The sequence below is a fragment of the Candidatus Saccharibacteria bacterium genome, from assembly GCA_016789455.1.
Classification (GTDB): Bacteria; Patescibacteriota; Saccharimonadia; order Saccharimonadales; family Saccharimonadaceae; genus CAIJKY01.
The window spans coordinates 57,542-113,605 of sequence record JAEUQU010000001.1 but is presented as its reverse complement, the minus strand read 5'-3'; the positions used below and the strand labels follow the sequence as shown (position 1 = coordinate 113,605).

The following is a 56,064-nucleotide window of genomic DNA, read 5'->3' as shown; positions in this document are numbered from 1 at the left end:
ATCGTCGAGCTGCTGATTGTCATCGTCGTCATCGGTATCCTGGCGGCCATCGCTCTGGTCAGCTACACCAGCGCACGCAATCGCTCGTATGACGCCGCCGTTCAGAATGACCTGAAAGGCTTGGCAAAATCGATGGAAGCCTTCCGCGCCGACCGCGGCCGCTACCCCAACAGTGACGCCGAGCTGCTGACCCTCAAGGTCAAGGTGACCTTCCCGGCCTACCGGGTGCAGGAAGTTAATGTTGCGTACTGTACAACAGCTACCTTTAATGCCTTCGCAGTGACTGCCCAGAGTAATTCCGGCAAAAAGTACAAGGTGGTCAGCGGCGCTTTGACCCCCGTGGAATATACGGCCAGTGACGACGGTGTTTCCCAGGCCGATCCGTACACCTGCAATGACGTACTAACGGGCAGTGAGCGCCTGCGTGCCGGCTTTTATATCTATGACAATCCCCAGTGGCGCAGCTGGGTCGGTTCTGGTAATCTGTAAACAAGTAAGAACATAACCATGTTGCGACTTCCTCATTTCAAACCAGCACGTTCAAGTAAAGGCTTCACCATCGTCGAGCTGCTGATCGTGGTGGTGGTCATTGGCATTTTGGCGGTCATCGCTGTCAGCGCCTATACCAAATCGCAGGATGACGCGCGGACAAACCGTATCGCCAATGATTTGGCACAACTCAAAAAGGCGATCATGGCGGCACGGGTGGCGCGGGGTGACGTGGCGCTCCGCGTCATTACCGGCTCCACTTATTCGGCGGGCAACTGCGCCAACAAAGCCAACGGCACGGATCTGGCGGCGCTGGACAGGACCACCGATAACTGCTGGACGGCATACGCCAACGCTCTAAGCGCGATTTCCAACGCCGCCGGCACCAACGTCCGCGACCTGGAAGATCCATGGGGCCGGCCATACTTCATCGACGAGAACGAGACCGAAGGCGTCTCGGTACCCTGCGGTAACGGCAAGGACAGGATCGGCGTCTACGGACGGCCACATGTCAACGGTAGTGGCGGCATAACCAATGCCGTACTGGTGCCGTACATTACCATCGGTTGCGGGCCGTAACCAGACTGCGCAGTACAATAAATTGGCACTCTTGACACGAGAGTGCCAATTTTCTACCATAGAGGCAGTTAGCATTCATGCCATATGAGTGCTAAAATAATGCAAAGAAAGTAACAGTCAGGCCGCGACTACTTAATGAACCAAGCGGCCAGAGGGAGTCAACATATGGGTAAAATCATCGGAATCGACCTTGGTACCACCAACAGCGCCGTCGCCTACATGCTGGCTGGCAAGCCTGAAGTGATTGCCAACGCCGAAGGCAACCGCACCACTCCGAGTGTCGTCGCTATTAAAAAGAGCAAGGATGGCAAAGAAGAGCGCCTGGTAGGCCAGGTGGCTCAGCGCCAGCGCGTCACCAACCCGCGCAACACTATCTATGGTGTCAAACGCCTGATCGGCCGCAAGTTCAGTGACGCCGAGGTACAGAAAGACCTCGACATCATGCCGTACGAAATCGTCAAGAGCAATGATGGCGTCAAGGTGAAGATGGGTGAGAAGGAATACAGCCCCGAGGAAGTCTCGGCCATGATTCTCTCCAAGATCAAGGCTGATGCCGAAGCTTTCCTGGGTGAGGCCGTCACCGAAGCCGTCATCACCGTGCCGGCTTACTTTGACGACTCGCAGCGCCAGGCCACTAAAGATGCCGGCAAGATCGCCGGCCTGGAAGTAAAGCGCATCATTAACGAGCCGACCGCGGCCGCCCTGGCCTACGGCCTGGACAAGAAGGACAAGAGCGAGACCATCGTGGTCTTCGACCTGGGTGGCGGTACCTTCGACGTTTCCGTGCTGGAGCTGGGCGATGGCGTCTTTGAAGTCAAGTCGACCAACGGTGACACGCACCTGGGTGGCGAGGACTTTGACAACCGCATTGTCAACCACTTCCTGGAAGAGTTCAAGCGCGAAAACGGCATCGACCTCAAGGATGACAAGGCCGCCATGCAGCGCCTCAAGGACGAGGCCGAGAAGGCCAAGAAGGAGCTGTCCAGCGCCAGCGAGACCGACATCAACCTGCCGTTCCTGACCGCCGATGCAGACGGTCCTAAGCACTTTGAATACAAACTGACCCGCGCCAAGCTGGAAGAGCTGGTGGCCGACCTCATCAACAAGACGGCCGCTCCGATTGAAAAAGCCCTCAAGGATGCCGGTCTCAAGGCCAGCGACATCGACGAGATCGTCCTGGTGGGCGGCATGACCCGTATGCCGGCCGTCGTTGAGAAAGTAAAGGCAATCTTTGGCAAGGACCCGCTGAAGGGCGTCAACCCCGACGAGGTAGTAGCCGTCGGTGCTGCTATCCAGGGTGGCGTGCTGGCCGGTGACGTCAAGGACGTGCTGCTACTGGATGTCACGCCGCTGTCCCTGGGCATCGAGACCATGGGTGGCGTCACCACCAAGCTGATCGAGCGCAATACTACCGTGCCGACCAGCAAGAGCGAGGTCTTCAGCACCGCCGCCGACAGCCAGCCACAGGTAGAGATCCACGTACTGCAGGGTGAGCGCGAAATGGCCAACGACAACAAGAGCCTGGGCCGCTTCATCCTTGATGGCATCGCCCCGGCGCCGCGGGGCGTGCCGCAGATCGAGGTGACCTTCAACATTGACGCCAACGGTATCCTTAATGTCACCGCCAAGGACAAGGGTACCGGCAAGGAACAGTCAATTACTATTCAGAACAGCGGCAACCTGAGCAAGGACGACATCGAAAAAGCCGCCCGCGAAGCCGAAGAACACGCCGAAGAGGACAAGCGCCGCCGCGAAGCCGTCGAGGCCCGCAACCTGCTTGAAAACGCCATCTACCAGGCCGAAAAACTGCCGGTTGAGCACAAGGACAAGATCAGCGACGAGGACAAGAAGGCCGTCGAGGAAGCTGTTGAAGAGGCTAAGAAGCACAAGGACAGCGACGATAAGGATGAGCTTGAGAACGCGACCCGCGAGCTGATGGAGAAGGTGCAGAAGATCGGGGCGAAGCTGTATGAAGCCGCTGCTGCCGAGGAGAAGCCGGCCGAAGGCGGCGAGACTAAGAAGGATGACGACACTGTCGAAGGCGAGGTCGTTGACGAGAAGAAGTAGCTAGAGAAAAGAAAGTGAAACACCTCGAGGAGATAAGAGCTGCAAAAGAGCAGGTTGTATTGATGCAATCTGCTCAGGGCTCTCAACAGCTGGCTGAAGCATGGAAACTATTCTTGTATAGAGTAAATCGGTGTCGTAATAAAATGTACGCACAGTATAAGGATTGTAAGCAGTCGGGGAAATGGAAGTCGGACTACGAAAAGCTGCACAAATCGGACGAGTTGTTGAGATATATCGTTAACGCTCGAGGCGCCGAAGAACACACAGTGCAGGAAATATATGAAGTTACTCCTGGCGGCATAGGTATTAAGCCCGCCGTTGGTAACTCCATGACAATAGATCATCTCGTGGCCGTCAATGGTAGGTTATTGGAATTCAAATCTCGAGAGCCGGTACGAGTGGAATTTGTTCCAGAAAAGTTAGTACCTTCGCCAATCACTAACAGGGGCGTATTGTATACAGTGCCAACTAGTCACCTTGGCAAGACGCTTAAATCGTCGGACATAATAAGCTTGGCGGAAGCAACAATTGAGTTTTATGAGAATATGTCACGAGAGGCACAGGAATTCTTCAGAGACAAAGCTACTTGACCGAGCTGAGAAAAGAACAGCCCCGCACGCCATTGTGCGGGGCTTTGGCCTTACGGCCGGGCCGGCATCGGCTCTTCACAGCTGATGCAGTGCGTGCGTCCGGCGCGGGGCTGGAGCACGAAGCAGTTGAGGCACATCTCGTCGGAGAGGCCGCTGCGTTCACTGCCGTCGGCGGTGTCCTTGTCGGTGCCCTCCCACTTGCCGCCGGGCGGGCGGCCGACGTCGGTCAGCGAGTTGCCGCTGAACAGGGTGTGGACCTGGGACTGGACCGCGGAGGCGAGCCGCTCGGCGGTGTCGAACCGGATGCTACGGCGCGTGCCGGACTCGATGTCGTAGATGGTCGTGGCACCGACACCGCTCAGGCGGATCAGGGTGTCGACCGTCATGTGGAGTTCGCGGCGGCGGATGGTCAGGGGGTGCATGGAAGTCCTTCCATAGAGCTGATACCAACCTTATAATTATAGCACAAACATTATAAAAAGTCAATACCACTTATGTTTGTTATCAGTGGTGATGTTATTAGCACTCTTGAGTTTTGAGTGCCAATTTACTACTATAGGACTATATGGCTAAACGCGATTACTACGATATTTTGGGGGTGTCCAAAAGCGCCTCCGCCGATGAGATAAAGAAGGCTTTTCGCAAGCTGGCGGTGAAGTATCACCCGGATAAGGCCGGCGGCGACGAGACCAAGTTTAAAGAGGCCTCCGAGGCGTATGAAGTACTGAAGGATGCCAGCAAGCGCCAGCGCTACGACCAGTTCGGGCATGCCGGCGTCGGCGGCAGCAGTGGTGGCGGAGGCGGCAATCCGTTCGAGGGCTTTGGTGGCTTTGGCGGCAATGGCCAGAGCTTCCAGTTTGACTTTGGCGATGGAGGCCTGGGCGATATTTTTGGCAACTTCTTTGGCGGTAGCCAGCGCCAGCAGGCCCAGCGGGAGCGGCGCGGCAGCGATGTGGCGACCGAGCTGGAGCTGACATTTGAAGAGGCGGTCTTTGGCGTTGAGAAGCCGATGGCACTGACCATGGAAGACACCTGTACGCACTGCAAGGGTGCGGCGGCCGAGCCTGGTTACGACCTCAAGACCTGTGACGGCTGTAAGGGCTCCGGCCAGCAGATGCGCGTCATGAATACGCTGTTCGGCCAGATTCAACAGGCGGTGATATGTCCGACCTGTGAGGGCCGCGGCAAAGTGCCGGCGAAGGTCTGTACGGTCTGCCGGGGCAAGGGGACTGAGAAGCGGCGCCAGACGATCAACCTCAAGGTGCCGGCTGGCGTCGATGACGGTGCGACGATCCGCCTGGCGGGACGCGGAGAGGCCGTGGCGCATGGCACTAAGGGTGACCTGTATATCAATATCAAGGTCAGGCCGCATAAACTTTTCACGCGTGAAAACGAATTGATCCTCAGTGAAGTGCATATGCCGATGGTGGATGCCGCCCTGGGAGCGGAACTGGAGGTGCAGACGGTGGACGGACCGGTGACCATCGAGGTGCCGGCCGGCACGCAGAGCGGCACCGACTTCAAGCTGGCGGGACATGGCGTACCGCGCATCCGGAGTACGGGGCGGGGCGATCATATCGTGACCGTGCACGTGGACACGCCGACCAAGCTGACCAAGAAGCAGAAACAGATGCTGCAGGAGTTTGCCGGCCAAGGCGGCAAAAGTAGCAAGCGCAGCGTCTTCGGGCTCTAAGCCCGCCCTAGCCCGATAGAGTTGGCCGGGCTGATAAACTCGGCTATACTAGGTGCATAATGACCAACGTGCAAGCATTTTGGGCGGTGCTGGGTGGCTTCTTCATCTGTCTGTTTTTGGAGCAGCCATTACTGTGGCTGGCGTGGGTCGGACTCTTTATCTATGCCTTGGTGCGGCCCGAGGCCAACGGGGGCAAAAAGGCGGCGCGGCTGCCGGTATCTTTGCCGGTTGCCGAGGTGACGGAGCAGGAATCGGCCTATATCAGCCATTTGCGGGCAGCTATCGAGGCCTCTGGCGATGATGCCGAGCGGCAAGGGCTGCGGCGTGCGCTGGAGCTGGCGGAGCAGGACTTGCAGATTCCCAAAGAGATTGCGCAGGCGGACCAGACGGCAGCCGCGCCGGCGGTCAGTCCGACCATCTTGCAGCAGCCGGTGCAGTTCCACCGGCCCGACCAGACGGTGGCCTTGCTGTATGTCGGTGCCTTCCTGTTGATCACGGCTGCCGGCCTGTTCGTGGCGTACGGCGGCGTCAGCGGCGGCTTTAAATTCGGAATCTTGCTGGCCGGCTGCCTCTTGTTCTATATATCGGGGCTGGGGCTGCTAAAGCTTCGTTCGGCACTGCGGCCGGCGGCGGTGACGTTCGTAGCTATCGGGCTGTTGCTGTTGCCGATCTGCGGCGTGGCGGCGTATTCGCTACTGGCAATCCCGGGCACGCTCAGCTGGTTGCTGACGTCGCTGCTGGGCGTGGGGCTGTATGTGCATGCCACTACCAGGCTGCGCTCGGAGGCGCTGGGGTATCTGAGCATATTGAGCTGGCTGTCGCTGGTGCTGTCGGGTGCCAGTGTGCTGGACGCGCCACTGCACGTTCATGTCTGGCTGTTGATTCTGGCGGGCATCGGGCTGCACATCTTCAGGCCGGCGCTGCGGGGCAGTCTGGCGGTAGCCACGGAGCCGGCGCGGCTGACGGGACAGTTGGTAGTGCCGCTGGCGTCGCTGGTGGGGCTGCTGCTGGTGAGTGAGACGGTGCCGCTGTGGCACTCCGGCGTATCGTTTGCACTGGCTGGGCTGTACTATCTGGTGCTGGCGCGTGAGACGGCGGATGTGCAGCGCCGCAACGCCACCGTCATCGGTGCCCATCTGTTCCTGCTGGCGAGCGTCCTGGCCTTGTTCTACGATATCTTCAAAGACCTGAACCTCCTGGGTATCCTTCTGGCACTGCTGGCGGCCGGGCACGTGCTGTGGCTGCGCCGCATGGCCCGGCGGCCACTGTTCGCCGAGGCGTTTGAGTATGACGAGCTGCTGTACTATCTGGCCAGTGCCCTGGCGCTGGTGTCGCTGGTCTGTCTATGGGGCGACCCATATCTGCTGCTGCTTGGGCTGGCGGTGTCGACTGGCGTGCATGCTGCGCTGTACCGCTTGTGGCGCAGCGCGCCGTATGCGCCGGTCATCAGCGTGCTGTCACTTGCGGCCATGCCGATTGCCGCAGCCTATGCCCTGGATGGCTTGGGAGCGGGCCGGGGCGAGACGGCCACCGCCGGCTTCATCATCGCTGGGACAGTAGTGTTCTACGCACGGCATCACCTGGCTGCCGAGCGGCTGACGCGCATCATCGGCCAGATTTCATGCCTGGCATTCATCGCAGCCGCCTGGATTGCCAGCACGCAGTGCAAGGACTGGTGGACGGTCGCCGGCCTGCAGCTGGTGTTGCTGGTGTCGCTTGAGGCAGTGGCCCGATATGAGCGGTGGAGCCGTCTGACGATCGTGTCGCCGCTGCTTGTCTTCTCGATTGCGCTGGCGGTCATGGTAGGGAGCCAGGCCCAGTTGACGCCCGGGCATCAGCTGCTCTTTGGCCTGTTGACCACTGGTGTCTTCGCCTATGTGTACAGCGGCATCACCGGCAATCATCTGCGTCGGGTGGCGATGCTGCTCTGGACTTTCGGGCTTGGCTCGCTGGCCTGGCTGACGGCGACCCTGCAGTCAGGCATGACGGGCTATGTGCCGCCATTGGTACTGGCAACCTTCGCGAGCCTGGCTATGTACGAACTGATGCGCCGCGATTATCTGCTGCCGGAACTCCGGACCATACCTGCCGCCGCATTGGTGATAGCGGGCGATCAGTTGGTGGCAGCGTACGGCGGCATCATAGGACCAGGTATGCATATGCTCTTATGGGCACTATATGCCTTGGGTTCGGCAATCTGGCTGGAGGGCCGTCATCGGGTCAGCGCCAAACTGTTCGCAGCCATCGCAGCCAGCCTGACGGCGGCGGCGGGCGTACTGACGGCCTTGGCGCTTTCCGATAGTCTTGACGCCGAACTGGTCCTGCGTCCGTACCTGACCTTGACGCTGATGGTGGCAATCGGGGTGCTGGCGTTCATCGTGCGCCACATGCCGGCCATGCCGCAGACCATCAATGGGTACCGCGCGGTCTATTGGGCGGCACTCACGGGTATCGCGGCGGTCGCCCTGGCGCAATCTTCAATGTTGCTCGCGGTCAGTCTGCTGGGGGCTGCGGCCATTCTGGCGATCTGGCTGTCGTATCAGGATGATTCGCCGGCTTCGGCCGCCGCTGCACCGATATTCGTGACGTTGGCGACACTCAAGGGCCTGCAATTGACGCAGGGCGCCGAACAGATGCCGGGTGATTACCTGGCCACGGTCGCACTGGTGGTGGGCTCGCTGACCGGCTATCTGCTTGTCCGCCTGACGCGCCAGGAGACACGGCGGGCGCAGCTGGTGCTGGCGGTCTCGTTCAGCCTGGTGATTCTTGGCTGGCTGTACAGCCTGTGGCTGCGTGATAATGAGATGCCGTTGGTCGTCAGTCCGTTGCTCTTGGGTTTGGCGGGCGGCATGGTGCTGATGGAGGCACGTCTGCTCTTGCTGAAGCCGCTGCAGGCTCTGGTGCCGGTAGCAATGCTCAACCTGGCGCTGCAGCAGCTTGTCTGGCAGCTGATGCCCGATGCCAACTGGCTTATCTACACGCATCTTTGGGCGCTGTATCTGGTGTACGTTGCCCGCACCATGCAGCGCAGCGGACTGGGGCAGCTGGCCGGCACGGTCAAGATCATGGCGCTCGCGGCATTCTCGGGGCCGCTTATCCTTGAGGCGCTGCGCGACCAGCAGGTGTACGGACCGGTCCTTCTGGCGGAACATATCTGTCTGCTGGTGCTGGGTGTGGTGGTGCGGCGGGCCTATATCGTCTACTGGGCGATTATCGTCAGTGTCATCGCCGTCATGTACATGATGCGCAGTTTCGCCTATTTCCAGCTGGGGCTGATGGCGGTGACGCTGATCGGTTTCGGCATCTACCGGTTAGCCCGTTCAGAGCGCGATAGGAATAAATAACAACGTCTCTTTTGCCGCTTACGCTTCAGACTTTGTATACTGGAAGAGTGAAGACGAGCGAGCCTGCCGATACCAGCACAGATTACAGCGGCCTGCCTGCAGGGCTGGATGTCTTGGCCCTCAAATTTGCCGCCCATCCGCTCGCCAACCTGGAAACGTATAAGTATTTCAATCAACATGGCCCCATGGCCGATACGGTCAAAGCCCATTACGTCACTGCGGCGCTGAACGGCAACACGCCTGAAGCGCCGCAGTTCTTTTATCCGGAAATCGATGTTGAGGCGCTGATCGCCTACCGCGACGAACTGTCGCTGATGCTGGAGGAGGTGGTAGAGCTGGGCATGACTGAGGAGCCGGTGCGTATCCTGCGTGAGAGCATCGCCAACCGTGTCCACGAGATCGGTATCATGATTCTATCCAAGCTGCAAAGCCAGCAGGTGTCCGATGGCGAGATGTACCTGGCGGTGTCGCGGCAGCTGGGACGGATGATGCGCGAAATCTATGGCGCGCCCAGCGCCAAGCATTGGCGGCGGGTACTGGGAGCACGGCTGCAGCAGCTTTCGGCGGTCGCCCATGTGCCGGATGTGCCGCGGGAGGTGCAGAATGCCTGGCGCCACCTCAGTCAGAGCCTGCCCGACAACCTGCCGATTGAGCGCTCCTATATGCCCGATGGCGCGACCGTCGAATACTACACCCGCCAGTTGTTTCAGCGTATGCGGCCATCACTGGACGCCGTGGAGGCGGGTATTGAGAGCGGCGAAGTGCCGGTACATGATGGCAGCATGGACGCCGGTGCCATCGTGGCAGCCACCAGGTTGGCGCTCAAGGCCCGTGATTTTACGCGTTGGCGGGTCAGGCTGACCGATGAAGCTAATATCGATACCTGCCAAGCCGACCGGACGATTTACATACCGCGCACCAGGCGGCTGACACTCAAGGAGTTCGATGCTGTCGTCCAATCGCACGAGATTGACCAGCATGTAGCCCGCCGCGAGAACGGTGACGCCTGTGGCCATCCGCTGATTGGCGGCTTCGGGTGTACCGGCTATCTCTCTTGGGAAGAGGGTAATGGCAAGGTCAATGAGGCACTGGTGTATGGTGATGTCAACAGCGAGGCCGTGGCCAACGGCTATTATTTCTCCGTAGGGTTGGCGCTGGGTCTTGATGGCCGCGCGCTTTCCGGCCGTAATTTTACCCAGACATTTGAGCTTATCTGGCGGGCCCGCCTGATAGAAGCCTATTTGGACGGCCGGGTCGAAGACGCCGCCGAGGCGACCCGCACCATTATGTTTGAAACTTTTGAGCACCTGCGCCGCATCTTCCGCGGCACGGACGGACGGGTGCCCGGCGTCGTCTTTACCAAGGACGCGCTGACATATTATATCGGTCAGACCGAAGTCTGGCGCAAGTGGGACCGCGACATGCAGCTGAGCGAGCCGCAGCGCCAGGCCGAGCACCGCCTGGAGCGCTTTGCCAAGATCCATCCGCTGCGGGCGGATCATCGGCGGTTGACGTTGGCGGCTATCAGGGGTGTGGCGTAGCAAATTCTTTGCCAAAACTATTGACCTGTAGGTATTTTTATTGTACTATTTGCGCATGTCCGAATTCTCTACTGTCGTAGTCCTTAAGCCGATTACTCCTACTGTCGAGTCCGCTCGCGGAGGCCGGTTGCAATATGCCAACCTTGCTTCTGCCGTCGATAAGCATTACGGCACCGATATGGCGCGGCTGAATGCCTTTTGGGACTTGCCAGAAGGCTCGCTTGAGGAAGAGGCTGCCGCGCAGCAGCTGGCGAATCTCTATCTGCTGCAGACCGCCCGTCGCGCAACTGAGACCATCCGCGAAGATCATCCCGACGACCAGGCGCAAGCTGCCATCTGGGCCGAGCGTTACACGCAGGCTAGCAGTGAGATCTACGGTGTTCCTGAAGCCGAAATCGCCAGTCGTCTCGCTGCGGAGCAGGCTATTGGCCTGCAACGACTGGCTGGTGAGGCTGGCGCCGACGATGCACTTCGTACTCATTACGCCGAACTGAATGAACGCTACGGCCTGTATGATGACACTGTTGAGAGTGCAGAAGCGTTGTTCGCCGAAGTCGCCGAGACTGTGGGCACTCACATGATGAGCAAATACGAGAAGGCTTTTGCCGCGCTCGACCTAGAGGGTGGCGAAGACCAGATCGGTCCGGCGGACATCGCCGATAAAATCGAAAATGCCATTCAGGCACTGGCTGACCATGATGACCCTGATTGGAGCGGCTGGACGGTAGAGCGGAATGACGACAAAGACTCGCTCTCGGTCGTCGCTGCCGACAAAAAGATCATTGTCGGTATGAAGCGCGCATCGGTAACCGCTACTCAACTCAAGGGTCTGTTGGGTCATGAGGTCCTCGTGCACGCTAAGCGTGGCGTCAATGGCAGCAAGGTCAATTACGTCGACATATCGCTGGCTTTGGGTACGCTGGGCAACAAGCCGCTCACCCGGCCCGAATTGCTCGAATTCGCCATGACGCGGGCGCTACTGCGCAACGAGATCGAGGAGAAGAAAAAGCCGGTCGAACAGATCGAGTCTGAAGTGTATGCCCACGTCAACCGTATCTATCGCGGTACCCGCGGCGACCAGTACAGCGGCGTTTTCACCAAGGACATCTCGTATCACCAGGGCTTCATCAAAATGGGGCAGTTCATCACTGAGCGGCTCGAAGGCGGTGATTCGGTCGACGACATCATGGACTATCTGCTGCTTGGCAAGTTCGACCCCACAAATGAGCGACATCTTGCTAAACTAAAAGAACTGGAGGTTGCGTAATTGGAATATCGTCTGACACTCGGCAGCCTGGAAACAGTCGCCATCCCCAGCCTCGGCATCCCCGAGCTGGTTGCCAAGGTTGATACCGGAGCTTTTTCCGGGGCTTTGCACTGTACCGACATCTCGTTGATGCGGGGTGATGACGGTCGTACGCTGCTGTACTTCACGCCGCTTGGCGAGCCGAGCCTGGCCACCAGTACTGGTGATTTCAAGGCGGTGACCGTCCGTAGCGCCAACGGACAGGAGGAAGACCGCTACCTGATTCCGATTACCGTGACGGTGCAGGGCACAGATTACGACACCTACATCGGCCTGACCGACCGCATCAGCATGAAGCACGATATGCTACTGGGCCGCCGCTTCATGATTGAGCAGAACGCGTTGGTCGATGTCATGCTTACTAAAGATATTGATACTGAGGCGGAAGGATTCGGACTATGAACATCGCTATTTTATCCAACGGCCCCGGCAACTACTCGACGAAGCGTCTCAAAGAAGAGGCCGAGAAGCGTGGTCACGAAGTCGACATCATCAAATACAAGGATTGCTACGCCGCCATCGAAAAGAGCAACCCGTCGGTGATGTACGAGGGCCGCGAACTGCGTGGCTATGACGCCATCGTGCCCCGTATCGCCAGCTATATGACCAAATACGGCTGTGCCATCGTCCGCCAGTTCGAGATGCAAGGCGTTTACACACTGACCAGTTCGATCGCCATCGTCCGCTCACGCGATAAGCTGCGCAGCATGCAGCTGTTCGCCCGGGCAGGCGTGGGCATCCCCAAGACGGTGGTGGCCCGCAGCGCTGCCGATGCTCAGAACCTGATTGACCAGGTGGGCGGTACGCCGGTCATCATCAAGCTGGCTCGCGGCACCCATGGCAACGGCGTAGTCCTGGCCGAGACCAAAAAAGCTGCCAAGTCCGTACTGCAAGCTTTTTATGTCATGAATGAGGACGGGACCAACATTCTGCTCCAGGAATTCGTCAAGGAATCGGCCGGTGTCGACATTCGTGTCTTTGTGGTCGGTGGCAAAGTGGTGGCCGCCATGCAGCGCCAAAGCCTGGATGACGAGTTCCGCTCCAACCTGCACCAGGGTGGGGAGGGTGTGCCGGTCAAGCTGACCGAAGACGAACGCAAGACCGCCATCAAGGCGGCTAAGACCATGGGCCTGAGTGTCTGCGGTGTGGATCTGATGCGTTCAGCGCGCGGACCGCTGGTGCTGGAGGTTAATGCCAGTCCGGGTTTCGGTATCGAAGGGGTGACTGGCCGCAACGTCGCCGGCCCGATCATCGATTATCTGGAATTGAACGCCAAACGGCGGAACCGCAAAGACAAGATCGGCGCCTAGTACCTGTATTTAGAGTGTAGAAACGTCCGCCCACTCCCTAAAGTGCTTCAAAAAATGCTACCATAAGTACTATATGGCAGCCGGTATCCTTCTTGCTATCTTCCTGTGTCTCTACTTTGTGGCGTTTTTCAGTAAACGCCGTTTTGGAATACTGGCGCTCGGCCTGTGTGCCGGGACATTGCTGAGCCAATACTTCACCGGCGCTGCCAGTGCGCTGCTTGAGGGACAGGGTGTTGAGATATCGGCTTTGCCGCTCGCGACGGTCGTCGGCATGGCCCTGACGATGATGCCAGTGCTGTTTTTGCTGGCCAGCGGGCCGGCGTATGGCAAGAAGCTGCCGCGTATCATCGGGAGCCTGTTATTTGCGGTGCTGGGCGTGCTGTTTTTGGTGCCGGTGCTCAAGGTGACCGTCGTCAATGACACTATCGTCCAGCAATTCTTTATGTATGTCACCAGTTATGGCTCGGCGGTGACGGCGGGGCTGATCATCTGGGCGGTTATTGATACTATGCTGGCCAGCGCCAAAAAGGGTGGCAAGGCAGGGCATGGCGACCACGGGCACTAGGGCGGCATTCGCTACCTTTGCTGGCGGCACCTCTGTTTGACAGTCACCGATGTAAGATGGTATATTTACCACGTTCGCGAGCGCCACTTTTTGGTGGTGCGTCCGGTACATACGGGACCATAGCTCAGCTGGTTAGAGCACCTGCCTTTTAAGCAGGGTGTCCTGGGTTCAAGCCCCAGTGGTCCCTCCAGGTTGATTCCTTTAAGACTCCGGCCAGGAGTCTTTTTATATTTTTGTTGCACATATCCCGGCGTGCTATAGTTGGGCTATACATCTGGGGTAAACAAACATATGGGCAAACAAAACAATAATCGGCGGATTGCCATCGGGGTTGCCTTATTGATAGTGGGCGTAGGAGCCGTCCTGACAGCCTTGACCCGGGCCGTCGTGCCATCGCCGCAGCGCGAAGCGGAGGCGGCCGCGCTAAGCCGTGACGATATGACACTGGCTGATACTTCGGCCTCCGGCAGTGCAGCCATTAAGTTTGACCCTTCCTTTGCACTGCCGCCAGCTGCGGCTGGCACGCCGTTTATGAGCTTCGGCCATGATATGTACACCTTCGTGCCTGGTGCCAAGAAGACGGTGGGCGGCGTGACGCTGCAATTTACCGAATCGGCTGATATCCAGGTGGTGGATGGCTCGGGTGCGGTGTTGTGGAATACGAAGACGAATGCTACGTGTGGCGCAGGCAGCACCTGCCGGGTGGTGCTGCAGGCCGATGGCAACCTGGTGCTCTACGGACCAAGCGGGCCAATCTGGTCCAGCGGCACTTTCGATGTGGCGGGCGCCACCCTGCTATTCCAGCCGAAGGTGCCGTACTTGGCAATGCGCAACGAGGCATATGATGTAGTCTGGACATCGGGCGGCCCGGCCTCGGACGCCTCGCTCGGCATGCTGAACGGGCAGCTGCTGCCACCGAAGGCGCCGTCGGTCGGGTCATTCCTCGACAGCCTGGCCGTCAATACGCATATGGACCAGTACGAAGGCGACGCCGGCAAAGTCTATGACAAGCTCAACTACCTTGGCGTCCGCACCATCCGCGACCACTATCAGGAAGGCGGCGGACTGCTGGGCCAGTACACGCAGCTGGCGCAAAAGGGCATCCGTTTTAACATGATCCATTACTCAAATGACATAAACACGCTTATTCAGGACGCTGAAACTATGGCGGGGTTGCCCGGCAAGCCGCTGATTGCGGTGGAGGGCCCGAATGAGATCAATAACTTCGCCTTCACTTGTGGTGGCAGTACCTGGGTGAAAGGCTGGGGCAATCGCAATGGCCCGGCAGCCAAGTGTTTCATAGATGCGTACTACAGCCGGCTCAAGGCCAGTGCAGCGCTGCAAGGAGTGCTGATGTACAACCTGACGGGCAACACTTCTGCTACCGATGCCGACAAGTACGGGCTATTAGGGCTGGAGGGCCACGCTGACTATGGCAATATCCACCCGTATCCGCAGAACACGTCGCAGCCGCATAACCACTTCCTGAGGGAGCTGGGAAGCTCTTATTTCTCGGTGCCGCCGCACAAGGCAGTGATTACTGAGACGGGCTATCAATCAGCGCAGATCACGCCCCGCACCCACGCCCTGTACTACCTGAATATCTACCTTGATGCCTTCCAGGCCGGCTTCCATAAGACGTATGTGTATCTGCTAACAGACAATCCGCACGAGTCCTTTGGTTTCTTCGGCATGGACGACCAGCCCAAGCCGGCGGCAACGGCCCTGCATAACCTGACGGCTATCCTGAAAGATGACGGACCGGCACGCGATGGCACGCTGCCATATTCCATCAGCGGCCTGCCAAAAGAAGGTCACAGCTTTGCTTTGCAGCGCTCCGACGGCAGCTATAATCTCGCCGTCTGGGACGAGCGGCCTATCTGGAACGGTGGCGAGCTGACGCCGGCAGTCGCTAAGGCGACGGTCAATCTGGGGCGGACATTCTCGAAGGTATCGGTGCACCGGCCGATGCAGGGTACGGAAGCAGTGCAGCAGCTGACCAACACCGATACGGCGGAGTTGCAGCTGAGCGGCGAGCCGTTAATTCTGACACTGACACCGTAATTGTAATATCAACGCGCAAAAAGCTTGACGGGGTCAAGTGCGCGGAGTATATTAAACCATATGGTTGAGTATACTTTGAACCTAGATGACGTATTCCGCTCCCTGGCCGACCCGACCAGGCGCGACATACTTCGTCGCGTATGTGAAGCGGAACAAACCATAACCGAGCTGGCTGAAAAGTACGACATATCGTTTGCGGCGGTTGCCAAGCATCTGAATGTCCTCGAAAAAGCGCAGCTGGTCATCAAGCGGAAGGAGGGCGTGCAGCAAAAAGTATTGGCAAATCCGGTAGTGGTGGATATGGCAGCGAAGCATTTACAAGAGTATGAGGCCATCTGGCAGCAGCGGTACGATAATTTAGAGCGGATGCTCGAGGAGGAATAACCATGGCGACATTGAAAGTAGAAGCACCAGCAGGTTCACAAAACATTTTGGGCACGGCGGTCATCAAGGCGCCGCTGGCGAAAGTTTTTAAAGCGTACACTGACCCTGAACTGTTTAAAAAATGGTGGGGACGTGGGCATGAAGTGAAGGTATACGAATTCAACGCGGTGACCGGCGGCACCTGGCACATCGCTGAAGTTGCCGAGGACGGCAACGAATATGCTTTCCGCGGCACGATCCATGAAGTGGCCGAGAACGAGCGCATCATCCAGACCAATGAGTTCCTGGGCCTGCCGGAACGCGGCGTGGTCTCTTTGGAGAAGGCTGAGTTCGTCGCCCTTGATGACAACACTACCGAGGTGCGCACCACCGTTACGGTGCAGAGCGTCGAAGGGCGCGACGCCTACGTGGCCAGTGGCATGGAGGGTGGCTGGCGGCAGTCGGTGGAGGTGTTGGGGACGTTGGTTGAGGAGGTGTAACGAAAAGACCGGCACATACAAGTGATGTGCCGGTCTTTTTAATTGGTAGAGACGGGTCAGGCGCTGGGTTAGTACGACTGCAACTGCTTGACGACGTCGGCCACCTGGGCGGGCGTGACGATCCATTCGTCGTGGCATAGCTTCTCGGCGTTGTTGACGTAGCCGTACACCATACGGCCGTCTTTGAGTTTGAACGGATCAAGCGTTGTTTCGTCGCTGCGTGGCTGGGATTGCTGTGCACCGATCTCGAGGCGGACCAGGTCGACGCAGCGGTCGTCGGAGGCATCTTCGGACTGCAGGCTGTAGTTGGTGCCGGAGGTGAAGACGACGTCCTGGGTGCCGCCGCCGCTGTGGTCGGTGACGCGGTAGCGGGCATCAAGTGATGCGTGCGTCATCGGCAGGTACAGACCTAGCTCCGGCAGGTAGACGCGTTTTTCGGCCGGTGCGACTACCGGTTTGCTGCCGAAGGCTTCATCGTCACTGGTAGGGAGCTGCAATGCCAGGCGTTCCTCTATCTTGTCGAAACGCGACTCGGCTGCTATGTGCTGAATCCATACCATCGATAATGTAGCGACCTGCAGTGCAAGGACGCCTGCGACGATGACGATTATGTGGAGGTGTGCTACTGGTTTTTGTTTTGCCATTTTGTTGTGCCTGTTTATGTCTTTATTGTAGCGTTACGACGCGCCACCGGGAAATTATTATTGCCATTTAATGATTGAAACGGCCATGCTTGGAAGCTAAGCATTGAGGGGCATATAGTGCGACACGGCAACCTATAACACGACAAATATATGCCCATCAATGCAACAAAAAGTCTACCGTACCACACTGCTCATCTGGCTCTTCCTGGCAATCCTGCTGGGCTTGGCCTCGTGCCAGGTCGGAGTCCGGATAGGAGAGCCGTGGTGGGCCTTGCCGCTGGTCGGGCTGATTATGGCCGTCAGTATCAAAAAGAGCAGATTGGCGGTGGTCGTCGTCGCGCTACTGGGCGGCCTGCTCGGTGCTATGCAAGGTACGGCGTTTTTGGCATCGGTTGCATCCTACAAGGGCTTCACAGATCGGAAGATCCAGGTGGAAGGGCTGGTGAAAGAGGACCCGGTCTTTGGCAAAAGCGGCGCCAAGCAGTTCGTAATAGAGGAGATTGCGGTGACGACGGACAAAGGGCCGTTACGGCTGAACGGCGATCTGTTCATCACGACGCCCTCCTCACCGGACATCACCCGCCATGACCGGGTGCGGGTGAACGGCAAGCTGCGCGACGGGTTCGGGCCGTTCCAGGGGAGTATGTCGTTTGCGCAGGTGCAGGTCATCGCGCATGAGCAGCACCCGTTCGATCTGCTGCGGAGCCGGTTCGCAGTGGGCGTGACCTCTGTGCTGCCCGAGCCCCATGCCAGTCTGGGTCTGGGGTTTGTCATCGGAATGAAGGCCTCATTGCCGCCGGATATGAATACGGCCCTGCAGCAGCTATCGCTGACGCATGTGGTAGTGGCAAGTGGCTACAACCTGACGGTGTTGGTACGGGCGGCCAAGAAGCTGCGCGAAAAGCAGTCGCGTCTGCAAACACTGCTGCTGAGCCTGGGCCTGATAGCTACGTTCCTTATGATCACCGGCAACAGCCCGAGCATGATACGAGCCGGCCTGGTCAGCGGCATCTCATTATTGGCATGGTACTACGGGCGGCAGATGCAGCCATTGGTGGCATTGCTGTTGGTGATGGCGGGGACGGCTTTCGTTTATCCACCGTATCTGTGGGGTGATATCGGTTGGTGGCTAAGCTTCACGGCCTTTGCCGGTATCTTGCTGGTGGTACCGCTCGTAACGACGACCTTCTGGCCGGAGCGCCCGCCGCCGATGCTGGTGCAGATCGCCATCGAGGCCTTCGTGGCGCAGCTGATGACGTTGCCGATCACCCTGCTGTTCTTTGGCAACCTGTCGATATTGGGGCTGCTGGCCAACGTGGTGATTGTGCCCTTGATTCCGCTGGCGATGCTGCTGGTGGCAATCGCCGGGTTCACCGACCTGGCACTTCCGGGTGTCGCTGCCATCGTGGCTATACCGGCGCATGCCATCCTGGCACTTATCGTTTGGATCATATTTCAGATGAGTGCCGTGCCGTGGGCGGCTATCGAGGTGTATATCGGGCCGCCGGCAATGGTGTTCTGGTATGCGCTCATCCTGTTAGTGCTGGGGCTTTCGTGGTTAAAGCTGTCGCGGCAGCAGCGGGAGGAGGCGCTGAGCCGGCAGATTGTCTGAGAAAGGCGCGACGGAGGTCTGACAAGTTCGCTTACATCTGTTATAATATAGGTAATATCCTACTATATGCCCCGGCGCTCTCATGGCAGTCTGCCAGCCACTGCCGCGGGCAGCAACAAGAAAGGCGGCATTCATGTCAGGACACTCCAAATGGGCGACCATCAAGCGGCAAAAGGGCGCCAATGACGCCAAGCGCGGGGCACTCTTTACCAAGCTGGGCAACCAGATAGCGGTTGCAGCCCGGGGCGGCGGCGACCCCAGTATGAACGCCAACTTGGCTATGATCATCGAGAAGGCCAAGAAGGCCGGCATGCCGCTGAACAACATCGAGCGGGCCATCCAGCGCGTCACCGATAAATCAGCGGTGGCGGTCGAGGAAGCGACGTACGAAGGATACGGTCCTGGTGGTATCGCTATCATCGTCGAGTGCGCCACCGACAACAAAAACCGCACCTACCCCGATGTCCGTAACGCCTTCGCCAAGAACGGCGGCAACCTGGCAGAGCCCGGTGCCGTGGCTTTCCAGTTTGCCCGTAAAGGTATGATCCGGGCAAACTTCGTCGGTGACGCTGACGAGGCGATGATGGCCGCCATCGAGGCCGGCGCGGAAGACGCCGAACAGATCGAAGAAGGCGAACTGGCCGTCTACACCGACCCTAAGGAACTGGCGGCCGTCCGTGACGACCTGCGCGCCCGCGGCCTGGCTCTGGAGAGTGCCGAGCTGACATACGTTCCCAATACCACTATCGAGATCACCGATGCCGAAGTTGCCGGTAAGATCATGAAACTGATGGACGCCCTCGACGACCTGGCTGACGTCGTCAACGTCCACTCCAACTTCACGATTGCCGAGTAGACAGTGACACGGATTCTGGGCATCGATCCTGGCACCGGCATCCTGGGTTTCGGGGTGGTCGATATCGTCAATAATAAGTTCAAGATGGTTGATGCCGGCGTGGTGCGCACCAAGGTGCATCAGGCGCTTGATGAGCGGCTGGTCGAGATTTACGAAGCAATCCAAGAGGTCATCAAGCTAAGCAGCCCTACACAGATGAGCATCGAAAAGCTGTTCTTTGCGCGCAATGTCACCACCGCCATCAGTGTCAGTCATGCCCGTGGCGTGGCTATGCTGGCCGGCAAGCAGGCTGGCCTGACCATCTTTGAATACACGCCGATGCAGATCAAGCAGACCGTCACCGGTTATGGTAAGGCGGATAAGAAGCAGGTGCAGGAGATGGTGCGTATCAATCTCGGCCTGACCGAAGTGCCCAAGCCGGATGACTGCGCGGATGCGCTGGCGGCGGCTATCACGCACGCCATGATGTCACGCGGCGCTTAGGGCTGGCTCTGAACGCACTCCTTTATAGTACCGATCCACTGCACTTCATTCTGCGCAGTGTACACAATGCCGGCGCAGTATTGCTTGCCCTCAATTGTTGCAGAGCGGAAGAACAGCCGAACATCCTTGATGTCGCTGCCGTCGCTGTCGCTGCGAGCAACGGTGGCGCCGTCCTGTTTGACGACCTCATATTTTTCTTGCTGCCACTTGGCGGTGGTGAAGTGAGCGGCGATAGTATCAGACAAGTGTAAGCCCTGCGGCTCGCCCGCCTTGACGCGCAGCTTGGCGTAGGCACTCTTCTTGAAGCAGACGATGCGTTCGGTGCCTTCGATATCTTCGGTGCAGACATCCTGGGCGTCGCGGTAGGTCAGCGGCAGCTCGGCTGGCAAGGTCTGATAAGCCTTGTCGATGCCGGCGGAGACTTTTTTCAGGTCTTCACTGGAAATACGTGACTCCGCATCACGCGTGGTGCGCAGATTGGTCGCCGCCTTGTCCGCAAAGAAGCCCGAGATGTTCAGGGCCACAAAGAACAGGATGGCGATGGCGCCAAAGACGATGAGGCGCAGCAAGAACCATTCTTTCCAGGGAAATGGGCCGTCATCCTCGGCGGCCGTGGAGGCGGAGTCGGGGCGGGATTTTTCTTCTTTTACCATAAGCTTAATGTATTGTATATTTTATTTTACAAAATTTCTACCACTTCAACTATAATAGCTTAAGTATGATAGCGCATGTCTCCGGGGTTGTGGCTGAGAAGTTCATCAATTCCCTTATCGTTGATGTCGGCGGGGTCGGGTACGAGGTGTTCGTATCGGCACTTGATTTTGAGGCGGCGCATCTCCATGAGCCCATTAAGCTCTATACGCACCACCAGGTGCGCGAGCAGGAGCAAAGCCTGTTCGGCTTCTCCAGCCTGGCGGCCAAGCGGTTATTCGAATTACTGACCAGCGTTCAGGGTATCGGCCCCAAGGCAGCCTTGGCTATCCTCAGCTTGGCGCCAAGCGAGCAGGTGCGCAGTGCCATTGCCAACGGTGATGCCGGCTTCATCCAAAAGGCCAGTGGCGTCGGTAAGCGCGGGGCAGACCGGGTGGTCGTCGACCTTCAGGACAAAGTAGGGCTGCCAAGCGGCTCGTACGAAGTATTCAAGCCGCAACAACTGACGGCACTGCCGACCGATGATGCCATGGAGGCGCTGATGGCCCTGGGATTCAATCTGGCGCAGGCTACCGAGGCGCTGCAAGGCATTGATGACACATTGCCAACCGAAGAGCGCGTCAGACTGGCGCTGAAGGGATAGTAAATGGCAATCGAGCGTATTATTGACACCAGCGTCACCGAGGATCCGGTCGAAGTCGACCTGGAAGTGACGCTGCGGCCAAAACGGTTTACGGAATATATCGGCCAGGAGCGGCTTAAGGCCAACGTCAAGCTGGCCATCGATGCCGCACGCAAGCGTGGTGAGCCGGTTGACCACGTACTGCTCTATGGCCCCCCAGGCCTGGGTAAGACGACCATGGCCAGCGTCATCGCCAACGAGATGGGATCGAATATCAAGATTACGGCCGGACCTGCCATTGAGCGGGCTGGCGACCTGGCGAGCATCCTGACCAATCTCGAAGAAGGTGATATCTTGTTCATTGATGAGATTCACCGGCTGAGCCGGGCGGTCGAAGAAGTGCTATATTCCGCCATGGAAGATTTCAAGCTTGATATCGTCATCGGCAAGGGGCCGGCGGCCCGCAGTGTCCGGCTCGACCTGCCAAAGTTCACGGTTATCGGTGCCACCACGCGTACCGGCAGCCTGGCGGCGCCGCTGCGTGACCGTTTTGGGCTGATGCACCGGCTGGAGTTTTATAAGCCGGCCGAGATTGCGCAGATCATCCATCGCTCGGCAGTGATCCTGGGGGTGCAGATTGCGCCGGAAGCGGCACGGTCGCTGTCTACACGGGCCCGCCTGACACCGCGCATCGCCAACCGGCTGTTGAAGCGTGTGCGCGATTACGCTGATGTGAACGGTGACGGCATCATCGATACGCAACTGGCTGGCAAGGCGCTGGAGTTATTGGAAGTCGATACGCTCGGCCTCGACCCCAGTGATCGCCAGCTGCTATGGGCCATGATTGATAACTGCGGCGGCGGGCCGGTAGGCCTGGGCACCCTGGCGGCCATGACCGGCGATGAGGCTTCAACCATCGAGGATTTTTATGAGCCGTACCTGCTACAAATAGGCTTTATCGAGCGCACGCCGCGTGGCCGCAAGGTGACACTCAAGGCGCGGCGCCATCTTGGCGCAGGCGTACCAGATGACGAAAGCTAGTCGCGCCTGATATAATAGAGGCATGGCAGAGAAGACCACATCACCCGGAGCACATCCCCAGAGCCAACAGCCACAAGGGTACACGCCGGTTGTGCCGGTGCAGCCCGTCAGCGGTGGATCATCAAGTGAAGGCGGCCCGCAGGTCGTCTATTTAGCCCGGCCGTCCATGCCGGTCGAGCCAGAGATTCCCGAAGTCGCCCAGCGGCGCCATGAGGAATCCAAGCGCAAGTATCCTGAGCTTAACCTGAGCAAGGGCGAATTTGTCATAAGTGCGGTGCGCCGCCATCCTATCGGCCTTATATCCATCTGGGTCGTCACGGGTATCATCGTATTGCTCCTCCTCTTTATCATGGGCTTCCTGATGCAGTTCCAGGGCGGCGTGTTGTCGTCGATGGGCATCGGCGGTGCCAGCGGGGTCTCGTTCGCGGCGCTGCTACTTCCGTTCCTGGGCGTGGTCGCCCTGATCATCCTGGGCGGTTTCGTCTCCAGTTTCGTCTATACCCAGAACAAGTTCTTTCTCACCAACGAAAGCGTGGTGCAGTTCATCCAGATAAGCCTGTTTTCACGCAAGGAACAGACGATCAGCCTGGCCAACATCGAGGACGCCAGTTACCGCCAGCACGGCATCATGCAACATCTTTTCGGCTACGGTAACATCCGGTTGTCAACCCAGGGTGAAGAAACGACGTACCGGTTCAGCTATGTGGCTAATCCACGTCATCAGATTACCCTGCTCAATGACGCCGTCGAGGCCTTCAAGAACGGGCGCCCCATCATGGGCAACGAGGGTGAGGACGACAGCTAGTGGCCAGGGCGGCCGGCTGCTTAGTCCTCGTTTGAGCGTATAAAATCGTCTTCTTTTTCGAGGCTGGCACGCAGCTCGTAGTGCTGGCAATCATTGACGGCGCACTTGCTGGCGGTGTAGCGCAGGTCTGAATCGTGAGCGCCAATGGGCCGTCCGGCCGGATCTTTAATGAGTTCTTCATTGATTGCTTTAAGATCCTGGGCGGTCAGGATGGCGGGGTAGGCCTTATTTTCCTGATAGTAGACTTCGCGCAGGTAATAGTGGATGGTATTGATAGCGACTTTGCGCGACGAGTCACGGCGGCTGGCCTCGGCGTTCTGCCACTGGCCAAGCAGCAGGAAAAAGACGGCGACGGCGGCGGTGGCAGTCACGAAACCCTCGGCCAGCGTAAAACCTTGCTGGCGGTAGGACGTAGGCCGGCTGGTGGCGCGCAATGTCGTCGTCTGCGTTTTCATCTCGTACTATTCTAGCAGATGCAGAGCAGAATCCGTGCGGCGTTGTACAGTCATTTATTAAATAATTATTGCCTATTTCCAGAGGTAAAACGCTTAAACTTATGGTATAATAAGGACATGGTTGCATATTCGCAGGTGCCGTTATAAGGTGCCTTCGGGGATTAAAAGTGTAGACCTACAGGACAAAAGGAGGAGTCATATGGCAGAGAAGCAACAGAAACAAGCGGCCGCCACAGCATCCGACAAAAACGACAAGAGTGATGCCAAGACCGACGGCAAGACCAAGGCCCTCGGCCTGGCACTTGATCAGATAACCAAACAGTTCGGCGACGGCTCAATCATGAAGCTGGGCGACGCCCACAAAGTAGAGGTCGAAACCATTCCATCAGGCGCCTTAAGCCTGGACCTGGCTCTGGGCGGCGGGTACCCCAAGGGTCGCATCGTTGAGATTTACGGACCGGAAAGCTCTGGCAAGACTACGCTGACCTTGCACGCCATCGCACAGGTGCAGAAACTGGGCGGTACGGCGGCCTTCATCGATGCCGAGCACGCGCTCGACCCAAGTTACGCCCGTAAGGTGGGAGTGGACACCGACAATCTGCTGGTTGCCCAGCCGGACAATGGCGAGCAGGCCCTGGAAATCTGTGAGACGCTGGTGCGCAGCAATGCCGTCGATCTGATTATTGTTGACTCGGTGGCCGCCCTGGTGCCGCAGGCAGAAATTGAAGGCGACATGGGCGACAGCCACATGGGTCTGCAGGCCCGCCTGATGAGCCAGGCACTGCGTAAGCTGACCGGTATCATTAATAAGAGCAAGGCGACGGTCATCTTCATCAACCAGATCCGTATGAAGATCGGTGTCATGTTTGGCAACCCGGAGACGACCACCGGTGGTAACGCCTTGAAGTTTTACGCGTCGCTGCGTCTGGATATCCGCCGCACCGGCCAGATTAAGACCGGCGAGGACGTCATCGGTAACCGTACCAAGGTGAAGGTGGTCAAGAATAAGATTGCGCCGCCATTCCGTATCGCTGAGTTCGACATCATGTACAACGAGGGCATCAGTGCTACCGGTGACGTGCTTGACCTGGCGGTCACTCACAACATCGTTGGCAAGTCGGGTGCCTGGTTCGACTACAATAACGCCAAGATCGGCCAGGGCCGCGAAGCCTCCAAGACATACCTCAAGGAACACCGGGATGTCATGGCCGAGATTGAGACCAAGGTCCGCGAGAAAGTCGCAGCCGAAGAAGTCTAGGTCCTTAGGTCCGATGACCCGAAGCGTACAGTCCGGCAGCACGCCAGATGAGGCGGGTATTACAGCCCGCCTTTTGGCGTGGAAGGGCGTGTCATGAAGATCACTGCCATCAAGGCGGCGGTCAAGACGCAGGGACGGTATAACATCTTCGTTGATGGCGCTTATAATTTTTCACTTGATGAGTTTCAGCTGATCCATCTTGGAGTACGCCTCGGCCGGGAATACACCGAAGCCGAACTTGAACAGCTCAAAGAAGAAAGTGTCTTTGGCAAGGCATACGCACGGGCGCTGGAGTATATCATGCGACGACCACGCAGCGAGAAGGAGCTGCGCGATTATGCCTGGCGCAAGCAGTGGGATCCAGCTTTGGCCGACAGGGTGATAGAGCGGCTGCGCGCCAAGGGGCACGTTGATGACGCCACGTTCGCGCAGGCCTGGGTGCGGCACCGGGCACTTGGCAAACCGATCAGCACCAGGAAACTGCAGATGGAACTGCGGCAGAAAGGGGTGGCCGATGAGCATGTGACGGCGGCTTTGGCGGTCGATAAGGACTTTGACGAAAAAGATGCCTTGCGTCGTTTAGTTGCCAAAAAACGGGCACGGTACCCGGACCGCCAAAAATTCCTGGCCTATCTGATGCGGCAAGGGTATGGCTATGATGATGTCAAGTCGGCCGTGGACGGGACGGAAGACGAGGAGCTGTAGGGCACCAGGACTACGACTGACTGTTGTGGTGCGTAGCCGGGTTGCCTTCGGTATGCGGCTGGCGGAAAGGGTTCTCAAAGGGCGCCAGGCCCTCTTGGACGGCAGGGGCTTCGGCGGGCGTCTCGATGGTCGGGGCGGCCACGACGATGTGATCATCGGTAATCTCACGGATTTGTTGGCGGCCGATCAACAGGTCACCGGCATGCGCACCGACATGGAGCAGCGGTGCTTTGACATTAAATTTACTGACCATAAAGCTGGTAGTATCTACAACGTAATCAACTATTTTGCCGAGCTTGTTCCGATCGGTGTCGATAACCTTCATGCCAACCAGTTCAAAATGATAGCTGATAATCTCGTTGAGGCGGACCAGCTCTTCGTCAAGCGCCATGATGTCGTCGCTGTCATTGACAATCATGCCGAGACTGCCGAACTCACGGATATCGGAGGTGTGCAGAACGGCCGGATGGACGTCCACCTGCGGACCTGTCACATAAAAGGCAACCACGCGCAGGTCGCGCGGGTCGATGATGGGCTGATTTGCGACTCCGAGCTGTCCGCCTGTCTGCAGGCTCATGACGGGGCAGTTCTCGAGGCGCTCTTTCCATAAAAGCATACCCTTAGTATCAACTATTTGCGAACACACTTCAAGGGCGGCCGGCTTGCCGCTTATGGTGCTAAGAATATTTAATGAACAGAACTGTGGGATGGCTGGATGTATTGGTAGGCTAAGGCCACTATGAAACATATATATCGCATCACCTCATACAGCATACTGATACTATCGCTTATCGTTCTGAACGCCAGGCCCGGAGCGGCGCTCGGCGTCGAGCCGACGCTTCCGCCAGGCGGAGAGACGGCGGAGCCGCCAGGCCAGGTGCGTCGGCCAATCCTGATTGCCGAGCTTAGCAGCCATGGTGCTGACAGTACCGATGCGGACTTTGTCGAGCTATACAATCCCAACGCCGAAAGTGTCGACGTGACCAACTGGCTTATCCAATATCGGACGGCGAGCGCAACGCCGGATAAGCCGTGGGTGGATAAAAGCTCCACAGGCAAAGACGCCGACACCAAGGCGCGCCTGGGATGCGGGAGCGGCTGTGTGCTCAGTATTGCCGGCAAAGGGCGTCTGCTCGTGGCCAGCCCGGCGGCCAAGCTAGCGGCAGCAGACGTGACGCCTGCTGCCAACCTGGGCTTCGCCGGCGCTGGCGGGCAGGTGCGTCTGGTGTCGGTGGATGCTGCCACGAAGGTGCAAGAGCAGGAGGATCTTGTGGGATATGGCAAGATATCAAGCAGCGGGTTGCCGGCCGCAACCGCCGAAGGGGAGCCGGCGCCAGCGCACGGAGCCGGTGAGAGCCTGCAACGGATGGTGCTGCCCGACAATGAACTGGCCGATACCGATGACAACAGGCAGGACTTCATCGTGGCGGAAGAACCGACGCCAGGCCTGGCAAACGTTTATATTCCGCCAGAGGAGCCGCCCGTGCCGCTTCCGGACGTGGAGCCTGACCTTGCCCAGGAAACGGCACAGCTACGACTGAACGAGGTGCTGGCCGATCCGGCGCCACCGCTACAGGACAGTCAGGCGGAATATATTGAGCTGCACAATGTCGGTCGGCAAGAAATCGTCCTGAAGGGCTTTGTACTGACGACAGGGGATAGCAAGAGCCAGCGCTACACGTTCGAAGACGATACTGCCCTTACTCCTGGCGAATATCTCGCGGTGTACGCCAGGGACACCGGTCTGGCGCTGACGAATGCCGGCGCGACGGTAACGTTACTGACTCCGGGTGGCCTGACGCTTGATGCAACAACCTATACTGGCGCCAAGCCCGATGTGGCATGGGCCAGGAACGAGGCGGGCGGCTGGCAATGGACTGATACGCTCACGCCTGGGGCTGCCAACATGCTGACGCTTAAGACCACAGTCAAGGCACCAAAGGCCAGTACGAAAAAACCGGCTGCCAAGAAGCCCGCCAAGGCCAAGGCCGCCAAAGCCCCTAAGGCAAAGAAGGAAAAGGCCGCCAGCACGCCCGTAGAGGCCAAGGAGGCGTCGGCCAAGCGTGACGCAAGTGTATGGGTGGCGGGCGGCATGGCCATGGTGACAAGCGGCTACCTGGCCTACGATTACCGTTCGGTCTTCCGGCGGCTCTATGAGCGGTGTACCTCTGGCAAAGGGTCGAATGGGGCAAGTGGATAAGCCGGACAATTAAACTTGCATAAGCATATTGACAGCACATGAGCCGGGAATTACTATTAGTGTCAGAACAGGATTGTTCCTGACTAAGACAATAACTAATTAGGGGGCATTACAAATGCTAAAAACACTTACAAAGAACCGAAAGGCCGGCTTCACTATCGTTGAGCTGCTGATCGTCATCGTAGTGATCGGTATCCTGGCTGCAATCGTCCTGAACACGTTCAGCGGTGTCCAGGCACGCGCACGCAACACCGAGCGCCAGACTGACATCAAGGGCCTTTCAAGCCAGCTGGAGGCATTCGCTGTCGACCCGGCAAACGCCAACCCGGGCAACTACCCGCTTGGTTCATCCTTGGTGGGTGCGACACCTGCAGCCGTACAGCTTGTCCTCAAGGGTATCGACGCCAACGCTATCCAGGCTCCTGGTGGCAACGCCAACTCGCTCATCACTGGTACTAGCCCAACTACTTCGCAGTACGGCTACAACCCATACATCGCCGGTGGTACCACTCCTTGTGCTGCTGCCAACAACTGTGGCAAGTTCGTCCTGAACTGGAACGAAGAAGCCGTCAACGGCTCAGGCGGCGGCCAGAAGACCAAGGACAGCCTGAACCAGTAGTCTCACTACGGCTAAGGCCAAACTCGGGGAGGCTCCAGATATACTGGAGCCTTTTCGTTACTGTGACGGAGGCAATAGGGCATGGTCTGCATAAAAAGTAGGGAAAAGCCTTAAATGTCATAGTACTGCACGCGTTTTGGTATATAATAAGCATAATGATTATGTGGGCCTATGAGTCAGCTATTTTTTAAAGAAAAACCATTGATCGGACTGGATATATCGCAATCGAGCGCGAAGTTCATTGGCCTGTCCCCAAAGAGTGGTAATGTCAGCTCGTATGGCTACATCGAGCTTGATCAGGCACGGATGCAAAACGTCCAGGAAATAGAAGCCCATCTTAAGACCCAGCTGAATGAGATGCTCAATAAGCATTCTATCGGCCGGCTGCCAAGCCGCCACGTAGCGGTCAGTGTGCCAACTTACCGGACCTTTACCCGCAGTATCAGCTTGCCGCGGGCTGCCGAGGACGACCTGCTGAGTGCCATCCACCTTGAGGCCGAGCAATACATCCCGGTCAGTATCAATGAGCTCTACATTGACCATGAGGTCATCGAGAAACGCGACGACACCATAGAGGCCTTGATGTCGGCCGTACCCAAGCTGTATGTCGATGCTACTATGTCCGCCTGCACCTCCATCGGACTGACACCAGTACTGGTGGAGCCGGGCATCATGGCCGTCGCCCGCCTTATCCGCCGGGCCGAAGGCGGTGAGCTGCCAACGGTCATCCTGGACGTCGGAGCTGATTCGACTGATATTGCCATCCTGGACAAATCCATCCGTGTCACCGGCTCTGTCGACGTCGGCGGCCACACCATGACACAGGCCATCATGAAGGCTGCCAAAGTTACTCGCGAAGCGGCGCATGTGCTGCGTACCCAAAGCGGCCTGAACCTTGGCCCCAAGCAGACCCTCATCCGCAAATCGCTCGAACCATCACTCGACAGGATTATTTCCGAAACCAAGAAGGTCATGCGCTACTACACCGAGCGGCTTGGCAGCAAGAATAAGATCGAGCAGCTGATCATCGTCGGCGGTGGCTCTAACATGCCCGGCCTGGGTGATTACTTTACCGAGAACATGGTCATCGCCTCCCGCGTGGCCAGCCCATGGCAGATTTTGGACTTCGGTAAGCTCAAGCCGATTCCCAAACAGCTACAGCCACGCTTCATCACCGCCATCGGTCTGGGCATGGTCGACCATAGGGAGGTCTGGCAATGATCAACCTGCTGCCGCCCGAGGTCAAGCGCGAGTTCCGTGCCGGCCGGGTCAATACACTGCTTATCAAATATCTCATTACCATGGCTGTGGCGGCCGTGGCCATCATGGCTGTCTTCGGCGTCTCACTCATCCTGAACGAACGCAACAAGGCCGATTACACACTGCTGCGGCAGGACAGCGAAAAGCAGCTGGGCAAGCTTAACGAGATCAAAGCCCAGGTGCAGCAGTTCAACGCCAATGTCGACCGCGTCAAAGGCATCTATAGCAAAGAGCTCATCCTGAGCAATGCCGTCGTCAGCATCTCCAAGGCTTTGCCGCCCGGCGCCATCATTGGCACCATCTCGCTTGACGCCGCCCAGATAGATAAGCCCCTGTCGCTGACCATCCAGACCGACAGCTTCAACAAGGGTGCAATCGTCAAGGAGAACTTCGAGATATCCGGTGTCTTCAAGGATATAAAGCTTGGTGGCATCACCGGTGATCCCCGCACCTCGACCGGCCAGTACCCATACACCGTGAACATTACTGCCACGCTCAAGCCTGAGGCGTTGAAATCGCAGGCAGCTACCCCACCGGAAGGAGGCGCACAGCCATGACCGCCCGCAAACTGATGTATGTCCTGCTTGGCCTGCTCGGCCTTATGTTTGTCGGCACGGGCGCAGGTATGTATTATATGCATGGTCTGGTCCGTGAGAGCATTACTGCTACCAACCGCATCCGTATCGATGCCGAGGTCAACGATAAGGCCCAGGAAAGCCTGGCGGCCGTCCAAAACTCTTTCAACGACCCCGAAGTTCAAAAGCTGAGCGAGTATATGAAGCAGGTGATTCCTCCGGCAGAGTACAAATCGCAGTTTGTGGCTGATGTCTATAAATATGCCGAGGATTCCGGTGTCAGCCTGAGCGGTGTCACCTTTGACGAATCAACTACTGGCGCATCACCGGCCCCTGCCGGCGCCCAGGCCATCCCGATGTCCATCGCGTTCGGCAGCGACCTGACCTACAATGGTTTCACCGAGTTCGTAAAAAAGCTCGAGAACAATCTGCAGCACGTCGAGGTCAAATCACTGAACATGCAGCCGGATGCCACCGACCCGGGCAGACTGTCATCGGCCTCATTAAAAGTAGAACTTTACACGGAAAAATAGGCAATGAAACTCGAAGGCTCAGCATCATCACAGGAAAGCATCAAGAAGGCCAAGGCAGCGCTTGGCAAGGTTGCTAAGCCGCTGAAGCGCCAGCTGTTCTTCATCTTCGTATTGGTGCTGTTGGGGGCGCTGGCGTTTACCGTCTACACGACCGCCACGTTGTTCTCAGAAGACGACGAAGCCTACCGGCAGCAAAAGCAGACTGAGCTGACCGGAGCGACCATCAAGAAGGACCCGGACGTCATAAAGAAGATTGAGCAGCTGCAGACGGCCGACACCGAGAAGATCGACCCCAATTTCGACCCCACCCGCGACAATCCTTTCGAAGAATAACAGCGAAAAACGCTGCGCCAGTGTCGTACGTCAACCGCAGTTGACGCACGCATGACAAACGGCATAACAAAAAACGGTGCATCAAGCGCCGTTTCTGCATGGCCGGACACCTTCGTCCGGCTACTTGATGTTCTGCGAGATGCTGCTGATGGGTCCGAGCACGCTGATGGCGATAACACCCACCATGCCGCCCATCATGACAATCATGACCGGCTCGATGATGCCGCTGATGCCATCGATGGCCACGTTGACCTCTTCTTCGTAAAAGTCGGCGACCTTGACCAGGACGGTATCAGTCTGGCCGGTTTCTTCACCCACGGCCAGCATCTGCGGCACGATGGCGGGGAAGAGCGGATTGTTCTGCAGGCAGTCGGACAGCTGCTTGCCATTCTGCACCTGCTTGGCAGCTTCCTCGAGCGACTTCTCATAGCTGCGGTTACCAATGGCGCGGCCGGTTACCTTGAGGGCTTCAAGCACGCTGACACCGGCGCCCATCAGTGAGGCGAAGGTGCGGGCAAAGCGGGCCACGGCGACCTTCTTGATGATAGTACCCAGCGCCGGCACCTTAAGAATGAGGGCATGGAACTGCTCCTTACCCTGTTTGGTCGAAATGTAGCGCTTCAGCACGATGACACCGGCGATGACACCGGCAAAGACGAAGTACCAGTAGGCCTGCAGGAAATCACTGATGCTCAACATGGCCTGGGTCAGGGCCGGCAGTTCGGCATCGGGACCGCCCAGGTCCTTGATGATGCCGCCGATCTTGGGCACGACGAACAGCATCAGCACGAAGAACGAGCCGATGGTAATGCCGATCAGCACCATCGGATACGTCATGGCACCCTTGACCTTCTTACGGATGGTGGCGTTGCGCTCCTGCTGTGAAGCGACACGCTTAAGGATGTCATCGAGAATACCGGCAGCCTCGCCGGCGCGGACCATGTTGACGTAGACGTCGTTAAAGACCTTGGGGTGCTTGCCCAGGGCGTCACCCAGTGACATACCGCCTTGGACATCCTTGACGACATCGGCCAAGGTGGTTTTGAGAGCAGCGCTTTCGGACTGGGCCTGCAGGGTGCCAAGCGCCTTTAGCAGCGGCACGCCGGCGCTGACCATGGTGCTGAGCTGACGGGTGAAGACCACCAGGGCGTCACTCTTGACGCGGCCGGCACCAAGGATGTTGATATTCATGTTCTTCTTGCTGCCCGAGGCGATGGTCAGCGTCAAGGGACGCATCTTGTCCTTGTAGAGGACGTTGAGCGCGGTGTTGCGGTCGACGGCCTCGATAGTGCCGGTGACGGTCTTGCCGGCAGGATTGACAGCTTTGTAGTTGAAGTGTGCCATTATTCTCTCGTTACCCTTAAGATTTCTTCAATACTGGTTTCGCCGCGCAGCGACTTGATAAACCCATCCACCTGCATGGTGGTCATGCCTTCAGCAATGGCGGTGCGCTGGATTTCTTCACTGGTGCCGCTGCCGACGATCAGGCGCTGGACGTTGTTGGAATTGGTCAGGACTTCGTAAATGCCCATCCGGCCTTTGTAGCCGGTCTTGTTGCAGTTGTCGCAGCCACCGGTGCGGGCTTTCCAGAGGCTCTGGATGCCGGACTCGGTGGTGCTCATGTTCTTTTCTTCGACACCGATCTTCTCCTTGGCGGCCCGGGCCTCCAAGGCGTGGAGGCGGGCGAAGGCGGCGGCATCAGTCAGATGGAAGATGCTGCTGATCTCAGCGATTTCCTCAGGGGAGGGCGCGTGCTGTTCGCGGCAGTTGGTGCACAGGCGGCGCACCAGGCGCTGGCCGATGACGGCGCGGACGGTCGAGGCAATCAGGAAGGGCTCGATGCCCATGTCCAGCAGACGCGGCAGACAGGTGGCGGCGTTGTTGGTGTGCAGCGTACTGAAGACCAGGTGGCCGGTCAGGGCGGCCTGCACGGCCAGGTTGGCCGTTTCGCCGTCACGGATCTCACCGACCATGATGATATTGGGGTCCTGACGCAGCAGGGCGCGGAGGCCGGCGACGAAGGTCATGCCAGCCTTGGGGTTGACCTGGGTCTGGTTGGCACCGACGATCTTGTACTCGACCGGGTCTTCGACGGTAGAGATGTTGACCTCGGGGCGGTTGAGGATGGTTAAGGCGCTGAAGAGGCTGGTGGACTTGCCGGAACCGGTCGGGCCGGTGACCAGCACCATGCCGTGCGGCTGCACCAGCGCCTTGTTGACTTCTTCGAGGTCGCGGCCCCAGTAGCCGAGGCTTTCCAGCGACAGGGCGCGGTTACTCTCATCAAGGATACGCATGACCACCTTCTCGCCGTCGGAGATGGGCAGGGTGCTGACACGCAGGGCGTACTTCTTGCCGGCGACAGTAATCTTAAAGCGGCCGTCCTGCGGCACGCGCCGTTCGTCAATCTTGAGGGCGGCCAGAATCTTGATGCGGCTGATAAGCGCATTGACGACATGGGCCGGCAGGCGGTTAGCCTCTTTCAGGACGCCGTCGATACGGTAGCGGACCTGCAGGTAGTCTTCGCGCGGCTCCAGGTGGATGTCCGAGGCGCCGGAACGGATAGCGTATTCCAAGAGCAGATTGACGGTCTGGGCGACTGGCGAATTCTCGGAGACATCTTCTTCCTTGACGGCTTGGTCGGCGTTGGCCGGGCCGTCTTTTTGGGCCTGTACCTCGATGACCTTGTCAATCTGGGAGGAGACTTCTTCGCGGTAGTTCTCCAGTGTCATCAGGATGTCTTCACGGGTGGCCATGAAGAGCTTGAACTTGCTGCCGATGTATTTTTGCAGGAAGTTGATGGCCTGGACGTCCTCGGGGTCTTCCATGGCCAGCTGGGCGGCACCGTCGGCGACGCTGAAGACGACAGCATTATACTGCCGGGCGATACGCTCTGGAATCAGGCTAAGCGTGCCTTTGGTGACGGTGTTGGGCTCCAGGGCGGTGAAGGGGACTTCAAGGTAGGCGGCGTAGAGCTTGGTCAGTTCCTTTTCGCCGACGATGCTGCGCTTCAGGACGACATCAAGCAGCGGACGATTCAGCTTCTTGGCTTCTTCAGCCAAGGGTGCCAGCTTCTCGTCGGTGATCTTCCCAGTCTGCTGGAGCAGCTTTACTAGTGTTTCGTCAGCGATTCTCATTTGTGTTATTTCGTCGGATACCGGTAGTGATCCACAGTGTATACGTTTGCTTCTAGCATAACCGCAATAGGATGAAATGTACAGGCGATTTATGAAAACTGGTATACTGGTGGGCGATATGCATACGGTCCATACTGTGACGATCGCCACCGGTGATGCGATGGAGGCATTCGGGCGCCAACTCGGCGTCCTGCTTCGGGGTGGCGAGGTCTTTGCGCTGAACGGCGACGTCGGCACGGGCAAGACAACCATGACCAAGGGCTTGGCTGCTGGCATGGGCATCACGGAAGTGGTGCAAAGCCCGACCTTTACCATCGAGCGGCTATATGACGCACCGGAGCAGCGCCAGCTCGCCCATTACGATTTTTACCGTCTGGCTGATGCCGGCATCATGCGGGCTGAGCTTGAAGAGGCGCTAACCACGCCTGGCAACGTGGTGGTGATTGAGTGGAATGAGATTATCCGTGACGTGCTGCCGGAAAGCGGCACTATCATCTGCGACTTTGCCTACGATGGCGAGACCGGACGCCGACTGACCGTCACCGTGCCGGAACGTTTTGACTACCTGCTGCCTGTACTGAAAAAGGAGACGACCTAAATGATACTTGCACTGCGTACCGACGCCGCTGCTGCCAACCTGACACTGCTTGATGAACAGGGCAAGGTGGCGAATGAATCGTTTGATGAACTGGGGCGGCAGATGGCGCGCGAGCTGCCGGGGAGGATCGCTGCACTGCTTGCCCAGGCCGGCCTGGCGCTGGGCGACCTGAGCGGTGTGATCTTTTATGCCGGGCCGGGCAGTTTTACCGGCCTGCGCATCGGTGCTGCTACCGCCAACGCACTGGCGTACGGCCAGCAGGTGCCGGTAGTGGCGACCCGCGGTGATAACTGGCTCAGTGACGGCGTGGCCCGGCTGCAGGCTGGCGACACCGACCGGACGGCCCTGCCGTTCTACGGCGCCGAAGCCAGGGTGACGCAACCGCGTAAATAAAGTACAATGACACTGAGGGCGCTTGCGTCACTTGCTTTACATATCTTTTTAAGGCCAGTCAATACAGCAGCGGCCTCTCTGCAATCCGTATGACGACCCAGTCATACCTGTTTCGTTCACATCACCCTCTACGACACTGTCTTTAATCATAAAACCATCGCACTACTGAGAAGTGCGAGCAGTGCCGTCGTTAAAAAGAAAGGAACCGTATGGACCCACTGATAAGCAGCGTCATTGCTGTAATTGTCGGTGTCGGCGCCGGCGCGGGCGGTGCAATAGCGCTCGAGCGACGAAAACGCTCGGCTGCTGGCAGCCGCGCAGACCGGCTTGTTGCTGATGCCGAAAAAAAGGCTAAGAAGATTGAGCTGGACGCCGCCGACAAAGCGCTGCGCATCGCTGACGAGGCCAAGAAGGAAGAGCGGCAGCGCCGTGACGAGATCACCAAGATTGAGCGCCGCATCATTGATCGCGAAAGCAACCTCGACCGCAAACTCGAGGAACTGGACAAGCGCGCCGAAAACCTGCGCAAGGCCGAAGATGAAGTGGAGGGGCTTAAAGAAGAAATCCGCGACATCCGCAGCAAGCAACAGGAGAAGCTGGAAAAGATCGCCAAGCTTTCCAAGGGCGAAGCTGCCGATAAGCTGATGGCCATGACGGAGCGCGACATCAAGCATGACCTGGTCGGCCTGGTGAACAAGATGCGGCGCGATGCCCAGGATGATGCCGAAGAGAAGGCGCAGGTCATCCTGGTCAGCGCTATGGAGCGCATGGCGTCTGAAGTGACTGCCGAACGCACCGTCACTGCCCTCAAGCTTGAGGACGAGGAGATGAAGGGCCGCATCATCGGCAAGGAAGGCCGCAATATCCAGGCTATCCAACGTGCTACCGGCGTGGATGTGCTGGTGGATGACACCCCGGGCATGGTAGTACTTTCCAGCTTCGACCCGATCCGCCGCCAGGTGGCCCGTGTGACCCTTGAGATGCTGATGAAGGATGGGCGCATTCACCCCGGACGCATCGAAGAAGTGGTTGAGAAAGCCCGCCGCCAGATCGATAAGGAAGTGGAGCGCGCCGGCGAGGACGCCGCACGGGAAGTCGGCGTGACCGGCATCCCGCGTGAACTGCTGCGCCTGCTCGGTGAGCTGAAGTATCGCACCAGCTATGGCCAGAACGTCCTGAAGCACAGCACCGAGATGGCGCATGTGGCTGGGCTAATCGCCAGCGAGCTGGGCGCGGATGTCCGGACCGTCAAGTATGCCGCACTGCTGCACGACATCGGCAAGGCCGTCACCCACAAGGTAGAGGGTAAGCACCACCACATCGGTGCCGAGCTGGCCCGCAAGTACGGTGTACCGGAGAAGATTTCTCACGCCATCGAAGCCCACCATGATGATGTTGAAGCTACAACACCAGAAGCACTGGTCATCCGTGTGGTGGACGCCCTGTCGGCCGCCCGCCCAGGTGCCCGCAACATCAGCGCCGAGAACTTTGCCGAGCGCATGCGTGAGCTGGAGAACATTGCCAACAGCTTCCCGGGCATCGACAAGTCATATGCCATCAGCGCCGGCCGCGAGGTGCGCGTGATGGTCAAGCCGCGTGAAATCGACGACCTGTCCGCCATCAAGCTGGCCCGTGACATCGCCAACAAGATTGAAAGCAGCATGCAGTACCCTGGCACCATCAAGGTCAGCGTCATCCGTGAGACGCGGGCGATCGAATTCGCCAAATAGCACTAGCCCAATAACTGCCAGCTCTATATAATAGGGCTATATGGCAGAATTGAACTACAACGACGTCCAACGAATCGTCAACGACAGCACAAACCCGGTCAAAAACACGCTCAGCGATATCCGTAACAGCTTGCAGGAGCTGCGTACCCAGGTTGCCAACATGTCGCGCGATACCGATGATGTCCAGCGTGTCCGACAGCACGTCGAAGAGGCCAAGCCGCGTGTCGACAGCACGCACCAGAACGTTCAGGAACTGCAACAACAGACCCAGCAGATGCAACAGCAGGTACAGGGCTTGCAGCAGCAGATCCAGGCGCTACAACAACAGATGCAGCAAGTGCAGCAGGCTGTGGTCGGCGCCCAGCGCGGCGCCCAGATGGCTGACTACACGGCACAGCAGATGGCTGATCTGCGTAACCGCTTCCAGACCGTCGAACAATTCGCCCAGCAGATGAGCGCCTATATGCAGCAGGTCCGCCAACGCGAGATAGAAGACGACGGCTATCAGCGCATCAGCGGCTAGTCTCACTATTGCACACTCATATTAAATCTTCGTGAAATCCCCCACCTCTGGTATTCTCGCGTCTCCTATGATATAAACAATTGAGTATATCAATAGATATAAAAGTCCGGGGTGTGGCGCAGTTGGTAGCGCGCGCGGTTTGGGACCGCGAGGCCGAAGGTTCGAGTCCTTTCACCCCGACCATTTAAGACAACCTTACTTTCAAGAGCCGTTTTGAACGGCTCTTTTAAGATATAAGACACTACTTTTTCTTCGTCTACGACTAGGTTTAAAAAGATTAACTGCACAAGGTGGTCTTTTGCCACCGTGTCGGCCGCTTCCACCTTACGACCAACGTCTTTTGCTAGGTTTAAAAATTGCTCAATGCTTAGCACGTCGCGCTCAGGGTCTACTTCGTAAGCTTTGAGTTCGGCGATTTGCTTCTTCAAGTCGGCTTCATCACTTACGAGAGTGGTTAGCTGCTCGTCATTGACCTGCCATATACGGCTTTCTTTATCGTAATTTATAATCTTCTTGCTCAGCTCGTCGATGCGCCGCTTTGTTGCTTTTAGCGCACCTTGCTTGCTGTTTAACTCAGTCTTGATTTGTAGTCGTTCATTGTCGGCTTCGGCCACCAAGCCATCTCGGTATGTTTGGTAATCTTTTTCAGTAAAGTTCAGGCCGCCTTTAAGCAAATCATATATGTAACTGAATATGACGTTGGCTCTAATAGACTTTTTGGCTCGCGTGCAGTCCTCATTTGCGCAACGGAAGTATAAGTAGCGCGTACCCGCCCGCGATTTAGATGCGGCCGGTATCATCGTGTGCTCACACAGCGCACATTTAACAAGACCGCGTAGCGGATAGAATGTTTTACGTCGGTTATCTACCAAAGGTATCCTCAGCGCTCTGCTGAGCCGCTGCACTTCATCCCATTCATCCTTGCTGACTGCTGGCTGAAAGTCGTACGCTTCACAAAGGTCTACGGTTTTATTGGTCTGGCTCAGCAAGCCGTAGTAGAAAGAGTCCTTAAACATTTCGCTCAGGATTTGGTACGTCATCTTCACGGTTTGGCCATATTTCTTCGACTTTTTGCTTTTAATTTTTCGGCCGTAACCTTGCTCGTTTAGGTACTCAGCAATTTCGCGCAGTCCTACGCCGTCTTTGCGTAGTTGCCATGCCTCAACAACCCATTCATAGTTCTTGCCGTCGGGCACATAAATACCTTCCTCGGTACGCACATAACCGTGCTTGGCCGCACCTGACGATTTGCCCTCCATCAATCCGCGCCGGTGGCCACGCTTTACATTCTGCGATAAGTTAGCCGAGTAGTAAGTAGAGAGTGTAAATTGAATGCCCAAGAGCATTCGCCCACTTGCATCGTTGGTAAAGTAGTGTGTGACAAACCGGAGGTCTTTGATGTGTCGATTGTCTAATAGCCCGAATATCAGGCCGCTGTCTTGCATATTTCGCGCCAGTCGGTCAGGGTGCCACGCCATAATGCCATCCACTTTGCCCGCCTCTAAGTCTGCCAATAAATCGTAAAAGCGGTTGCGTTTTGGGTTGTTAGGTATCTTTGCTGAACCGTCATCCCTGTAATAAGGCTTTGCGAGCTTCACGCCAAGTTTGGCTGCCAGGTCTTCGCATTCGGCTATTTGGTCATCGACAGAGCGCTGCTGGCGCTCTTTATCATCAGTAGATTTACGCACATAAAGGGCGTATCTGAGTTGAGTCATATCTAATTGAGGCTCGTCTTGCATCTGAGTATATTATACCATTTTCACCCCTGTTATAGGAGGATGCGGCCACCATTATTATCACTTATCGTGGTTGCGTTTAGTTTAGCCAGCGGACTACTTAAGTCAATCCTTTGCAGTATTACAACTAGCTCAATGAGCATTTTGGCTCTATCTGTTATGATTGGTTTTTGTTTTGTACGCGAAAAGTTTGCCAAAGCGTCATAGTGACCCTTCCTGTCCGTTCCCGTCCGGCTCACGTTGGAGGCGGGTTACACACTTGTCTTCAAGCGGACTGCGGTTGATGAAAACTTTTTTCGCGTATAGCGTCTACTGCACATAGTGTAACAAGCGGGGTATACAAGAGCAACGAAATATTGTAAAGCATAAACACTAACCCGGTGTTTACTTACCGGAAGCTGCTATAATTGCCGCTATGAATGATAGACCTATAACAACTCTTTTTATGCTTATGTCCCTTGATGGCAAAATATCAACAGGTTCCAGCGATGACCGTGATTTTGATAAGGACTTACAAGGAGTTAATGGCGTAAAAGAGGGTTTGCAGCAGTATTACGATTTAGAGCAAGAAACTGACCTCTGTTCACTTAATACGGGGCGTGTATTGGCAAAGGTAGGATGGAATGACGACAAAACAGAGATTGAAAAAATCCCCGTAGACTTCGTGGTTATCGATAGCAAGCCGCACTTGACCGAGCGCGGAGTCCTGAACCTTTTGAAGCGGACAAATAAACTATATATTGTTACGACCAACAAATTGCATCCTGCCGCAGGCTTGAGCGACCCCAATCTTGAACTAATAGCTTACGATGACGATATAGATTTTGCCGACCTATTTGCAAAATTAAAGGCAAAAGGTATTGAAAAAATGACTATCCAGTCCGGCAGTGAGCTAAATGCCGAACTTGCACGGAGCGGGCTTATTGATTTTGTCTCTTTGGTAGTTGCTCCATTGCTCGTGGGCGGCAAGGACACGGCAACGCTTATTGGCGGCAAGTCGCTTGCAACGGACGATGATTTGAAACTGCTTAAGCCACTAACATTGCAAAGCGCTCAAACTCTTAGCAGCTCATATCTCCACCTTCGATATAAAGTTGAGAATGGGCAGACTGCAAAGCAAAACTAGGACACATAGCAGATAGCGTCTGTTTGGGACTCTCGGTTGCTTGCAATACAATTAGGGTATGGAAATCAAGGTAAAAGCGGCTGTATTTCGTAGTTTGCGACTCAATAGAAGTTTCGATATTGAGCGCCTGAGCCGTGATACGGGTATTGCTGTTGATGAACTTGAGCAATATGACCAGCAAGATAGTAGTATCGATATGGTAACACTAGAAAAACTTGCTAAAGCCTATAAGAAGCGCTGGACTATATTTTTATTGCAGGTTCCCGAACAGGCTCCTAAGCACGGCAACGATAACCGCTCCCGCCATAACAGGACAGAAGTCTTAGATATTGACCTGCTCAACGCGCTGGATGCAGCAGAGTATATTATCGAGTCAGGCGCAGAGTTAGCAAGTGGGAGTGGTGTAGAATTACCTAACCCTACTGCTGATTTATCCCGAAACCCTGAACTATTTGCCCAGCAATTTAGGGAAGGTCTGAAGCCTAACGAGGTTAAACTACAAAGCCTTACGGATGACTTTGGCCCCCTGCGATTCTGGAAGGACTTATTAACTGAGCGTGGTCTGTATATATCAGAGATGGGCTGGGAAACAAAGAGTGTCCGAGCTTTTTCAATCATCAAGAAAAGCCGCGCCATTATTGTACTTAGCACCAAAGAAGAACCTCAGCCTCGACTCTTCTCTCTGTTGCACGAACTCTGTCACGTTATACATAAACAAAGTGGTATCTGTGATTTGCACGATGATGCAGACGACGTTGAAGCGCTCTGTAATCGCTTCGCGGCCGCATTCCTAATGCCTGAAAATAAGTTCCGTCAAGCAGCCAATGAACTTGGCGTCCTAGTAGGCAGTATGCCTTCAGGTGAACAAGTTAAGCGTTTGCGCAAGTTATTCGGTGTCAGCAGGCTTGCAGCTTACCGACGCCTGCATACGTTGGGCTACATATCTAAGCAGCAGTACGAAACAATCCAGGGCGAATATAGCGATGACTATGAAAAACCTGAAGAGCATAAGAAGAAAAGCAAAGGCGGCGATTATTACCGTAATAAACTCGCTAACAATAGTAAGCGGTTTACAGTAGAAGCTTTCGACGCCTATGCAGATGGTCGGATAGGTTCACGGACATTGTCGCGTATGTTGGGTATTTCGGTAAAAAATTTACAAGAATTTAAAACTCGGGTGGGGAACGGTAGTGGAATTGCATTATGACCCGCCCCGCCACTTCTAGTTTACTGGCTAATCTAGCTACGCATTGTATTGATACCAATGTGTTCTTCAATTTTTGGAAGCTAGGGCCTGATGAGCCTTATGGTAAAGATGTCTTTAAAACACAATGGGAAATTATCGAAAAGAAGATTGAGACGGGTGAGATTATTGCACCTATGGCGGTTCACGACGAAATAATGAAGGGTAAGGAAAAAGACGACCCGCTTAAAGCCTGGGCTAAGCAGCACGAGTATATGTTCGTAGAGCTAGACGATGACCAGGTGGCTGCCATGGGGCCTATTGTAACTGAGTACCCCATATATAACGATTTGCAGCGCGGCAGTTATGCCGACCTTTGCGTTGTTGCTCTGGGAAAAGCACGCGGGCTAACAGTAATTACATCAGAGCGTGAAACCGTAGCTATCAGCAAGAAAAACCCTCGGATACCTAACGTATGCAGCAACCAGGGTGTAAAGCGAACATCCGTAATAGACCTGTTCCGCCAAGAAGGTCGCACGTTCTAGTTAGTCCAATACACTCTGAATATTCAGCTGTACGGCTGTTACGCTTGTCGGGGCAAACATATGGTAATGCTTCATCATCATATCTATTGCGCGTAGTTTATTATGGGTAGTCTCGTTGCGGTCATCAATAATTTGTGCGAGTTTCGCCAGTAAATCCGCTGGCTCAAAGGTTACATTTTGTCCGATAGTTTCCGATAACCACGCTGGTCGTAAGTGCGTTAGATTACGCGCCGTCTGCTCGGAATACCCTGCACGCACGGCCGAACTGTAGCAGTTACTAAATGTGGGGCTGTCAGCATTCAGATAGTATTCCATAAATCTCTGTTGGCGTGGTGCAAGGGGCGAGAGGGTTCCTTTGGGGCTTACCCCCGCCTGTTTCTGCATATCGTTTGCTTTCATTTTTTCGATTCCTGTTACTTGCAATTAGGTTTAATACATCAGTGGTAGATGATAGCTAATATACATAGAGAGGGTTCTTATCTACGAACTCACTACTGTTAGAGTCAATGGTCACTAGGATAGGCTCGGTCATTTCGCGGTAAGCTATTGTGTCCCATGCCTCGCGTAAGGAGTGCAGTAAACCCGCAAAGTCCGGTTCAATCTTGTTCGCCTTTGCGCGACCAAGAAAATAGCTTAGGCATTCATGTCTAAGCTATTTTCTTGTTTGAGCATGGGAAAAGACTCGAACCGATAGGCGGAACGTCCAGTGGACGTTCCGTATGCAATGCTTGGCCGAGCGGGTGAGCTGAAGTGAAACAGAAGCGAACGTAGAGCGAGCAAAACAAGATCGAGTCCTTTCTCCCACTCTGCAAAAAGTAAAATATAATCTTAGCCGTTTGTAGTTTGACTGTAATAACAAAAATATTTTATATAGAATAAATATCCTTTTTAAGTTCAGCTATTCTATTTTCAAGCCTCTCTGTATCTAGGCCTAGTTGTCTGTAAAAGGTTAATATCTCGTAGTGAAATGCAGAATGACTGCAGTTATCCAAAAGATCATTTAATAGAATGAGGTAACCATTCTTTTCGTCTTCATACATCTTTTCATATGCCATTCTAAAATTATACGCTTTTCCAGCTTTGGTAAATTCTTTGTCAAAAACGTATGCCATTAGTCGTGCTCTGTATGTAGGGGATAATAAATTATACTCAGCATTAAGTAGCCTTTTAATTAGTGGATAACCCCTGTTCTTTAAACAGCTGACATCTTGATCTATCGCCTCAAAAGCTCTATATGCAAATTCATTCACTTTTGTAGCATCTTTCTTTGAGTTTGGTTCTTGAAAAATATCGTTAATATCAAAGGAGCGATATGTGTAAAGCTCATCAAGAGTACGCCTTGCGACTTTTTGTTGGTTAAAGTTTAACCCTATCTGAGCCAGTTTTCGCGAGGCAAGTTGAATGATTGAATGACCGACTGCATCACTGGGAACAAAAATAATTTGATCGTCAGCGTAGCGGAAGTAACTGGCGCCATGCTGCTTGGTCAGTTCGTTCATGAATAGGTCATAGTCTTGTAAATAATAGTTAGCCAGCAAGCGGGAGCAGTCGCCAAACGCATCTTGTGGAATTCCCACGCTTCTTTTCTGGTAATGGGTTACTAATCGATTGCTGTAGCCGAGGAAATACATGAGCAGGTCTAAAATTCCTGACTCTGAATAGTCGGCATCTTGTCTAATTTTGTTCTCCAATATGGAAAGCTGAATATTGTCATAGTAATTGGCGATGTCTAGCTCAAATACGACTTGGCGTGGGTTGTTGGAATCTTGAATTTCTTTAATTTTTCCGTATAGCCTAGCGTTAAAATCGCCATAGTATTTACTCCATGCAGCTGGATTGTAAGAGTATGTGAGGCTGTATTCATCGCCCGGATCTTCAAAATCCTCCAAGTTTCTTAATTTGCCACCCATTGACCATCCGCCGTAGGTGCCTTTAATCCTGTTCTTTGCGAGTACGTGCTCCAGTTTGCGGACGCAATAATAGTAAACACTATAGTCTTCGAGGTTAAATATGGGTATTTGGCGGGCTACGCTAAATCCTTTGTCTGCCTCTTTTACTGTCAATGGCAGGCTAGGAAAGTACTCATGATGCTTTAACTTTTTCGCCAGCTCCAATAAAAACGGCTTCCTTTGTTTTCTAGTTGCATGAACTCTCAAATCATTAATTACTCGCCAAAACTTTTTATCAACAACTTGCTCTATATCATCAAACATTGCGTGCTATTATACGATACATCTATTGCATATTAAAAAATCCGCGACCTAGGGGAGAAAATCTACTTCAGCCAGGACCCTCCCAACCTACTTAACCCTAGGTCACGTCCCAGCCAGGCTACCCGCCTGAACTGGTGTTGTCGCCGGACCCGCCGGTGCGCCGTCGCCTCTTGTACTCGAGGTACAGCCCTGCCACCACGAAGGAGATAAGGAACCCGCCCATCGAGGTGAACTGCGCACCGAAGGGGTGTCCCATCCAGGCCAGGATCAGCGAGATGGAGATCGACAACAGCGTGAAGGCGACGAGTCCGATGAGTGCCCGTTCTCCGGGCCCCATGGCGCGCCACCAGATACGTACGGTCGTTCTTTGCATGGGCGCATGCCCCTTTCGCTTTGTGTGCCGTGCGGGCACAAGTGGTCACGACCGCCATATAATAGCATGTTTCCTTAGTCTGGCAATGTGAGCATGACCACACCGCCATGCTATAGTAATTGCAGATGAAAACACTAAAACTGCAAATCGCCGTCTCGCTGGCGGCCATCGTCCTTGTATCCGGTATAATCTTGGCTTTTGCTTATGCCGCAGGCGTCACCAAAAGCATTGAAGCAGAAGACGCCACGCCCAACGGCACCAGCGTACAAAACGATCCATCGGCCTCAGCCAGCAAAGCACTGTCATTCATGGGTGCGGCCCCGCCGGTCGCCCAGGGCTGCGCTACTAACGGCACCGGCGGCACGCTGACCGACGCCACGGACCAAAGCTATTCCGGCAGCGCCGGCACTGCCCAGTATCACCTCTTTGGCCAAGGCCTGCCGACCGACAAACCACTCGGCCTGATGCTGCAGTTCCACGGCGACGGCGCCGAAGAGTTTGACAACCTGCGCGAGGGCACACTGGAGGGCTACGCCGAGCAGGCCAAGCAGCGCGAAATGCTGCTGATTGCCATCCGCACGCCCGATAGCGGCACGGTCACCTGGTGGGAAGACGGCGGCACTAATGCCGAATGGGTCCGCGACTTCCTCGAAAATGAAATTTACCCCAAATACAACATCAACCGCAGCAACGCCTGGCTTATCGGCTACTCCGGCGGCTCGGTATTTATCACCTCGTTTTTGGTGCACGGCCACTCCGACCTGTTCTGTGGCGGCGGTTCCATCGCCTTTGGCGGCGGTGGCCGGCCGTATAGCGGTCAGGGCGCGGCGCAGTCACAAGAGTTCATCAATTCCTTCACTATGAAGTGGTATACCGGCCAGGAGGATGTCGCAGCTAACGCGTCCGACGGCTACGACGCCCTGTCTGACGCAAAAGAGGGTGAAGCGTATTATCGGGAAAAAGGTTTTGAGACGTCAATTGAGACGCCGGCGGGCATTGACCATTACTCTATACCGTTCGTCGAAGTAGTGACCCGGCTGTTGCCCCAATAGCCCTACTCTAAAGACAACACATACCCCTCACAGATGTCCGCCAGCTCTACGGCATGCGTGTATTGGATGACGTGCGGCCCGTCATTCAGTCTGACTGGCGTGAACCGGGGGTTACTGCGGCAAAGATAATCCAACCAGCGGTCCGAAGTGATAGGATCACGGCCGCCCCGCACGATCAGTCCCGGCAACGGGCAGTGCCGGATGGATTGCTCAAGCCGATCCCGCATCATAAAGCTTGAAGTGCGCAGGTAGCGCGCCAGGCCAAACTGCAGGTAATCACCAAAAGCTATCAGGTTGACCCGCAAAGGCTCGCGTAGCCCATCGCAAAGCAGGCTATATGCTTGCAGGAGACGATTGCGCCGGTAGCGGTTGACGGTGGGTGACAGCAATATGATGCCGCCATGCAGGCGCGGTGCCAGCTCAATGGCTTTGGCGGCAATCTGGCAGCCCATGGAATGACCGACGAGAATGGGCCGGCTGATGTGCTGGTGATGTACGAAAGCATTTACCACCGTGGCCAGCTGTCTTATGTCGAGCGCCCGCGCCGGCTTGGGCGTGTCGCCATGCCCCGGCAGATCAAGTACGTATACCGTGTGGTGCCGTGCCAGCTTCAGTGCAAGCGGCATGAAGTATCGGCCGGATACCCCGATGCCATGGATAAGAATAAAACTGCGTCCGCCGGGCCGGGCCGGCTTTAGTGTGCGGACATCGATATGATAGGGCGCGCCGGATGTGGGGATGGTCAGGCGTGTAGTAGTAAAAGTCGGTTTCACGGTTGTTTATAAAAGAGTGAGCCTGCAGCATTCACCAGGGAAGTGTGCACTGCAGGCTCGGAGTTAGGGTGGGGTGGGTAGGGTGTTAGTCTACTAGCTTACGCTAGGGGGATTAGACTTTGGTCGGGTGACCATGGCCGCGGAACGCCTTGACGATAGCCAGTAGGATGACTGAGCCAAGGATGGCGACGATCAGGCTAGTGAGGTTGAATCCCTCAACGGTGTTGCCGGTCAGCGTACGGACCAGGAAGCCACCGAGGAAGGCACCGATGATACCAACCACGATGTTGGCAACGGCACCCATCTGAGCGTCAGTGCCCATAATCTTGGAAGCGACCCAGCCAGCTAGTGCACCGAATAGAATCCATAACACGATATCTAGCAACATATCTTTCCTCCTTACGTTGTTTACAACCCTATAATGCCGGTATTGGGCATAAGTGGCTGTAATATTTTTTATAAGGGAAAAATAATTGTGGCGTCACCTCTGTTGAAAGGTGCGTCAGTGTTAGAATAATCACTCAAAAACCAGTGTTAATTGGTCCAACTTTGCCAGTTATTGCCGCCCAGAAGCCCCCAATGGTTGATGTACCCGGGTGCCGTGGCATCTACATTGAGCAGCGGGCAGAGGGAGGCATTGGTATTGGTCCAGCTGGTGGTCTGCTTCAGGCCGGATGCACTGGAGTAATAATGTCCGCGCTTGCCTGCCTTGCTCCAGCCGCCGATAGAGAAGCGCTCATTGGCGCCGCCCGTGATAGTGCAATAAATCATGCCGTTGACAGTGCCGTCGTAGGCGTCCTTGGTAAAAGATAGTTTGAGGCCGGCCAGTTCGCTGGCGGTATTGGGGTAATAGCCGTTCTCGGCATGGAAGGCTTTGATTTTCTGGGCGGCATTACGCACATCGCTCTGAATGGCTGATTCATAACCACGCTCGCGCGCACTGGCAAAAGTATTGAGGACTATGGCGCCCAGGATGCCGATGACCACGATGACGATAAGCAGCTCCACGATGGTGAAGCCGGCCCGACTGGCGGCGTGTGCGGGGGTAAAATGTGTCATTTTTTGGAATTGCATCATAACTAAAAAAGCATGCTTCGCTGCTACAACCCTTATACTTTTTATTTTCCGGACATGTACGTCGGATTTACCTGAACCATACTACCAAGCCTCACAATAAACGCAAGAGTTACTTCATTAAATGTTAATTTTACAAGCAGCCGTACGCTATATTTGCACTTTATGCATAAGCGTTGTTATAATGCCTGTGACCAACACGTCACACAAAAAACTAACAAGCGGTGGGCAGAGGAAATTCAATGATTACATCTCTATTTTCGGTTGCCGCCCGCGCCGCGGCTCTTATTGCGGTTGCCGCCGTCGCCCAGCTACTTGTTCCTGCCGGCACTGCCGCCGCGGCCACGCCAGCCGCGCCAAGCCAGCCTCCAGCCACGCAAAACCAGAACCAAGGCCACATTCAAAACCCGGCCTCACAGGCCACCTACCGCTACACTGCTCAAGCTGGAGACTCGTACCACACCCTGGCCCGCAAGGCTGCCCAGACCTACGGCCTGACGCAGAAGATCGAGGTCGGCAAAGCCGGCATTATCTTTGTAGAGACCAACCTGGCCCAGGCGGCCGGTTCGCCCGCCGTCAGCGAGGGCCAGACCGTCGAGTTCAGCCTCGCCTCCCTGAAGCAGTGGATGGACGCCGCCAAAAACCTCAGCGCCGAAGACAAAGCCGCCTGGGAGAGCTACGTCGGCTTGGTAGACTTTAACACGAGCCAGGTGGGGCGTGCCTAGCCACTCCCGCTTACTGATACCGCGGCAACCAGCGCTCGACCAGCGCTGGTTTGACCGTTTGTTGCCCTTGGTGGGCGCGGCGGGGGAGATATACGAGCCGATGTTGCCGCCGCCCGCCCAGCTGCGGACCCTGCGCCAGCAGTTCGAGGCGGCAGACTATGACGCGGACGTAAATCTGCGGGTGCACCTGCAGGATATGGAGCGCTACCGCATACAGCGTAGCGACCTGGAAAGCCTGAAATACGAAATTGCCGGTGACGAGCCGGACGAGCTGGTGAAAGAGGTGTATATCCGGCGCATCGATGAGCTGATCCTTAACCTTGACCTGCTGCTGGCGGCCGCGGCGCACGACAATGACACCTATCATGCCATCAACGATACACTGTTCGGCATGCCGGACAGGCGGTTGTTCGCGGCTGCGGCCGACTGGCTGCATTTCACCATGACCGGCTTGAGTGGGCACGATAATGCAGCAGTGCAGAAGGCTGCACGCCATGCCCTGACGTTGCTGCCACAAGTACCACCCGGCGGACCGGGCCGCGAAGCCTTGCTGCCCGATGAGACGCTGTTCCAGCGGGTGCGTGCCGTGCATTTCCAAGAGGACGGCTACTTTGACCAGTTACTGGCGGGAGTGGAATTGCCTGCGGCGGGCGAGATTGAGCGGGAGCAGGGGGACATAGTGGTCCGTCAGATTCTGCGTAACTTGGGCGCGGATTTCACCATCGGTGATGCAGTCAGCCGCTACTGGTCTATGAGTTACGAAACGCTGACGATCCTAAGGCCGGAAATCTACAGCTACGACGTGGTCATGTTCCGTGGCGTCATCGCGCACGAGCTTGGCAGCCATCTGTTGGAACGCCTCAACGGCATGCGTCAGCCGCTGCGCCTGCTGGCCGTGGGCTTGGACGGCTACGAGATGGCCAATGAGGGCCGGGCATACCTGCGTGAACAGATACAGTTTGCCAGCATTAATGAGGCGTCGCGCCAGGTGACCTGGGAAAACATCATTCTCCGCCATTTCGGTGTCAGCCTGGCCATGGGGTTGGACGGCAGCAAGTGGACGTTCAGCCAGCTGTACCGGCTATTGCACGCCCTGTTCCATGCCTGGGAACTCTCCCGCCATCCTGATGATAAAAAGGCTGCCGAGCATTACGCCCACGATTTAGCCTGGGCCCTGACCATCCGCCTGCTCAACGGCACCGACGGCCGTGGCGGCGCCTACCGCAAAGACACCTGCTACCTGATGGCCAACACCGGCTATTGGCGCCTGGCCGCCGAAGACGTAGAGCATATTTTCCGCGGCGACGGCGGCAAGTTCAACCCGTTTGACCCGCGCCATCAGCAGTGGCTGGCGGAACTGGACCGGCGCTACGGCGTGAGTAAGAGTCAGTTGGGCTTACTGCGGAATGACGCGCTGGACCCAGCGCAGCCGCAATAACCCCCAGACCACCAGCACAATGAGGGTGGCTAGCAGCGTATTGAAGAAGAAATTATCAGTCACCGGCACCAGGCCTTGGACGATGATCAGCACCAGGCCGTGCAAAATATAGGCCGTCAGTGATCGCGTGCCAAAGGGGAGGAGCAGCCAGGCCAGCCAGCGCTTGATGAACGGCACCAGCTTGTGGAAGAGCATCAGCAGCCCCAGGAACCATAGATAGGAAAGCAATATGCGCCCTATGGTCAGCGGGTCACGCAGGAAGATCGCGTCAATCCAGAAGCGTTCGGCCACGTACTGCTCGCGCGTCATGATGTGATACTGGTGTTCAACGAAGAACCAGCCGAGCGTCCAAAAAGCAGCCATAAGTAGCGTCAATCCAAAAGCCGTGAAGATGCCGATGGTCAGCCGGCGCTGCGTGGGCTTGGCGAGCCTGCCGAACCAGCCCCGGATAGTGTCCAGGTGGAACCCCGCGATGGCCGGCACGAAGAACAGCAGCTGCCACTGCATCCAGTCCACATTGGCAAACTGCCCCCAGAACCAGATACCGAGCGAAAGCAGCAATACCAGCCACTCCTGCCGCTTACGGAACAGCCAGACAGCCAGCGGCGCGATCAGCAGCATTATCCAGTACAGCTTAAGGAAGTACGACCAGCCGGCGGCGTAGTTCTGCAGCAGTACCTGCTTGAGCGGCTCCCAGATGTCGCCCGGCGTGAACGGCATGTTGGGCCGCAGCGTATCCGAAATGTTGGTATACCAGATGGTGATGATGAACAGCAGGCTCAGCAGCACTGACCAGAGGTAGAGGATGGCGGCGCGCTTCCAGAGCGTCACGGTAATTTCACGCAGCGGCTTGCGCAGGTTCTTATGGCCGCGGATGTAGCCGATGAGGAAGCCGGAGATGATGAAGAAGCCTTCGGCAGCCGAGGCCCACAGCGCCCCGCGCCCCGTGAAGAACTCGTAGATGTTGGGCCAGCGGTTCAGATGATCGACGATGATGACGAATATGAAAAAACCGCGCAGATAATCAAGGGCAATAATGCGCTCCGCTTTGGCGGCCGCTTGAGCGATTTTCTCAGGCATACTGCCTATAGTGTAGCAAGCTTTAGCTGAACAGGTGCTGAAAGGTGTTGTTTACTGCTCTACGGTGTCGAACGAGAAATGTGCCTTGCGGAACCAATCTGCAAAGACCGCCACCTCGTCGGGGAACTTTTCGCCGCGGACGGTGCGGTCCAGGAAGTCGGCAATCTTCTCCATATCTTCTTCGGTCATGCCGCGGCGGGTGATTTCCTGCGTGCCAAGCCGTACAAAGATGCCTTGGCCCAGAATATCGGGGTGGTCGAAGGCGAGGGTGATGTTGTTGGCGTAGAACTGCTTGTAGAGCTTGCGGTACTCCCCGACGCCCTCCGTCAGCCAGTGCACCTGATGATTTTCGGAGTAGCGGCCGGTATTGGCTTTGCGCATCATGTAGCCGCGGTCAGCCAGGGCCTGGCCTAGCGCATTGGAATTGGCGATGACCTGGCGGGCATACGCCTCCCCAAACTCCTTCATCTCCAGAATGGTGGTGGCCAGCGCAATCATCGAGGTAGTGTGCGGGCTGGAGTAGAGGCAATCATCGATAATCTGATTGGCCTTGGCGCCCAAAGCCTTATCCCGGAAGGCAATCATACCTTTCTGCGGCCCCGGCAGCGTCTTGTGCGTATTGGCCGTGATGACATCCGCGCCCTCGCGCAGTGGTGCCTGAAACTGCTGCCCCATGATGAGGCCCATGGTGTGGCTGGCATCGTAGATGATGATGGCGTCATCGCCCAGGGCGGCACGGATGGCCTGCAGGTCATGCGGGTTCAGGTAATACGAGGCGTCCATATAAAAGGCTTTGGCGCCGGACTCCCTGAAGGCCTTGCCAAGCTCCTCCGTGTCAAACGAAAGGTTATCCGTGTTGTAGGCCGGCGTAAAGACGTGCCCGCGCCCAATCCTATCAATGACGCCCTTGGTGGCAAAATGCCCGCCATGGTCGTGGTGGATGGTCATGACCACGTCGCCCGGCTCGGTAGTGGTGAGGATGGCACACATCATGGCGTGTACACCGGAGAGGCAGGCAAGGTTGACCACGCTGGCGCCCAGCATTTCCTTGGCGGCTTCCTCTGCCTTGGTCACTAGCGTTTCTATGCCAGGGAAGCCCAAGGCGGTAAACGGCCCCAGGTCGACCATGTTATCCTCGCCAGCACCCATGTAATAGCGGTCGCTCAGCCGCGAGCCCAAGAAGGCCCGGGCAGTCTCCGACGGATACGGCTCATTAGGGGTGAGGTGCAGGAAACGGTTGTTACGTTGTTCTTCTTCGCGGATACGGGTGTGCAATTGCTGAATGTCCATACTGCTATACTGTACTCCATGGATACGCCACTGCAAATCGCCCCGGATTTTACACTAACAGACCATAACGGTACGCCCGTCAGCCTGGGTGACTTTGCCGGTTCGTGGCTCGTTTTGTATTTCTATCCCAAAGATGACACACCGGGTTGCACGGTAGAAGCCTGCTCCTTCCGCGACGCCCGGGACGAACTGACGGCACTTGGTGCCAAAGTTGTCGGCATCTCTAAAGACGATCCTAGCACGCATGACAAGTTCAAAGCCAAATACGATATTAACTTTTCATTATTGAGCGATACGGAAGGAAAAGTCATCGAGGCGTATAGCGCGTGGGGTAAGAAGATGTTCGGGCGGGAAGGCATCCTGCGCAAGACGTTCATTATTAATCCGGAGGGGCGGATTGTGAAGGTGTATGGGAGGGTGACGCCACTGAATCATGGGGAGCAGGTAGTAGGGGAGCTACAGCGAAGAAAGCGAATTGTCAATTAATTTATGATTGTTTGCTGGGCAATCTTATCAACGACTTGCTCTGTAATTTCTCCTTGTATAGGACAGGATAATTCATAGGTCTTATTTTGTGAGTCGATCATGTAGATGACGCTAACTTGCGCTTCTTGCCGAGCTGCGTCCCTACGACTCATGAGGTAGCGAAATGCCGTGTTTCCGTTAAGTATAAGATCATCACGCTCTTTTATGTCTCTCCATATTACCATTGCATTTGGATCAATTGTGCCAGGATCATTTTTGTCGGTACTTTCCAAATTTTTTACAGAAACAGCAAAAGATACGTTCTTGATTTCCAGGACGCATCGTTCGACTTCGGATTTAGGATTGGCGCTTAATATTATGTCAAAGCTATACTGTTTTCCAGTAGGAGAGATATTATCTACGCTGTCGGTCATCCAGTTCGTCGGGTGAGAGAGTGAAGTCTTAAGCGCCCCATTACTGTAATCAGTCCAGCCCGCTGGTGTCGGCTCTCTCGTAATGTTTGATAGTCTGTCAACGCTACTTATGCCACGCGCAGGCTTTTCTACTGCTTGCACTGTCGGTGGAGTGTCGGTAGTACCCTTATTGCTTCTTTCTGATGGAATGGGTTTGTAACTACCAACATTTGTAAGGTATGCTACGATACCAAGCATAGCCACCGCAACAATAAGTAGAAGGAAAACTCTTTGCTTTTTATTCATAACAAACTTTCATGCACATTCCCGTAACAGGAGAATACTCTCTATGTTTAGAAAAATCGCCAATCCCACTCATGACGCCAGCCCGATCGTTGTGAGTTATGTTGTTTTCTGTAAATGTACGCAATTACTGCAAGTGAATTTGCTTAAACAAACTGTCAATTTCTTTTTCGTTTAATCCATCTCGCACACTACAGACCAAAGAGTAAGTTTTAGAGTTGCCTTCTACTAGGTAAAAGATCTTATATTTCTTATCATCGCTCGTTGATACACGATTTGCAAAGAGGTAGCGTACCGCCTGGCGGTCATCATAAGTAAAGTAATCCTTCTCTACTACATCCGTCCAAAGCTTGTATGGAGTATCGGTGATTACTCCATCATCGTCAGTATCCTGACTCTCTGTTATTTTAATAACTTCCGCGAATGACTGAGTCTGAACAGTCAACCTACAAGGGCGGTCAATTAGCTGGGAGTCTGAGCCTAGATAAGATACATATAGTGTTTGGGTTTCAGCTTTGCCGTCAGTCGAGGGCCGAGGCTGACCCCCATTAAAGCTCCATTCTGATGGATAGGCAATTTTTATGGCCATGCTTTCGGGGGCAACCTCGGTCCAGCTAGCGGGCAGTGGCTCTGGCACAACGCTTTGAAGCTTATCTACTTCTTCTACATTTTTATTATTCGCTTTGTTATCACTGGGATTTTTAGTGTCGGCGCTTGAATTATCAATTGGTCGCTCCATGTCCTTGGTGCCTGTGCGGTTTACTAAAATAGCGGCTATTACTAAGCATATCACCAGCGCGAAGCTTGCTAAAACTATGGTTCTTTTTCTAATCATAATCTATTGCATCCGTATTACTAATTACATTCCATGCGGCACGGTGTGTTAATGGGAGGTAAGAGATAATAGTAGTCTTTGTCCTTTGCAAAATCCCCTACGCTATTTAATACACTGTTCCAATCATCATGGTCTCCACTTCCATTATTTCCCTCAGAAAAGCTATACGCAGGCAAGGGGTAGAGTAACCTATCCGTATGAGGGAACGGATCGTTGACAGTTTCATAAATATTATCTTCTAAAATATCGTAGTTCATAATACTTTTATAATTTGTTGAAGCACTATCACTGTCAACTCCCGCAAAGGCACATGTCTCAATTTGTTCAGAGTAGAATGTATTGCTTGAAGTGCCCGATAAGCCTGATAGGCATAGCTGGTGTCCTAGCTCATGCGCAAAGACTTTAGGTAAAATTCTATTAAAATCTGCAGAGTCTAATGTGTTTGCTTCTACCATATCGTATGCAATTATAGCTTCGTCATTACCGACTACAGCTTTGCCGTGCACAGGATCATCATTGGCGTTGCTTGGAATGTTCACTACTTTTGCAGAGAGAAAGTAGCGCCAAATGTTTCCTCTGTTGCCATAGTTGAACTGTGAAGTAATATTGTAAACATCTTCATTGCCTTTTTTGTAGTCGATCAAGTCAGGCACATTGGCGAGAGCGCCATCTTCACTTGAATCAAACTGAATCAGTGCTCTGTAGGGCACTTCGTTCCCGCCGCCAAAGTCTCCAATTTGGACTGAGCTACTAACCTCATCATCTTCATTTCCTGTATAGTCGCCAATATCAAAATGCACCTTTATATCTTTGGCAGCAAAGGCTTCTCCAATCTTTGAAAGCTGATTGGGGCTGGGGAGTGTTGATCGACCCTCCTCGCTATCATAAAGCCAGTCTATTTCGATAAAAATATCCTTCTTTATGGGATCGGGGTAGGCACAGTTCGCAGGAGTGCTATTGACGACTTTGCAAAAGGCCGCAGTTCGTTGAGTATAGTATACTGATTCAACCAAGTCATTCAACCCGTCATTATCGGAATCGATTCTGTGTTCACTTGTACCCTGAGAAGCTTCGCCGTTAACGGAGACGCCATCACCGTCAAAATCTGATGAGTTTGTCAGCTCTGAGCGTGGGTACGCATCATCAAGACTAGAGTCATTTACTTTTGATAACGAAACGCTTTGTGTGCCACTGCAGTAATATGCGTAATCAGACTTGCATGTCAAAAAGTATACAGTGCCATCCTGAACATCGATGTAAGATATGGTGGCAAACTTATCCTGGGCGTTTGGATCAAGAATTTGGTCGTCCGAAGATTTATATATAATGGTTTGATTACCACTAGAATTATCAAATGTCCTTACGATAAGATAGCGATCCATGGGCCATGCAGTTGCGGAATCTGCAGCCGATACGACAATAACTGTGCCGTTGGCATCTACTACAGGGAAGCTATTGATAAATGGGTTGTTAAATCCGTCACCCGATAGATTATTGAGGTTTTTATCATAAACAATAGAACCGCTTGAAGAAAATTTTATCATCCTATCATCATATGCACCGGCTCCACTCCCGTCCCCGCCTAGCACTACGACACCTCTATCGGGCGTGATGGCCATACGTGTAGACATAAAGTTACAGTCGTCTAGAGGAACTCTTGATAGGGCTGGGCTGCTCTGGCTTTGGTCAAGCCTAACAATTTCAGTACTCCCTGTGCAGTTGTTGTAAGGCTGGGAATCAGGATACATCTGTACATATATATTGCCTTCAGGGTCGCCCGCAAGCTGTGATACATACTGCCTGGCGCTGTAGCTTACATTCGATATGTCGTAGGCTCGATTAGTATTTTCGACAAGCAATCCATCCTGCCAGCCATAATAACGCATAAATTTTCTATCGGTGGTGGGTTGTCCGTTAGTGTAAATTATCTCATGGTCGAGAAATGCAACGCCATCTTCCATCGGTACTATTAAACTTGAGTCGGAACTATTTATTGGCG

Annotated in this window: 57 protein-coding genes, 2 tRNA genes and 2 pseudogenes (2 of these 61 only partly in view); 41 read left to right on the top strand and 20 right to left on the bottom strand. The window is 55.4% G+C overall.

The window, feature by feature from the left end:
* The 4 genes from JNJ66_00625 to JNJ66_00610 form a co-directional block, all read left to right on the top strand.
* On the top strand, window positions 1–489 hold the 3' portion of the coding sequence (locus tag JNJ66_00625) for a prepilin-type N-terminal cleavage/methylation domain-containing protein (GenBank protein ID MBL8158941.1). 36 nt of this gene lie to the left of the window's left edge; the window shows 489 of its 525 coding nt (coding positions 37–525); its start codon lies off the left edge, out of view; the stop codon is at window positions 487–489.
* An 18-nt stretch (window positions 490–507) separates the two neighbouring features.
* Window positions 508–1,068, top strand: a complete 561-nt coding sequence (locus JNJ66_00620) for a prepilin-type N-terminal cleavage/methylation domain-containing protein (GenBank protein MBL8158940.1) — start codon at window positions 508–510, stop codon at window positions 1,066–1,068.
* 165 nt (window positions 1,069–1,233) lie between these two features.
* On the top strand, window positions 1,234–3,135 hold the full coding sequence (gene dnaK, locus JNJ66_00615; GenBank protein ID MBL8158939.1) for a molecular chaperone DnaK: 1,902 nt from the start codon (window positions 1,234–1,236) through the stop codon (window positions 3,133–3,135).
* Between the two features lie 14 nt (window positions 3,136–3,149).
* Window positions 3,150–3,725, top strand: coding sequence for a hypothetical protein (locus JNJ66_00610; protein MBL8158938.1), 576 nt, complete (start codon window positions 3,150–3,152; stop codon window positions 3,723–3,725).
* A 50-nt stretch (window positions 3,726–3,775) separates the two neighbouring features.
* Here the strand turns inward: JNJ66_00610 and JNJ66_00605 are convergent, their stop codons facing one another.
* On the bottom strand, window positions 3,776–4,147 hold the full coding sequence (locus JNJ66_00605; protein ID MBL8158937.1) for a helix-turn-helix transcriptional regulator: 372 nt from the start codon (window positions 4,145–4,147) through the stop codon (window positions 3,776–3,778).
* Between the two features lie 143 nt (window positions 4,148–4,290).
* Between JNJ66_00605 and dnaJ the strand changes: the two genes are divergently transcribed.
* The 11 genes from dnaJ (at window position 4,291) to JNJ66_00550 (ending at window position 16,411) form a co-directional block, all read left to right on the top strand.
* Window positions 4,291–5,418: a molecular chaperone DnaJ gene (gene dnaJ / locus JNJ66_00600; GenBank protein MBL8158936.1), complete on the top strand. Its 1,128-nt coding sequence runs from the start codon at window positions 4,291–4,293 to the stop codon at window positions 5,416–5,418.
* A gap of 59 nt (window positions 5,419–5,477) precedes the next feature.
* Window positions 5,478–8,762: a hypothetical protein gene (locus JNJ66_00595; protein ID MBL8158935.1), complete on the top strand. Its 3,285-nt coding sequence runs from the start codon at window positions 5,478–5,480 to the stop codon at window positions 8,760–8,762.
* Between the two features lie 47 nt (window positions 8,763–8,809).
* Entirely contained in the window at window positions 8,810–10,303 is a 1,494-nt protein-coding gene (locus JNJ66_00590; GenBank protein MBL8158934.1) for a hypothetical protein, read from the top strand.
* Between the two features lie 55 nt (window positions 10,304–10,358).
* Window positions 10,359–11,570, top strand: coding sequence for a DUF1704 domain-containing protein (locus tag JNJ66_00585; protein ID MBL8158933.1), 1,212 nt, complete (start codon window positions 10,359–10,361; stop codon window positions 11,568–11,570).
* Complete coding sequence (locus JNJ66_00580) at window positions 11,571–12,011, top strand: ATP-dependent zinc protease (protein ID MBL8158932.1); 441 nt, start codon at window positions 11,571–11,573, stop codon at window positions 12,009–12,011.
* Entirely contained in the window at window positions 12,008–12,919 is a 912-nt protein-coding gene (gene rimK, locus JNJ66_00575; protein ID MBL8158931.1) for a 30S ribosomal protein S6--L-glutamate ligase, read from the top strand. The genes JNJ66_00580 and rimK overlap by 4 nt, the downstream gene beginning before the upstream one ends.
* A 73-nt stretch (window positions 12,920–12,992) precedes the next feature.
* Window positions 12,993–13,484, top strand: coding sequence for a hypothetical protein (locus JNJ66_00570; protein ID MBL8158930.1), 492 nt, complete (start codon window positions 12,993–12,995; stop codon window positions 13,482–13,484).
* 113 nt (window positions 13,485–13,597) lie between these two features.
* Window positions 13,598–13,674 (top strand) — tRNA-Lys (locus JNJ66_00565).
* Between the two features lie 101 nt (window positions 13,675–13,775).
* On the top strand, window positions 13,776–15,548 hold the full coding sequence (locus JNJ66_00560; GenBank protein MBL8158929.1) for a hypothetical protein: 1,773 nt from the start codon (window positions 13,776–13,778) through the stop codon (window positions 15,546–15,548).
* A gap of 60 nt (window positions 15,549–15,608) precedes the next feature.
* Window positions 15,609–15,932 carry a winged helix-turn-helix transcriptional regulator gene (locus JNJ66_00555; protein ID MBL8158928.1) on the top strand — a complete coding sequence of 108 codons (324 nt, stop codon included), beginning with the start codon at window positions 15,609–15,611 and terminating at the stop codon, window positions 15,930–15,932.
* A 2-nt stretch (window positions 15,933–15,934) separates the two neighbouring features.
* On the top strand, window positions 15,935–16,411 hold the full coding sequence (locus JNJ66_00550; GenBank protein ID MBL8158927.1) for an SRPBCC domain-containing protein: 477 nt from the start codon (window positions 15,935–15,937) through the stop codon (window positions 16,409–16,411).
* Window positions 16,412–16,479: 68 nt separating this feature from the next.
* On the opposite strand, the gene JNJ66_00545 is transcribed toward JNJ66_00550, so the two are convergent.
* Window positions 16,480–17,055: a hypothetical protein gene (locus tag JNJ66_00545; GenBank protein MBL8158926.1), complete on the bottom strand. Its 576-nt coding sequence runs from the start codon at window positions 17,053–17,055 to the stop codon at window positions 16,480–16,482.
* Window positions 17,056–17,215: 160 nt separating this feature from the next.
* On the opposite strand from JNJ66_00545, the gene JNJ66_00540 reads away from it, so the two are divergent.
* From JNJ66_00540 to ruvC, 3 genes are all read left to right on the top strand, one after another.
* On the top strand, window positions 17,216–18,667 hold the full coding sequence (locus JNJ66_00540; protein MBL8158925.1) for a ComEC/Rec2 family competence protein: 1,452 nt from the start codon (window positions 17,216–17,218) through the stop codon (window positions 18,665–18,667).
* A 133-nt stretch (window positions 18,668–18,800) separates the two neighbouring features.
* Window positions 18,801–19,523, top strand: coding sequence for a YebC/PmpR family DNA-binding transcriptional regulator (locus JNJ66_00535; GenBank protein MBL8158924.1), 723 nt, complete (start codon window positions 18,801–18,803; stop codon window positions 19,521–19,523).
* 3 nt (window positions 19,524–19,526) lie between these two features.
* A complete protein-coding gene (ruvC, locus tag JNJ66_00530) occupies window positions 19,527–20,006 on the top strand; it encodes a crossover junction endodeoxyribonuclease RuvC (protein ID MBL8158923.1) in 480 nt (159 codons plus the stop codon).
* On the opposite strand, the gene JNJ66_00525 is transcribed toward ruvC, so the two are convergent.
* Entirely contained in the window at window positions 20,003–20,659 is a 657-nt protein-coding gene (locus JNJ66_00525; GenBank protein ID MBL8158922.1) for a hypothetical protein, read from the bottom strand. The two genes, ruvC and JNJ66_00525, sit on opposite strands and share 4 nt — an antisense overlap.
* Before the next feature lie 65 nt (window positions 20,660–20,724).
* Here JNJ66_00525 and ruvA point away from each other — a divergent pair, with 65 nt between their 5' ends.
* The 3 genes from ruvA to JNJ66_00510 are packed head-to-tail and all read left to right on the top strand — an operon-like array spanning window position 20,725 to window position 23,125.
* Complete coding sequence (gene ruvA / locus JNJ66_00520; protein ID MBL8158921.1) at window positions 20,725–21,300, top strand: Holliday junction branch migration protein RuvA; 576 nt, start codon at window positions 20,725–20,727, stop codon at window positions 21,298–21,300.
* 3 nt (window positions 21,301–21,303) lie between these two features.
* A complete protein-coding gene (ruvB, locus tag JNJ66_00515) occupies window positions 21,304–22,320 on the top strand; it encodes a Holliday junction branch migration DNA helicase RuvB (protein MBL8158920.1) in 1,017 nt (338 codons plus the stop codon).
* A gap of 22 nt (window positions 22,321–22,342) precedes the next feature.
* The gene (locus JNJ66_00510; protein MBL8158919.1) at window positions 22,343–23,125 is read left to right on the top strand and encodes a PH domain-containing protein; all 783 of its coding nucleotides are present in this window, start codon (window positions 22,343–22,345) and stop codon (window positions 23,123–23,125) included.
* A 20-nt stretch (window positions 23,126–23,145) separates the two neighbouring features.
* On the opposite strand, the gene JNJ66_00505 is transcribed toward JNJ66_00510, so the two are convergent.
* The gene (locus JNJ66_00505) at window positions 23,146–23,580 is read right to left on the bottom strand and encodes a hypothetical protein (protein MBL8158918.1); all 435 of its coding nucleotides are present in this window, start codon (window positions 23,578–23,580) and stop codon (window positions 23,146–23,148) included.
* 199 nt (window positions 23,581–23,779) lie between these two features.
* Between JNJ66_00505 and recA the strand changes: the two genes are divergently transcribed.
* Window positions 23,780–24,838 carry a recombinase RecA gene (gene recA / locus JNJ66_00500; GenBank protein MBL8158917.1) on the top strand — a complete coding sequence of 353 codons (1,059 nt, stop codon included), beginning with the start codon at window positions 23,780–23,782 and terminating at the stop codon, window positions 24,836–24,838.
* A 93-nt stretch (window positions 24,839–24,931) separates the two neighbouring features.
* Window positions 24,932–25,543 (top strand): RecX family transcriptional regulator, encoded by a 612-nt coding sequence (locus tag JNJ66_00495; protein MBL8158916.1) that lies wholly within the window; start codon window positions 24,932–24,934, stop codon window positions 25,541–25,543.
* A gap of 10 nt (window positions 25,544–25,553) precedes the next feature.
* Here JNJ66_00495 and JNJ66_00490 read toward each other — a convergent pair whose 3' ends face one another.
* Window positions 25,554–26,159, bottom strand: a complete 606-nt coding sequence (locus JNJ66_00490) for a PRC-barrel domain-containing protein (GenBank protein MBL8158915.1) — start codon at window positions 26,157–26,159, stop codon at window positions 25,554–25,556.
* Window positions 26,160–26,282: 123 nt separating this feature from the next.
* On the opposite strand from JNJ66_00490, the gene JNJ66_00485 reads away from it, so the two are divergent.
* The 6 genes from JNJ66_00485 (at window position 26,283) to JNJ66_00460 (ending at window position 31,063) form a co-directional block, all read left to right on the top strand.
* Window positions 26,283–27,743 carry a lamin tail domain-containing protein gene (locus tag JNJ66_00485; protein ID MBL8158914.1) on the top strand — a complete coding sequence of 487 codons (1,461 nt, stop codon included), beginning with the start codon at window positions 26,283–26,285 and terminating at the stop codon, window positions 27,741–27,743.
* A 115-nt stretch (window positions 27,744–27,858) separates the two neighbouring features.
* The gene (locus JNJ66_00480; GenBank protein ID MBL8158913.1) at window positions 27,859–28,362 is read left to right on the top strand and encodes a prepilin-type N-terminal cleavage/methylation domain-containing protein; all 504 of its coding nucleotides are present in this window, start codon (window positions 27,859–27,861) and stop codon (window positions 28,360–28,362) included.
* Between the two features lie 171 nt (window positions 28,363–28,533).
* Complete coding sequence (gene pilM / locus JNJ66_00475; GenBank protein MBL8158912.1) at window positions 28,534–29,583, top strand: type IV pilus assembly protein PilM; 1,050 nt, start codon at window positions 28,534–28,536, stop codon at window positions 29,581–29,583.
* A complete protein-coding gene (locus JNJ66_00470; GenBank protein MBL8158911.1) occupies window positions 29,580–30,179 on the top strand; it encodes a hypothetical protein in 600 nt (199 codons plus the stop codon). The genes pilM and JNJ66_00470 overlap by 4 nt, the downstream gene beginning before the upstream one ends.
* On the top strand, window positions 30,176–30,730 hold the full coding sequence (locus JNJ66_00465; protein ID MBL8158910.1) for a hypothetical protein: 555 nt from the start codon (window positions 30,176–30,178) through the stop codon (window positions 30,728–30,730). The genes JNJ66_00470 and JNJ66_00465 overlap by 4 nt, the downstream gene beginning before the upstream one ends.
* Window positions 30,731–30,733: 3 nt before the next feature.
* Window positions 30,734–31,063 (top strand): hypothetical protein, encoded by a 330-nt coding sequence (locus JNJ66_00460; protein MBL8158909.1) that lies wholly within the window; start codon window positions 30,734–30,736, stop codon window positions 31,061–31,063.
* Window positions 31,064–31,183: 120 nt separating this feature from the next.
* Here the strand turns inward: JNJ66_00460 and JNJ66_00455 are convergent, their stop codons facing one another.
* Both JNJ66_00455 and JNJ66_00450 read right to left on the bottom strand, forming a co-directional pair.
* Window positions 31,184–32,407, bottom strand: a complete 1,224-nt coding sequence (locus JNJ66_00455; protein MBL8158908.1) for a type II secretion system F family protein — start codon at window positions 32,405–32,407, stop codon at window positions 31,184–31,186.
* Window positions 32,407–34,197, bottom strand: coding sequence for a type II/IV secretion system protein (locus tag JNJ66_00450; protein ID MBL8158907.1), 1,791 nt, complete (start codon window positions 34,195–34,197; stop codon window positions 32,407–32,409). The genes JNJ66_00455 and JNJ66_00450 overlap by 1 nt, the downstream gene beginning before the upstream one ends.
* 91 nt (window positions 34,198–34,288) lie before the next feature.
* Here JNJ66_00450 and tsaE point away from each other — a divergent pair, with 91 nt between their 5' ends.
* From tsaE to JNJ66_00425, 5 genes are all read left to right on the top strand, one after another.
* Window positions 34,289–34,795 (top strand): tRNA (adenosine(37)-N6)-threonylcarbamoyltransferase complex ATPase subunit type 1 TsaE, encoded by a 507-nt coding sequence (gene tsaE, locus JNJ66_00445; GenBank protein MBL8158906.1) that lies wholly within the window; start codon window positions 34,289–34,291, stop codon window positions 34,793–34,795.
* Window positions 34,796–35,188 carry a tRNA (adenosine(37)-N6)-threonylcarbamoyltransferase complex dimerization subunit type 1 TsaB gene (tsaB, locus tag JNJ66_00440; GenBank protein MBL8158905.1) on the top strand — a complete coding sequence of 131 codons (393 nt, stop codon included), beginning with the start codon at window positions 34,796–34,798 and terminating at the stop codon, window positions 35,186–35,188.
* A gap of 209 nt (window positions 35,189–35,397) precedes the next feature.
* Window positions 35,398–36,918, top strand: a complete 1,521-nt coding sequence (gene rny / locus JNJ66_00435; protein ID MBL8158904.1) for a ribonuclease Y — start codon at window positions 35,398–35,400, stop codon at window positions 36,916–36,918.
* A 40-nt stretch (window positions 36,919–36,958) separates the two neighbouring features.
* On the top strand, window positions 36,959–37,441 hold the full coding sequence (locus JNJ66_00430; GenBank protein ID MBL8158903.1) for a hypothetical protein: 483 nt from the start codon (window positions 36,959–36,961) through the stop codon (window positions 37,439–37,441).
* 107 nt (window positions 37,442–37,548) lie between these two features.
* Window positions 37,549–37,624: transfer RNA gene (locus JNJ66_00425), tRNA-Pro, on the top strand.
* 485 nt (window positions 37,625–38,109) lie between these two features.
* On the opposite strand, the pseudogene JNJ66_00420 reads toward JNJ66_00425, so the two are convergent.
* Both JNJ66_00420 and JNJ66_00415 read right to left on the bottom strand, forming a co-directional pair.
* Window positions 38,110–38,241, bottom strand: a pseudogene (locus tag JNJ66_00420) (hypothetical protein).
* Window positions 38,242–38,688: 447 nt separating this feature from the next.
* Window positions 38,689–39,180: pseudogene (locus JNJ66_00415) on the bottom strand (recombinase family protein).
* A 412-nt stretch (window positions 39,181–39,592) separates the two neighbouring features.
* Here JNJ66_00415 and JNJ66_00410 point away from each other — a divergent pair.
* The 3 genes from JNJ66_00410 to JNJ66_00400 are packed head-to-tail and all read left to right on the top strand — an operon-like array spanning window position 39,593 to window position 42,031.
* Entirely contained in the window at window positions 39,593–40,303 is a 711-nt protein-coding gene (locus tag JNJ66_00410; protein MBL8158902.1) for a dihydrofolate reductase family protein, read from the top strand.
* Window positions 40,304–40,361: 58 nt separating this feature from the next.
* Window positions 40,362–41,510 (top strand): ImmA/IrrE family metallo-endopeptidase, encoded by a 1,149-nt coding sequence (locus tag JNJ66_00405; GenBank protein ID MBL8158901.1) that lies wholly within the window; start codon window positions 40,362–40,364, stop codon window positions 41,508–41,510.
* On the top strand, window positions 41,507–42,031 hold the full coding sequence (locus JNJ66_00400) for a DUF4411 family protein (protein ID MBL8158900.1): 525 nt from the start codon (window positions 41,507–41,509) through the stop codon (window positions 42,029–42,031). Before JNJ66_00405 ends, JNJ66_00400 begins: the two co-directional genes overlap by 4 nt.
* On the opposite strand, the gene JNJ66_00395 is transcribed toward JNJ66_00400, so the two are convergent.
* The 3 genes from JNJ66_00395 to JNJ66_00385 form a co-directional block, all read right to left on the bottom strand.
* Window positions 42,032–42,430, bottom strand: coding sequence for a hypothetical protein (locus JNJ66_00395; GenBank protein MBL8158899.1), 399 nt, complete (start codon window positions 42,428–42,430; stop codon window positions 42,032–42,034).
* 467 nt (window positions 42,431–42,897) lie between these two features.
* Complete coding sequence (locus JNJ66_00390; GenBank protein MBL8158898.1) at window positions 42,898–44,244, bottom strand: RNA-directed DNA polymerase; 1,347 nt, start codon at window positions 44,242–44,244, stop codon at window positions 42,898–42,900.
* A gap of 118 nt (window positions 44,245–44,362) precedes the next feature.
* Entirely contained in the window at window positions 44,363–44,617 is a 255-nt protein-coding gene (locus JNJ66_00385; protein ID MBL8158897.1) for a hypothetical protein, read from the bottom strand.
* A 125-nt stretch (window positions 44,618–44,742) separates the two neighbouring features.
* On the opposite strand from JNJ66_00385, the gene JNJ66_00380 reads away from it, so the two are divergent.
* Window positions 44,743–45,669 (top strand): hypothetical protein, encoded by a 927-nt coding sequence (locus tag JNJ66_00380; GenBank protein ID MBL8158896.1) that lies wholly within the window; start codon window positions 44,743–44,745, stop codon window positions 45,667–45,669.
* 2 nt (window positions 45,670–45,671) lie between these two features.
* On the opposite strand, the gene JNJ66_00375 is transcribed toward JNJ66_00380, so the two are convergent.
* The 3 genes from JNJ66_00375 to JNJ66_00365 form a co-directional block, all read right to left on the bottom strand.
* The gene (locus JNJ66_00375) at window positions 45,672–46,442 is read right to left on the bottom strand and encodes an alpha/beta fold hydrolase (GenBank protein ID MBL8158895.1); all 771 of its coding nucleotides are present in this window, start codon (window positions 46,440–46,442) and stop codon (window positions 45,672–45,674) included.
* A gap of 112 nt (window positions 46,443–46,554) precedes the next feature.
* Entirely contained in the window at window positions 46,555–46,830 is a 276-nt protein-coding gene (locus tag JNJ66_00370) for a GlsB/YeaQ/YmgE family stress response membrane protein (protein ID MBL8158894.1), read from the bottom strand.
* 146 nt (window positions 46,831–46,976) lie between these two features.
* Window positions 46,977–47,501: a prepilin-type N-terminal cleavage/methylation domain-containing protein gene (locus JNJ66_00365; GenBank protein MBL8158893.1), complete on the bottom strand. Its 525-nt coding sequence runs from the start codon at window positions 47,499–47,501 to the stop codon at window positions 46,977–46,979.
* Window positions 47,502–47,758: 257 nt separating this feature from the next.
* On the opposite strand from JNJ66_00365, the gene JNJ66_00360 reads away from it, so the two are divergent.
* Both JNJ66_00360 and JNJ66_00355 read left to right on the top strand, forming a co-directional pair.
* Window positions 47,759–48,241: a hypothetical protein gene (locus tag JNJ66_00360; protein ID MBL8158892.1), complete on the top strand. Its 483-nt coding sequence runs from the start codon at window positions 47,759–47,761 to the stop codon at window positions 48,239–48,241.
* A complete protein-coding gene (locus JNJ66_00355) occupies window positions 48,234–49,679 on the top strand; it encodes a DUF1704 domain-containing protein (GenBank protein MBL8158891.1) in 1,446 nt (481 codons plus the stop codon). Before JNJ66_00360 ends, JNJ66_00355 begins: the two co-directional genes overlap by 8 nt.
* Here the strand turns inward: JNJ66_00355 and opgC are convergent.
* Together opgC and JNJ66_00345 are read right to left on the bottom strand one after the other, a co-directional pair.
* On the bottom strand, window positions 49,638–50,759 hold the full coding sequence (gene opgC / locus JNJ66_00350) for an OpgC domain-containing protein (GenBank protein ID MBL8158890.1): 1,122 nt from the start codon (window positions 50,757–50,759) through the stop codon (window positions 49,638–49,640). The two genes, JNJ66_00355 and opgC, sit on opposite strands and share 42 nt — an antisense overlap.
* Before the next feature lie 51 nt (window positions 50,760–50,810).
* A complete protein-coding gene (locus JNJ66_00345) occupies window positions 50,811–52,049 on the bottom strand; it encodes a hypothetical protein (protein MBL8158889.1) in 1,239 nt (412 codons plus the stop codon).
* A gap of 18 nt (window positions 52,050–52,067) precedes the next feature.
* Here JNJ66_00345 and JNJ66_00340 point away from each other — a divergent pair, with 18 nt between their 5' ends.
* Entirely contained in the window at window positions 52,068–52,535 is a 468-nt protein-coding gene (locus JNJ66_00340) for a peroxiredoxin (protein ID MBL8158888.1), read from the top strand.
* On the opposite strand, the gene JNJ66_00335 is transcribed toward JNJ66_00340, so the two are convergent.
* From JNJ66_00335 to JNJ66_00325, 3 genes are all read right to left on the bottom strand, one after another.
* Complete coding sequence (locus JNJ66_00335) at window positions 52,532–53,233, bottom strand: hypothetical protein (protein ID MBL8158887.1); 702 nt, start codon at window positions 53,231–53,233, stop codon at window positions 52,532–52,534. The genes JNJ66_00340 and JNJ66_00335 overlap by 4 nt on opposite strands.
* A gap of 124 nt (window positions 53,234–53,357) precedes the next feature.
* Window positions 53,358–54,065, bottom strand: a complete 708-nt coding sequence (locus JNJ66_00330) for a hypothetical protein (protein MBL8158886.1) — start codon at window positions 54,063–54,065, stop codon at window positions 53,358–53,360.
* Between the two features lie 20 nt (window positions 54,066–54,085).
* Window positions 54,086–56,064 carry the 3' portion of a hypothetical protein gene (locus tag JNJ66_00325; protein ID MBL8158885.1) on the bottom strand. Its footprint extends 625 nt past the window's final position, so 1,979 of the gene's 2,604 nt are visible here — the last part of the coding sequence; the start codon falls outside the window, past its right edge; the stop codon is at window positions 54,086–54,088.

Coding starts and splice junctions, on each gene's coding strand:
- rimK (MBL8158931.1), top strand. CDS start 12,008: ATGAACATCGCTATTTTATCCAACGGCCCCGGCAACTACTCGACGAAG.
- JNJ66_00545 (MBL8158926.1), bottom strand. CDS start 17,055: ATGGCAAAACAAAAACCAGTAGCACACCTCCACATAATCGTCATCGTC.
- JNJ66_00620 (MBL8158940.1), top strand. CDS start 508: ATGTTGCGACTTCCTCATTTCAAACCAGCACGTTCAAGTAAAGGCTTC.
- JNJ66_00335 (MBL8158887.1), bottom strand. CDS start 53,233: ATGAATAAAAAGCAAAGAGTTTTCCTTCTACTTATTGTTGCGGTGGCT.
- JNJ66_00340 (MBL8158888.1), top strand. CDS start 52,068: ATGGATACGCCACTGCAAATCGCCCCGGATTTTACACTAACAGACCAT.
- JNJ66_00470 (MBL8158911.1), top strand. CDS start 29,580: ATGATCAACCTGCTGCCGCCCGAGGTCAAGCGCGAGTTCCGTGCCGGC.
- JNJ66_00380 (MBL8158896.1), top strand. CDS start 44,743: ATGAAAACACTAAAACTGCAAATCGCCGTCTCGCTGGCGGCCATCGTC.
- JNJ66_00400 (MBL8158900.1), top strand. CDS start 41,507: ATGACCCGCCCCGCCACTTCTAGTTTACTGGCTAATCTAGCTACGCAT.
- JNJ66_00605 (MBL8158937.1), bottom strand. CDS start 4,147: ATGCACCCCCTGACCATCCGCCGCCGCGAACTCCACATGACGGTCGAC.
- JNJ66_00385 (MBL8158897.1), bottom strand. CDS start 44,617: ATGCAAAGAACGACCGTACGTATCTGGTGGCGCGCCATGGGGCCCGGA.
- JNJ66_00535 (MBL8158924.1), top strand. CDS start 18,801: ATGTCAGGACACTCCAAATGGGCGACCATCAAGCGGCAAAAGGGCGCC.
- JNJ66_00510 (MBL8158919.1), top strand. CDS start 22,343: ATGGCAGAGAAGACCACATCACCCGGAGCACATCCCCAGAGCCAACAG.
- JNJ66_00570 (MBL8158930.1), top strand. CDS start 12,993: ATGGCAGCCGGTATCCTTCTTGCTATCTTCCTGTGTCTCTACTTTGTG.
- dnaJ (MBL8158936.1), top strand. CDS start 4,291: ATGGCTAAACGCGATTACTACGATATTTTGGGGGTGTCCAAAAGCGCC.
- JNJ66_00540 (MBL8158925.1), top strand. CDS start 17,216: ATGCAACAAAAAGTCTACCGTACCACACTGCTCATCTGGCTCTTCCTG.
- ruvB (MBL8158920.1), top strand. CDS start 21,304: ATGGCAATCGAGCGTATTATTGACACCAGCGTCACCGAGGATCCGGTC.
- tsaE (MBL8158906.1), top strand. CDS start 34,289: ATGAAAACTGGTATACTGGTGGGCGATATGCATACGGTCCATACTGTG.
- JNJ66_00405 (MBL8158901.1), top strand. CDS start 40,362: ATGGAAATCAAGGTAAAAGCGGCTGTATTTCGTAGTTTGCGACTCAAT.
- JNJ66_00480 (MBL8158913.1), top strand. CDS start 27,859: ATGCTAAAAACACTTACAAAGAACCGAAAGGCCGGCTTCACTATCGTT.
- JNJ66_00365 (MBL8158893.1), bottom strand. CDS start 47,501: ATGACACATTTTACCCCCGCACACGCCGCCAGTCGGGCCGGCTTCACC.
- JNJ66_00410 (MBL8158902.1), top strand. CDS start 39,593: ATGAATGATAGACCTATAACAACTCTTTTTATGCTTATGTCCCTTGAT.
- JNJ66_00495 (MBL8158916.1), top strand. CDS start 24,932: ATGAAGATCACTGCCATCAAGGCGGCGGTCAAGACGCAGGGACGGTAT.
- JNJ66_00430 (MBL8158903.1), top strand. CDS start 36,959: ATGGCAGAATTGAACTACAACGACGTCCAACGAATCGTCAACGACAGC.
- JNJ66_00490 (MBL8158915.1), bottom strand. CDS start 26,159: ATGCTTTTATGGAAAGAGCGCCTCGAGAACTGCCCCGTCATGAGCCTG.
- JNJ66_00485 (MBL8158914.1), top strand. CDS start 26,283: ATGAAACATATATATCGCATCACCTCATACAGCATACTGATACTATCG.
- JNJ66_00555 (MBL8158928.1), top strand. CDS start 15,609: ATGGTTGAGTATACTTTGAACCTAGATGACGTATTCCGCTCCCTGGCC.
- JNJ66_00345 (MBL8158889.1), bottom strand. CDS start 52,049: ATGGACATTCAGCAATTGCACACCCGTATCCGCGAAGAAGAACAACGT.
- JNJ66_00450 (MBL8158907.1), bottom strand. CDS start 34,197: ATGAGAATCGCTGACGAAACACTAGTAAAGCTGCTCCAGCAGACTGGG.
- dnaK (MBL8158939.1), top strand. CDS start 1,234: ATGGGTAAAATCATCGGAATCGACCTTGGTACCACCAACAGCGCCGTC.
- pilM (MBL8158912.1), top strand. CDS start 28,534: ATGAGTCAGCTATTTTTTAAAGAAAAACCATTGATCGGACTGGATATA.
- JNJ66_00585 (MBL8158933.1), top strand. CDS start 10,359: ATGTCCGAATTCTCTACTGTCGTAGTCCTTAAGCCGATTACTCCTACT.
- JNJ66_00330 (MBL8158886.1), bottom strand. CDS start 54,065: ATGATTAGAAAAAGAACCATAGTTTTAGCAAGCTTCGCGCTGGTGATA.
- JNJ66_00560 (MBL8158929.1), top strand. CDS start 13,776: ATGGGCAAACAAAACAATAATCGGCGGATTGCCATCGGGGTTGCCTTA.
- JNJ66_00360 (MBL8158892.1), top strand. CDS start 47,759: ATGATTACATCTCTATTTTCGGTTGCCGCCCGCGCCGCGGCTCTTATT.
- rny (MBL8158904.1), top strand. CDS start 35,398: ATGGACCCACTGATAAGCAGCGTCATTGCTGTAATTGTCGGTGTCGGC.
- JNJ66_00370 (MBL8158894.1), bottom strand. CDS start 46,830: ATGTTGCTAGATATCGTGTTATGGATTCTATTCGGTGCACTAGCTGGC.
- JNJ66_00390 (MBL8158898.1), bottom strand. CDS start 44,244: ATGTTTGATGATATAGAGCAAGTTGTTGATAAAAAGTTTTGGCGAGTA.
- JNJ66_00455 (MBL8158908.1), bottom strand. CDS start 32,407: ATGGCACACTTCAACTACAAAGCTGTCAATCCTGCCGGCAAGACCGTC.
- JNJ66_00460 (MBL8158909.1), top strand. CDS start 30,734: ATGAAACTCGAAGGCTCAGCATCATCACAGGAAAGCATCAAGAAGGCC.
- recA (MBL8158917.1), top strand. CDS start 23,780: ATGGCAGAGAAGCAACAGAAACAAGCGGCCGCCACAGCATCCGACAAA.
- JNJ66_00505 (MBL8158918.1), bottom strand. CDS start 23,580: ATGAAAACGCAGACGACGACATTGCGCGCCACCAGCCGGCCTACGTCC.
- JNJ66_00525 (MBL8158922.1), bottom strand. CDS start 20,659: ATGGTAAAAGAAGAAAAATCCCGCCCCGACTCCGCCTCCACGGCCGCC.
- JNJ66_00465 (MBL8158910.1), top strand. CDS start 30,176: ATGACCGCCCGCAAACTGATGTATGTCCTGCTTGGCCTGCTCGGCCTT.
- JNJ66_00550 (MBL8158927.1), top strand. CDS start 15,935: ATGGCGACATTGAAAGTAGAAGCACCAGCAGGTTCACAAAACATTTTG.
- opgC (MBL8158890.1), bottom strand. CDS start 50,759: ATGCCTGAGAAAATCGCTCAAGCGGCCGCCAAAGCGGAGCGCATTATT.
- JNJ66_00595 (MBL8158935.1), top strand. CDS start 5,478: ATGACCAACGTGCAAGCATTTTGGGCGGTGCTGGGTGGCTTCTTCATC.
- JNJ66_00395 (MBL8158899.1), bottom strand. CDS start 42,430: ATGAAAGCAAACGATATGCAGAAACAGGCGGGGGTAAGCCCCAAAGGA.
- tsaB (MBL8158905.1), top strand. CDS start 34,796: ATGATACTTGCACTGCGTACCGACGCCGCTGCTGCCAACCTGACACTG.
- ruvA (MBL8158921.1), top strand. CDS start 20,725: ATGATAGCGCATGTCTCCGGGGTTGTGGCTGAGAAGTTCATCAATTCC.